Source organism: Faecalibacterium taiwanense, assembly GCF_036632915.2.
GTDB classification, from domain to species: Bacteria; Bacillota; Clostridia; order Oscillospirales; family Ruminococcaceae; genus Faecalibacterium; species Faecalibacterium taiwanense.
The window spans coordinates 460,295-517,844 of sequence record NZ_CP155552.1; the positions used below are offsets into that span (position 1 = coordinate 460,295).

Annotated in this window: 50 protein-coding genes, 2 tRNA genes, 3 rRNA genes and 3 pseudogenes (2 of these 58 cut by a window edge); 45 read left to right on the forward strand and 13 right to left on the reverse strand. The window is 57.6% G+C overall.

Annotation, left to right across the window (positions count from 1 at the left end):
- From PXT33_RS02155 to PXT33_RS02165, 3 genes and pseudogenes are all read left to right on the forward strand, one after another.
- A protein-coding gene (locus PXT33_RS02155) for a TIGR01440 family protein (protein ID WP_405002396.1) crosses the window boundary here: on the forward strand, positions 1–347 show its 3' portion. The gene continues 166 nt to the left of window position 1, outside the view; the window shows 347 of its 513 coding nt (coding positions 167–513); the start codon falls outside the window, past its left edge; it ends in the stop codon at positions 345–347.
- A 5-nt stretch (positions 348–352) separates the two neighbouring features.
- Positions 353–1,071: pseudogene (locus PXT33_RS02160) on the forward strand (YggS family pyridoxal phosphate-dependent enzyme).
- Positions 1,072–1,221: 150 nt separating this feature from the next.
- Entirely contained in the window at positions 1,222–3,012 is a 1,791-nt protein-coding gene (locus PXT33_RS02165; protein ID WP_207698835.1) for an ABC transporter ATP-binding protein, read from the forward strand.
- 80 nt (positions 3,013–3,092) lie between these two features.
- Here PXT33_RS02165 and PXT33_RS02170 read toward each other — a convergent pair whose 3' ends face one another.
- From PXT33_RS02170 to PXT33_RS02195, 6 genes and pseudogenes are all read right to left on the reverse strand, one after another.
- Entirely contained in the window at positions 3,093–4,043 is a 951-nt protein-coding gene (locus PXT33_RS02170) for an ROK family glucokinase (protein ID WP_332375864.1), read from the reverse strand.
- A 148-nt stretch (positions 4,044–4,191) separates the two neighbouring features.
- On the reverse strand, positions 4,192–5,076 hold the full coding sequence (locus tag PXT33_RS02175; RefSeq protein ID WP_097774273.1) for a fumarylacetoacetate hydrolase family protein: 885 nt from the start codon (positions 5,074–5,076) through the stop codon (positions 4,192–4,194).
- Positions 5,077–5,090: 14 nt separating this feature from the next.
- Positions 5,091–5,642, reverse strand: a complete 552-nt coding sequence (locus PXT33_RS02180) for a DJ-1 family glyoxalase III (RefSeq protein ID WP_097774274.1) — start codon at positions 5,640–5,642, stop codon at positions 5,091–5,093.
- 161 nt (positions 5,643–5,803) lie between these two features.
- Positions 5,804–6,103 (reverse strand): YerC/YecD family TrpR-related protein, encoded by a 300-nt coding sequence (locus PXT33_RS02185; protein WP_005937644.1) that lies wholly within the window; start codon positions 6,101–6,103, stop codon positions 5,804–5,806.
- A gap of 102 nt (positions 6,104–6,205) precedes the next feature.
- Positions 6,206–6,700 (reverse strand): GNAT family N-acetyltransferase, encoded by a 495-nt coding sequence (locus PXT33_RS02190; RefSeq protein WP_097776984.1) that lies wholly within the window; start codon positions 6,698–6,700, stop codon positions 6,206–6,208.
- 8 nt (positions 6,701–6,708) lie between these two features.
- Positions 6,709–7,229: pseudogene (locus PXT33_RS02195) on the reverse strand (nitroreductase family protein).
- 224 nt (positions 7,230–7,453) lie between these two features.
- Between PXT33_RS02195 and PXT33_RS02200 the strand changes: the two are divergent.
- The gene (locus PXT33_RS02200; RefSeq protein WP_097774277.1) at positions 7,454–8,047 is read left to right on the forward strand and encodes an RICIN domain-containing protein; all 594 of its coding nucleotides are present in this window, start codon (positions 7,454–7,456) and stop codon (positions 8,045–8,047) included.
- Between the two features lie 164 nt (positions 8,048–8,211).
- Positions 8,212–8,721, forward strand: coding sequence for an 8-oxo-dGTP diphosphatase (locus tag PXT33_RS02205; RefSeq protein ID WP_044953245.1), 510 nt, complete (start codon positions 8,212–8,214; stop codon positions 8,719–8,721).
- Between the two features lie 444 nt (positions 8,722–9,165).
- Here PXT33_RS02205 and PXT33_RS02210 read toward each other — a convergent pair whose 3' ends face one another.
- Positions 9,166–10,224, reverse strand: coding sequence for a PTS transporter subunit IIC (locus PXT33_RS02210; RefSeq protein ID WP_005937634.1), 1,059 nt, complete (start codon positions 10,222–10,224; stop codon positions 9,166–9,168).
- 342 nt (positions 10,225–10,566) lie between these two features.
- On the opposite strand from PXT33_RS02210, the gene PXT33_RS02215 reads away from it, so the two are divergent.
- The 8 genes from PXT33_RS02215 to PXT33_RS02250 all read left to right on the forward strand — a co-directional run bounded on the left by PXT33_RS02215 (position 10,567) and on the right by PXT33_RS02250 (position 20,071).
- The gene (locus PXT33_RS02215) at positions 10,567–11,763 is read left to right on the forward strand and encodes a GH25 family lysozyme (protein ID WP_242702932.1); all 1,197 of its coding nucleotides are present in this window, start codon (positions 10,567–10,569) and stop codon (positions 11,761–11,763) included.
- A 14-nt stretch (positions 11,764–11,777) separates the two neighbouring features.
- Positions 11,778–12,620 carry a Cof-type HAD-IIB family hydrolase gene (locus PXT33_RS02220; RefSeq protein ID WP_332375867.1) on the forward strand — a complete coding sequence of 281 codons (843 nt, stop codon included), beginning with the start codon at positions 11,778–11,780 and terminating at the stop codon, positions 12,618–12,620.
- Positions 12,621–13,176: 556 nt separating this feature from the next.
- On the forward strand, positions 13,177–13,899 hold the full coding sequence (locus PXT33_RS02225) for a DUF4830 domain-containing protein (protein ID WP_332375868.1): 723 nt from the start codon (positions 13,177–13,179) through the stop codon (positions 13,897–13,899).
- A gap of 293 nt (positions 13,900–14,192) precedes the next feature.
- Positions 14,193–14,456: an HPr family phosphocarrier protein gene (locus PXT33_RS02230; RefSeq protein WP_005937619.1), complete on the forward strand. Its 264-nt coding sequence runs from the start codon at positions 14,193–14,195 to the stop codon at positions 14,454–14,456.
- Positions 14,457–14,562: 106 nt separating this feature from the next.
- Positions 14,563–16,203: a phosphoenolpyruvate--protein phosphotransferase gene (gene ptsP, locus PXT33_RS02235; protein WP_332375869.1), complete on the forward strand. Its 1,641-nt coding sequence runs from the start codon at positions 14,563–14,565 to the stop codon at positions 16,201–16,203.
- A gap of 183 nt (positions 16,204–16,386) precedes the next feature.
- Positions 16,387–17,568 (forward strand): cation diffusion facilitator family transporter, encoded by a 1,182-nt coding sequence (locus PXT33_RS02240; RefSeq protein WP_332375870.1) that lies wholly within the window; start codon positions 16,387–16,389, stop codon positions 17,566–17,568.
- Between the two features lie 19 nt (positions 17,569–17,587).
- Complete coding sequence (locus PXT33_RS02245; RefSeq protein WP_332375871.1) at positions 17,588–18,775, forward strand: pyridoxal phosphate-dependent aminotransferase; 1,188 nt, start codon at positions 17,588–17,590, stop codon at positions 18,773–18,775.
- Between the two features lie 84 nt (positions 18,776–18,859).
- On the forward strand, positions 18,860–20,071 hold the full coding sequence (locus PXT33_RS02250; RefSeq protein WP_097776995.1) for an NADP-dependent isocitrate dehydrogenase: 1,212 nt from the start codon (positions 18,860–18,862) through the stop codon (positions 20,069–20,071).
- A gap of 68 nt (positions 20,072–20,139) precedes the next feature.
- Here PXT33_RS02250 and PXT33_RS02255 read toward each other — a convergent pair whose 3' ends face one another.
- Both PXT33_RS02255 and aroD read right to left on the reverse strand, forming a co-directional pair.
- A complete protein-coding gene (locus tag PXT33_RS02255) occupies positions 20,140–20,424 on the reverse strand; it encodes a hypothetical protein (protein ID WP_294648534.1) in 285 nt (94 codons plus the stop codon).
- 18 nt (positions 20,425–20,442) lie between these two features.
- Positions 20,443–21,198 carry a type I 3-dehydroquinate dehydratase gene (aroD, locus tag PXT33_RS02260; RefSeq protein ID WP_332375872.1) on the reverse strand — a complete coding sequence of 252 codons (756 nt, stop codon included), beginning with the start codon at positions 21,196–21,198 and terminating at the stop codon, positions 20,443–20,445.
- Positions 21,199–21,774: 576 nt separating this feature from the next.
- Here aroD and PXT33_RS02265 point away from each other — a divergent pair.
- The 9 genes from PXT33_RS02265 to PXT33_RS02305 all read left to right on the forward strand — a co-directional run bounded on the left by PXT33_RS02265 (position 21,775) and on the right by PXT33_RS02305 (position 30,109).
- A 16S ribosomal RNA gene (locus PXT33_RS02265) occupies positions 21,775–23,285 on the forward strand.
- A 121-nt stretch (positions 23,286–23,406) separates the two neighbouring features.
- Positions 23,407–23,482: transfer RNA gene (locus tag PXT33_RS02270), tRNA-Ala, on the forward strand.
- Positions 23,483–23,485: 3 nt separating this feature from the next.
- Positions 23,486–23,562, forward strand: a tRNA-Ile gene (locus PXT33_RS02275).
- Positions 23,563–23,767: 205 nt separating this feature from the next.
- Positions 23,768–26,602, forward strand: a 23S ribosomal RNA gene (locus PXT33_RS02280).
- Positions 26,603–26,729: 127 nt separating this feature from the next.
- Positions 26,730–26,846 (forward strand): 5S ribosomal RNA (rrf, locus tag PXT33_RS02285).
- Together the 16S, 23S and 5S rRNA genes with 2 tRNA genes alongside form the textbook arrangement of a ribosomal RNA operon.
- A gap of 140 nt (positions 26,847–26,986) precedes the next feature.
- Complete coding sequence (locus PXT33_RS02290) at positions 26,987–27,850, forward strand: TraX family protein (protein WP_154260788.1); 864 nt, start codon at positions 26,987–26,989, stop codon at positions 27,848–27,850.
- Between the two features lie 4 nt (positions 27,851–27,854).
- Positions 27,855–28,535, forward strand: coding sequence for a response regulator transcription factor (locus tag PXT33_RS02295; RefSeq protein ID WP_298637844.1), 681 nt, complete (start codon positions 27,855–27,857; stop codon positions 28,533–28,535).
- On the forward strand, positions 28,517–29,488 hold the full coding sequence (locus tag PXT33_RS02300) for a histidine kinase dimerization/phospho-acceptor domain-containing protein (protein ID WP_298637843.1): 972 nt from the start codon (positions 28,517–28,519) through the stop codon (positions 29,486–29,488). Before PXT33_RS02295 ends, PXT33_RS02300 begins: the two co-directional genes overlap by 19 nt.
- Before the next feature lie 147 nt (positions 29,489–29,635).
- Positions 29,636–30,109: an LURP-one-related/scramblase family protein gene (locus PXT33_RS02305; protein WP_005943839.1), complete on the forward strand. Its 474-nt coding sequence runs from the start codon at positions 29,636–29,638 to the stop codon at positions 30,107–30,109.
- Positions 30,110–30,171: 62 nt separating this feature from the next.
- On the opposite strand, the gene murC is transcribed toward PXT33_RS02305, so the two are convergent.
- Positions 30,172–31,554 carry a UDP-N-acetylmuramate--L-alanine ligase gene (gene murC, locus PXT33_RS02310; protein ID WP_332375873.1) on the reverse strand — a complete coding sequence of 461 codons (1,383 nt, stop codon included), beginning with the start codon at positions 31,552–31,554 and terminating at the stop codon, positions 30,172–30,174.
- Positions 31,555–31,883: 329 nt separating this feature from the next.
- Between murC and PXT33_RS02315 the strand changes: the two genes are divergently transcribed.
- Positions 31,884–32,732: a DegV family protein gene (locus PXT33_RS02315; RefSeq protein WP_120080509.1), complete on the forward strand. Its 849-nt coding sequence runs from the start codon at positions 31,884–31,886 to the stop codon at positions 32,730–32,732.
- Positions 32,733–32,768: 36 nt separating this feature from the next.
- On the opposite strand, the gene coaBC is transcribed toward PXT33_RS02315, so the two are convergent.
- Positions 32,769–33,965, reverse strand: coding sequence for a bifunctional phosphopantothenoylcysteine decarboxylase/phosphopantothenate--cysteine ligase CoaBC (gene coaBC / locus PXT33_RS02320; RefSeq protein ID WP_097774290.1), 1,197 nt, complete (start codon positions 33,963–33,965; stop codon positions 32,769–32,771).
- A gap of 228 nt (positions 33,966–34,193) precedes the next feature.
- Between coaBC and PXT33_RS02325 the strand changes: the two genes are divergently transcribed.
- From PXT33_RS02325 to PXT33_RS02375, 11 genes and pseudogenes are all read left to right on the forward strand, one after another.
- The gene (locus PXT33_RS02325; RefSeq protein ID WP_347070442.1) at positions 34,194–35,084 is read left to right on the forward strand and encodes a type III pantothenate kinase; all 891 of its coding nucleotides are present in this window, start codon (positions 34,194–34,196) and stop codon (positions 35,082–35,084) included.
- Positions 35,085–35,117: 33 nt separating this feature from the next.
- On the forward strand, positions 35,118–36,098 hold the full coding sequence (locus tag PXT33_RS02330; protein ID WP_332375874.1) for a Gfo/Idh/MocA family oxidoreductase: 981 nt from the start codon (positions 35,118–35,120) through the stop codon (positions 36,096–36,098).
- Positions 36,099–36,240: 142 nt separating this feature from the next.
- Positions 36,241–36,834, forward strand: coding sequence for an ECF transporter S component (locus PXT33_RS02335; RefSeq protein WP_242959221.1), 594 nt, complete (start codon positions 36,241–36,243; stop codon positions 36,832–36,834).
- Between the two features lie 137 nt (positions 36,835–36,971).
- Entirely contained in the window at positions 36,972–37,766 is a 795-nt protein-coding gene (locus tag PXT33_RS02340) for an NAD(P)-dependent oxidoreductase (protein ID WP_005943859.1), read from the forward strand.
- Positions 37,763–38,352 (forward strand): annotated as a pseudogene (locus PXT33_RS02345) (dipicolinate synthase subunit B). The gene PXT33_RS02340 and the pseudogene PXT33_RS02345 overlap by 4 nt, the downstream one beginning before the upstream one ends.
- 97 nt (positions 38,353–38,449) lie before the next feature.
- Positions 38,450–39,790: a D-alanyl-D-alanine carboxypeptidase family protein gene (locus PXT33_RS02350; RefSeq protein WP_044953989.1), complete on the forward strand. Its 1,341-nt coding sequence runs from the start codon at positions 38,450–38,452 to the stop codon at positions 39,788–39,790.
- 71 nt (positions 39,791–39,861) lie between these two features.
- A complete protein-coding gene (rfbC, locus tag PXT33_RS02355) occupies positions 39,862–40,428 on the forward strand; it encodes a dTDP-4-dehydrorhamnose 3,5-epimerase (RefSeq protein WP_044953950.1) in 567 nt (188 codons plus the stop codon).
- A 6-nt stretch (positions 40,429–40,434) separates the two neighbouring features.
- Complete coding sequence (locus tag PXT33_RS02360; protein WP_223388262.1) at positions 40,435–41,244, forward strand: ABC transporter permease; 810 nt, start codon at positions 40,435–40,437, stop codon at positions 41,242–41,244.
- 12 nt (positions 41,245–41,256) lie between these two features.
- Positions 41,257–42,000 (forward strand): ABC transporter ATP-binding protein, encoded by a 744-nt coding sequence (locus tag PXT33_RS02365; RefSeq protein ID WP_005943870.1) that lies wholly within the window; start codon positions 41,257–41,259, stop codon positions 41,998–42,000.
- Between the two features lies 1 nt (position 42,001).
- Positions 42,002–43,879 (forward strand): glycosyltransferase family 2 protein, encoded by a 1,878-nt coding sequence (locus PXT33_RS02370; protein ID WP_347070443.1) that lies wholly within the window; start codon positions 42,002–42,004, stop codon positions 43,877–43,879.
- A 4-nt stretch (positions 43,880–43,883) separates the two neighbouring features.
- Complete coding sequence (locus PXT33_RS02375) at positions 43,884–44,420, forward strand: DUF5662 family protein (protein ID WP_332375876.1); 537 nt, start codon at positions 43,884–43,886, stop codon at positions 44,418–44,420.
- Positions 44,421–44,553: 133 nt separating this feature from the next.
- Here PXT33_RS02375 and PXT33_RS02380 read toward each other — a convergent pair whose 3' ends face one another.
- Positions 44,554–44,679, reverse strand: coding sequence for a hypothetical protein (locus PXT33_RS02380; RefSeq protein WP_256466439.1), 126 nt, complete (start codon positions 44,677–44,679; stop codon positions 44,554–44,556).
- A gap of 313 nt (positions 44,680–44,992) precedes the next feature.
- Between PXT33_RS02380 and rsxC the strand changes: the two genes are divergently transcribed.
- From rsxC to PXT33_RS02415, 7 genes are all read left to right on the forward strand, one after another.
- A complete protein-coding gene (gene rsxC / locus PXT33_RS02385; protein WP_242959231.1) occupies positions 44,993–46,309 on the forward strand; it encodes an electron transport complex subunit RsxC in 1,317 nt (438 codons plus the stop codon).
- The gene (locus tag PXT33_RS02390) at positions 46,309–47,268 is read left to right on the forward strand and encodes an RnfABCDGE type electron transport complex subunit D (RefSeq protein ID WP_097774296.1); all 960 of its coding nucleotides are present in this window, start codon (positions 46,309–46,311) and stop codon (positions 47,266–47,268) included. The genes rsxC and PXT33_RS02390 overlap by 1 nt, the downstream gene beginning before the upstream one ends.
- Entirely contained in the window at positions 47,265–47,813 is a 549-nt protein-coding gene (locus PXT33_RS02395) for an FMN-binding protein (RefSeq protein WP_005943884.1), read from the forward strand. Before PXT33_RS02390 ends, PXT33_RS02395 begins: the two co-directional genes overlap by 4 nt.
- 16 nt (positions 47,814–47,829) lie before the next feature.
- Entirely contained in the window at positions 47,830–48,495 is a 666-nt protein-coding gene (gene rsxE / locus PXT33_RS02400) for an electron transport complex subunit RsxE (RefSeq protein WP_005943886.1), read from the forward strand.
- A gap of 1 nt (position 48,496) precedes the next feature.
- Entirely contained in the window at positions 48,497–49,129 is a 633-nt protein-coding gene (locus PXT33_RS02405; RefSeq protein ID WP_005943888.1) for an electron transport complex protein RnfA, read from the forward strand.
- A gap of 15 nt (positions 49,130–49,144) precedes the next feature.
- On the forward strand, positions 49,145–50,044 hold the full coding sequence (locus PXT33_RS02410; protein WP_005943891.1) for an RnfABCDGE type electron transport complex subunit B: 900 nt from the start codon (positions 49,145–49,147) through the stop codon (positions 50,042–50,044).
- 512 nt (positions 50,045–50,556) lie between these two features.
- Complete coding sequence (locus tag PXT33_RS02415; RefSeq protein WP_097781320.1) at positions 50,557–51,696, forward strand: sugar MFS transporter; 1,140 nt, start codon at positions 50,557–50,559, stop codon at positions 51,694–51,696.
- A gap of 44 nt (positions 51,697–51,740) precedes the next feature.
- Here PXT33_RS02415 and PXT33_RS02420 read toward each other — a convergent pair whose 3' ends face one another.
- Positions 51,741–52,370 carry an epoxyqueuosine reductase QueH gene (locus PXT33_RS02420; RefSeq protein ID WP_097781321.1) on the reverse strand — a complete coding sequence of 210 codons (630 nt, stop codon included), beginning with the start codon at positions 52,368–52,370 and terminating at the stop codon, positions 51,741–51,743.
- Positions 52,371–52,501: 131 nt separating this feature from the next.
- On the opposite strand from PXT33_RS02420, the gene PXT33_RS02425 reads away from it, so the two are divergent.
- From PXT33_RS02425 to clpB, 4 genes are all read left to right on the forward strand, one after another.
- Positions 52,502–52,726 (forward strand): DUF896 domain-containing protein, encoded by a 225-nt coding sequence (locus PXT33_RS02425; RefSeq protein ID WP_005943900.1) that lies wholly within the window; start codon positions 52,502–52,504, stop codon positions 52,724–52,726.
- Positions 52,727–52,936: 210 nt separating this feature from the next.
- Entirely contained in the window at positions 52,937–54,229 is a 1,293-nt protein-coding gene (locus PXT33_RS02430) for an adenylosuccinate synthase (protein WP_097781322.1), read from the forward strand.
- Positions 54,230–54,274: 45 nt separating this feature from the next.
- Positions 54,275–55,177: a DegV family protein gene (locus PXT33_RS02435; protein ID WP_005943906.1), complete on the forward strand. Its 903-nt coding sequence runs from the start codon at positions 54,275–54,277 to the stop codon at positions 55,175–55,177.
- Positions 55,178–55,992: 815 nt separating this feature from the next.
- Positions 55,993–57,550, forward strand: the 5' portion of a protein-coding gene (gene clpB, locus PXT33_RS02440; protein WP_332375877.1) for an ATP-dependent chaperone ClpB. It continues 1,055 nt past the right edge of the window; 1,558 of the gene's 2,613 nt are visible here — the first part of the coding sequence; the start codon lies at positions 55,993–55,995; its stop codon lies off the right edge, out of view.

Sequence of the window (57,550 nt, forward strand, 5' to 3'; positions counted from 1 at the left end):
GGCTGGCCGCGCAGTGCTGTGAGCATCTGAACCGCGCTATTATCATCGAGCGGGAAGCCGCCGAAAAATACGGCTGGGAAGAGGTGTGCGTGGTGCCGCGCCCCCACGCAGGCGGCAGCTGGGCCACTACCTGCTGGAAGAAGTTCCGGGAGCCGGTGGCCGTGGAAGAGATCCGTGCCCATGCAGGCATTGATATCGGCGGCACCCTGATCGGGATGCACCTGAAGCGGGTGGCTGTGCCGGTGCGGCTGAGCCTTTCCAAAATTGGTGAAGCGAACATCCTGTGCGCCCGCACCCGCCCGAAACTCATCGGCGGCGAACGCGCCAAGTATACCGAGGAGGACTGAGCATCATGGCAGAAAAGAATCTGGAACAGATGCAGGAGGCCGTGGCAGAGATCCGGGAAAAGATGGCAGCCGCGGCCCGTGAAGCAGGCCGCGACCCGGCAGCGGTGCAGCTGTGCGCCGCCTGCAAGACCCGCACGGCACAGACCGTGGCTGCAAGCGCAGCCCTGCCCATCGATGTGTTCGGTGAGAACCATGTGCAGGAGCTGTGCGCAAACTTTGACGCAGGTGCTTACTGCGGCAAGCCCAGCCACTTTATCGGCCATCTGCAGACGAACAAAATTAAAAAGTGCTGGGCCGTGCCAGCCTCATCCAAAGCGTGGACAGCGAGCATCTGCTGAACGCCATCGAGAAGGAAGCAGCCAAGGCCGGCATCGTGCAGAACGTGCTGCTGGAGGTGAACATCGGCGGCGAGGAGAGCAAGACCGGCGTGGCACCGGAAGCGCTCTGGCCGCTGCTGGATGCTGCTGCCGCACAGGAGCACATCCGGGTCAAGGGGCTGATGGCCATTCCGCCCGTGAACGACGATGATGCCCGCAACCGCCGCTATCTGGCCGAGGTGTACAAGCTGTTTGTGCAGGCCGGAGAGCGCGGCTATTCCAACGTGTCCATGGAGACCCTCTCCATGGGCATGAGCGGCGACTTTGAAAACGCCATCCGGGAGGGCGCCACCCTCGTGCGCATCGGCACCGCCATCTACGGCGAGCGGGATTACAGTAAAAAGTAAGAGAACGAACCCTCTCCGTCATTGCTGCGCAATGCCACCTCCCCGAAAGGGGGAGGTTTTGTACAGCTTCCCGAAAGATGCAAAGGCTCCCCCTCTCGGGGGAGCTGGCGAACGAAGTGAGCCTGAGAGGGTTTTACAACAGGAGGAACCATGTCAAAAACCAAAATCAACGACCCCGGGGCGCACCACGCAGGCAGCGGTGCGCTGATCCGGCGTTTTCTGCCCTATCTGGCAAAGTACAAAATGACCCTGTTTCTGGACCTGTTCTGTGCGGCGCTGACCACCCTGTGTGACATCGTGCTGCCCAAGATCATGAGCACCATCACCAACGCCGCCATGGGCGTGGGCATCACTCTGACGGCGGGCATCGTGCTGCGGCTGGCAGCACTCTATTTTGTGCTGCGCATCATCGACGGTGCAGCCAGCTATTACATGTCCAGCATCGGTCATATCATGGGCGTGCACATCGAGACGGATATGCGCCGCGATGCCTTTGACCACCTGCTCAAGCTGGACCACACCTACTACAACAACACCAAGGTAGGCACCATCATGGGCCGCATCACCAACGACCTGTTCGATGTGACCGAGTTTGCCCACCACTGCCCGGAGGAATTTTTCATTGCGGCCATCAAGATCGTGGTGTCCTTTATTATCCTGTGCCGGGCCAGTGTGCCGCTGACGCTGGCGGTGTTCGCCTGCGTGCCGCTGATGGGCGTGGTGTCCGTTTACCTGAACGGACGGCTGCGGGCGCGGTTCCGCCAGCAGCGCGTGCAGATCGGCGAGCTGAACTCCACCATCGAGGACAGCCTGCTGGGGCAGGGTGTCGTGAAGGCCTTTGCCGCCGAGGATGAGGAACGCGAGAAGTTTGCAAAGGGCAACAGGGATTTTGAGCAGATCAAGACCCTCGGCTACTACGCCATGGGTGCCTTCAACACCTCCACCCGCCTGTTCGACGGCCTGATGTATCTGGTGGTCATTCTGGCAGGCGGCCTCTCGCTGGTGTACGGCAGGATCACCGCCGGTGACATGGTGGCCTATATGCTGTACGTCACCACCCTTATTGCCACCATCCGCCGCATCGTGGAGTTTGCCGAGCAGTTCCAGCGCGGCATGACCGGCATCGAGCGCTTTGCCGAGATCATGGACACCCCTGTGACCATCGGCGACGCCCCGGATGCGGTACCGCTGCAGCCCGGCCCCGGTGACATCCGGTTTGAAAACGTCAGCTTTGAGTACCCGGATGACCACAACAAGGTGCTGCACAACGTCAGTCTGGATATCCGGCCGGGCGAACGGCTGGCGTTGGTCGGCCCTTCGGGCGGCGGCAAGACCACCCTGTGCAACCTCATCCCCCGCTTCTACGAGGTGACCAGTGGCCGCATCCTGATCGATGGGCAGGACATCCGCCATGTCACCCTGAAAAGCCTGCGGCAGGATATCGGCATCGTGCAGCAGGACGTGTATCTGTTCAGCGGCACGGTGGCCCAAAACATCGCCTACGGCAAGCCCGGCGCCACCCGCGAAGAGATCATGGAAGCGGCGCGTCTGGCCGGAGCGGAAAAGTTCATTCTGGCCCTGAAGGATGGCTTTGATACCTATGTGGGTGAGCGCGGTGTCAAGCTCTCCGGCGGACAGAAGCAGCGCATCGCCATTGCGCGGGTGTTCCTGAAGAACCCGCCCATCCTCATTCTGGACGAGGCCACCAGCGCACTGGACAACGAAAGCGAGATCCTGGTGGGCCAGAGCCTTGAAAAGCTGGCCCATGGCCGCACCACCCTGACCATCGCCCACCGCCTGACCACCATCAAGGACTACGACCGCATCCTTGTGCTGGGCGAAGAGGGCATCGTAGAATCCGGCACCCACGACCAGCTGCTGGCAAAGCAGGGCGTCTACTACCGCCTGTGGAATCAGCTGCCGGGGGAAGATACGCTGTAAATTTTATTGAACGTACAAAGAAAAACCCGGAAACGACCGTCGTTTCCGGGTTCTTAAGTTTCTGAAAAAATACCGCTGAATTATTCGCCCACGATCAGGCGCACAGAACCATAGATACCGGCATCGTTGCCGAGGATGGCGGGCACGATGGGGGTCTCACGGCAGGACTTGAAGGCATAGACCTTGAAATGCTCCCGCAGCGGGGCAAACAGCACCTCGCCTGCACGGGACACACCGCCGCCGATCATGAACATTTCCGGGTCCACGGTGTTGGCCACATTGGCCAGCGCCATGCCCAGCGTGTCGGTCATCTCGTCCACCTCACGGGCGGCAAGGGCGTCGCCATTGCGGGCGGCATCAAACACGTCCTTGGCGGCAAACTCGGTGCCGCGCAGGGTGCAGGGAGTATCCGGGTTCTCGTCCAGCAGCTTCTTCATGCAGCGCACAACGCCGGTGGCACTGGAATACTGCTCCAGACATCCGTGCTTGCCGCAGCCGCAGGCAGCGGTCTCGTGGCGGTCCACGGTGATGTGGCCGATCTCGCCGCCGGCACCGTGGGTGCCATCAATGACCTTGCCGTTGACGATGACACCACCGCCCACGCCGGTGCCCAGCGTGACCATGACCGCGCTGCGGCAGCCCTTGGCGGCACCCATCCAGATCTCGCCCAGAGCGGCCACGTTGGCATCGTTGCCCACCAGAACCTTGATGCCGCCCAGCATGGTGCTCAGCTCTTCGGCTACGTTGTGCTTGCCCCAGCCGCCGAGGTTTGCACAGATGATGGGCACGATGCGGCTGTCCAACACAGGGCCGGGCACGCCCACGCCCACGCCCTCTACCTGCTCAGCGGCAAGGCCTTTTTCCTGCATCTTGCCCTGCACGGCAGCGGCCAGATTTTTCAGAATGTGCTCACCGGCGTTGGAGGTGTCGGTGGGAACTTCCCACTTTTCCAGCAGTTCGCCGGTGGTCTTGAACAGGCCGATCTTGGCGGTGGTGCCGCCCAGATCGATGCCGAATGCGTATTCTTTCATGTCTCATTTACCTCTTTTTGACGGCCAGCGGCCGCAGTATTTCGCGTGTTCCAGTATACCACACCTACCCGCAAAAGAGCAGTGCCGCTGCGGATTTTCATGCAAACAGACGGAAAACGCAGTGGATATTTGGCACAAATGCCAGTGCTCACCGCACGGTGTTGGTCAGGCTGCCAATGCCGTCGATTTCGCAGCGCACCGTGTCGCCGGGCTTCAGAAACTGCGGCGGGTCCATGCCCATGCCCACGCCTGCCGGGGTGCCGGTGGCAATGATGGTGCCGGCCTTCAGGGTCATGCCCTGAGTCAGCTCGTGGATCACGTGGTCGATATCAAAGATCTGCAGGCCGGTGTTCGAGTCCTGCCGCTTTTCGCCGTTGACGAAGCTTCGGATGCCGAGCTTGGGCGGGTAGGTGTCGAATTCGTCTGCGGTAACGATGCAGGGGCCGATGGGCGTGAAGCCGTCCAGACTTTTGCCGAAATACCACTGCTTGTGGGCGGTCTGCACATCGCGGGCGGAAACATCGTTCAGGATGGTGTAGCCGAACACATAGTCTTTTGTCTGCCCGGCGGGCACATCCCTGGCATCTTTGCCCAGAACCACAGCCAGTTCGCATTCGTAGTCCAGCTTCTGCACAAGGTCAGTGTGAGCTTCAATAAAGCCGCCGTCCGGCACAGCGCGGGAAACGCGCTTGGAAAAATAAATGGCATCCTGATGTTTGGTTGCAAAGGCATCGGCAGAGTATTTCTCCGCTTCGTCCGAGTGGGCCATGTAGTTGATGCCAAGGCACACTACATCCTGCGCCGGGCAGGGAATAGGGCTTTGCAGCTGCACGGCATCCACGGGCAGGGCCGGGATGCCCGCAATGGCAAGCTGCAGGCCTGCCCGCACCTGCGGGGTCAGAAAGGGGATGGCATCGGACAAGGTTTCATAGGAAAGGCCCAGCCAGCTCAGCGGCCAGATCTGTGTGCCGTCCGGCGAAAGAATGGCCGGATCTTCTACGCCGTCCGGCAGGCGGCAGGTGACAAAACGCATTTCAGTTTCCTCCCTCAGTGGCGGTAGGCGATGGCGTTCTGGATGCGGTCGGCCTCAGCCTGCCCGGCCAGCTGGCGCACCAGCTCCAGCGCAAAGGGGATGGCACCGCCCAGACCGTAGCTGGTGGTGATATTGCCGTCCACTACCACTTCGGTATCCAGCACCTCGGCACCGGCCAATTTGTCTTGGAAACCGGCGTGCGCCGTGGCTTTTCTGCCCTCCAGCAGGCCGAGAGATGCCAGCACGCTGGGTGCTGCGCAGATGGCAGCTACCTTTTTGCCGCTCTTTGCAAAGGAAACGCAGGTGTCGGTAACGGTCTTGTTGGCGGCAAGGTTCGGGGTGCCGGGGATGCCGCCGGGCAGCACCACCATGTCCACATCCGAATAATCCACCTCTTCGGCCAGTGCGTCGGCGGTGATATGCACCTTGTGGCTGCTCACGATCTCGCGGCTGCCGGATGCGCTGGCCACGGTCACCTCCACCTTGGCGCGGCGCAGCAGATCGACCACCAGCAGGGCTTCACATTCCTCGGTGCCCTCGGCAAAAAATACAACAGCTTTGCTCATAAAAATCAAACCTCCCTGATTTCTGATGAAGACGGCGCATCTGCGCCGCATGAGGAAAAACGATAGAAGTACCCCGCTGGCGTGGGGACTTCTGCCTTCCCGGTTGAATGATAAAAGCCGCATACCGCACGGGCGGCACGCGGCATGGTTTGTGTGGAAGTTCAGTTTTGATCGTCGGCAGCTTTTTCCGCTTCCAGCAAGGCGCGTAACACGCTGTCGTTGGCACTCAGCACCCGGCTTACCCGGCTGATGATGGCGCTGGATGCACCGGTCTTATCCATGATCTCGGTGTAGATGCGCTTGTCCACCAGCATTTCAGCAATGTTGTAGCGCTGCTCCATTGCGCTCAGCTCGGAATAGCTGCACACATCCTGTAAAAAACGGTAGCACTGTTCCGGGGTCTTGAGCTGCAAAAATGCCTGATACAGACCGGACTGGCCGGTAGGATGATCTTTTGCCATGTTGTTCTCCTTTTTTGCAGATGCCGCCCACAGGCAGACACTTTATTACACTACACCAGTGTAGTACAAACGGGGAGAAATTTCAATAGCATTTGCGGCTTTTTAGCCCAGCGTGTGCTCAAATACCACTTCGTCCCGGGGGACGGTGCCGTTTTCCTGCTCGGCGGGCTTTAAATTGCGGTAGCGCAGGGCCTTGAAGAACTGCTGCACCGGCAGGGCCTTGGCGTGCACGGTACACCACACACGGCCCTTGCCCTCGCCGCGGGCCAGCCGCTCGCAGGAGAGCACGATGTCCCGGCCCAGTGCCTTGCCGCGGTATTCGGGCCTGAGGTACAGGTGCATCAGATGCAGGGCGGTGTTCTCCATCTTCCACGCAAAGTAGCCGATGGTCTTGCCGCCCAGAACCACGAGGAAGTAGTTCACATCGTTGTCGATGTCCTCCTCAATGGCATCGGCGCTCTGCAGCTCTTCCACAAGGGTGTCCAGCTGCTTTGCGGGATAGTAGCGCTTGTACACCTCGTGCCAGAGCTCACTGGCAAGGTCGGCGGTGGCGTGGATGTATTTGGCCTTGGCGACCAGCTTGTAATCAGGCTTCATAGTTCTCCTTATACTTTTACGATATAATCCGGCTTGCGGGGGCGGCGGGCTTGGGGTCTGCAGCAGGATAGCCCAGAATGCAGTGGCCGACGCCGACCCAATCGCCCTCGATGCCCCACTGCCGGAGCAGGGCCTTGCCCTCGTCGGATTCAAACTCTTCCTTTGCGCGGTTGATCCAGCAGCTGCCCAGCCCCAGCGAGGCCGCGGCCAGCATCAGATTGCCCATGACAAGGCTGCCGTCCTGCACGGCATTTTTGGAACCGGCATCGGCCAGCACTACCAGAATGGTAGGAGCGCCGTACATAGGGTCGGTGTCCTTGCCCATGACAGCGGCGTTCATGCGGGTGAGCTGGGCGCGGGTGGCAGCGTCCTGCACCACCACGATCTTTGCGCTCTGGCGGCCCATGGCGCTGGCAGCGTAGGTGCCGGCTTCCAGCACGGCATTCAGCTCTTCGTCGGTGATCTGCTCCGGCTTATAGGCACGGCAGCTGCGGCGGCTTTTAATGGTTTCCAAGGTTTCGTTGGTCATTCCAAATCCCTCCCTAAAAGCGTGTGCCTTTATTGTATCACAAGACAGGCCGGAGTGTAAAGAAATTCCCTGCAGAGACGGTTTTGTTGCGCGTAAACGTTATCGTTGCGGGAATCATGTCAAAATGCACAATAAAACGTAAAAAGATTATGGAAAAGCATTCTTGCTGCCAAAGGACAAATACGCTATAATAGGGCTACCAAACTGGAAAGGAGTCGTGCTCTATGGCAAAGGCATCGCAGGCAGTCATTCTGGAAAATGAATTTTATATCATCAAAGCCCCCAATGGAAAGGTACTGGAAGTAAAGAACTTCAACACCGAGAACGGCGCGGCCATCCAGCTGTGGAGCTATGCAGGCCATCCGTGGCAGCAGTGGCAGTTCGTGGATGCAGGCGAGGGCCGCTGGCGCATCTGCAACCGCTTTACCGGCAAGATGATGGATCTGGCCCTTGGCGGTGTGGTGGAGGGCACATGGCTGCACCAGTGGGACCGTACCAGCGGGCTGAGTCAGTGCTGGGCGCTGGAGCCCACCCGCAGCGGGCGCACCCGCATCCGCAATGTGCTGGCGGATAAATACATTGACCTTGTGGGCATGAACACCGCCAACGGTGCACAGGCCCAGATCTGGAACTTTGTAGCAGGCGGCAATCAGGAGTGGACGCTGGAACGCATCGATCCGGACACCGCCCAGAGCGGCCGCCGCGCCGAGGAGGCCAAAGACCCGCAGCCCACGCCCAGCCAGCGCAAGCATCAGAACGACCTTGTGCGCAAGCTGAACAATGCGGGCAAGGGAAGAGCAAGCCGGAAGGGGCAATGATTTTAAATTGCCGCCGCGTTGCTCTGGCATATTCAGAGGAAAAAGTTATTTTTGGTTTGCACCCCCGGCAAAGCCTGCGGGCTTTGCCGGGGGTGTTTTTTCACGGGAGAGGCCGCAGCGAAAAACGGCATTTTCCACAAAAACAAGATCAAAAGGAGAACTCAATGAATCTAGGAGCCTTCATGAACCCGGAATTTCCCATTTTCAGCACCACGCTGTGCTATCTGGAACGGGACGATGCCTACCTGATGCTGCACCGCATCAAAAAGCAGGACGACTACAACCACGACAAATGGATCGGCGTGGGCGGAAAGTTTGAGCGGTTTGAAAGCCCGGAGGACTGTCTGCTGCGGGAAGTGAAGGAGGAGACCGGCCTGACGCTGAAGCGCTTCCGCGCCCGGGGTCTGCTGACCTTTATTTGGGGCAACATGACCGAGTTCATCCACCTGTACACCGCTGATGAATGGACGGGCGAGATGGTGCAGGGCGATGCCTGCAGGGAAGGCGTGCTGGAATGGGTGCCGAAGGATAAGGCGGCTGAACTGCCCATCTGGGAGGGCGACAAAATCTTCTTCCGGCTGCTGAATGAGGAACGGCCTTATTTCTCCCTCAAGCTGGTGTATGAAGGCGACACCCTCACGCAGGCAGTGCTGGACGGGAAACGAATCGTTTGAGCGCTTCCTGTGCAGAGCGTAGGCGTGTGGGTTGGGTTTAATGGCTTTTGAAAAATGTATCGCCGCTGGGTACGTTCTCTTTTGCGTGCCAAAAGAGAACCAGAAACCGCTACTTTCGAGGCGCGGGAGGCACGAACTAGGGGCTGCTCGCCCCTAGTAACCCCAAAGCAGTTGGACTCCATACAAAAAATCCAAGTCGCTGCGCTAGAGGATTTTTTGTGTTGCGCCGATTTTGAGTCGCTTACGCGACGAACCGTGCGGGCAAGCTTGTGCTCCATCTGCTGCGCGACAGCTGCAGGCTGACGGTAGCAAAAGGCTGTTCACCGCCCGGCCCCTTATCGTGAAAAGGCAACGCCGGAATGACCGCAGTCATTCCGGCGTTGCTATATATAAAAATATTTTTCCGCTGATATTGTCAGAGCGAAGCGGAGACAATTCTAAAAATCAGTTCAGCTTCAGATCGCCCTCTTTGATCCAGCCCAGCTTGCGCTCGATCTCGCAGAAGATCACGCTCAGCACGGCGGGCAGAACAAAGCACAGCAGCACCATGGCAGCCCAGTCCATCGGGGTGATGGCGGCTTTGGTACCGGCGGCAATGTCGCTGACCCAGCCGGTGTACACGCCGATCTGGCCCACCAGACCGCAGGTGCCCATGCCGGAAGAGACAGCGGCACCGTTCATCTCAAAGTGGAACACACAGGTGGCCAGCGGGCCGGTGATGGCACTGGCCAGTGTGGGCGCGATCCAGATACGGGGGTTCTTGACGATGTTGCCCATCTGCAGCATGCTGGTGCCAAGGCCCTGACTGACCAGACCGCCCACACCGTTCTCCTTGTAGCTCATCACGGCAAAGCCGATCATCTGGGCGCAGCAGCCTGCTACGGCGGCACCGCCGGCAAGGCCGGTCAGACCCAGCGCGGCGCAGATGGCGGCAGAGGAAATGGGCAGGGTCAGCGCCACGCCCACAATGACGGATACCAGAATGCCCATGACCAGCGGAGCCTGTTCGGTGGCCCACATGATCAGGGTGCCCACCTGACTTGCGGCAGCGCCAATGGGTGCGGCGATCAGCATGGAAAGGCCCACGCCGGAAAAAATGGTCACCAGCGGGGTCACGAGGATGTCCACGCGGGTCTCCTTGCTCACGGCCTTGCCCAGCTCGGAAGCTACGATGGCAATGATGAGCACGGCCAGCGGGCCGCCTGCGCCGCCCAGAGCATTGGCCGAGTAGCCTACGGTGATCAGGCTGAACAGCACCAGCGGCGGGCAGTGCAGCGCCCAGCCAATGGCGCAGGCCATGGCCGGGCCGCTCATGGCCGTGGCGTAACCGCCAAGGTCTACCAGCACGTCAAGGCCGGTCTGCTGGCCCAGCGTCTTGATGATGGTGCCGATCAGCAGGCTGGCAAACAGGCCCTGCGCCATGGCACCCAGCGCTTCAATGAGATAGCGCTGCGGGGTGATGACGATATCCTTGCGTTTTAAGAAATCTTTCACATTTGACATGAGAAACTGCCTTTCTGTTTCAAGATGGTGGATTCAATGCAAAAACTGCATGTCAAGTATAATACCATACACATGTCAAGACAACAAGACAAAATGCTGTTTTTGCTGGAAATATCTGCAATTTTTGGCTTTGTGCAATGTTTTTGCGGGCTGAGACGTATCTATTTTGGAGCATTTTCTGATACCGGGGCGGCAGCTTTTCGGAGCTGCGCTTTGCAGTGTGCGGCAATTGACGGGGGCTTGCCCGCGGGTGTATACTGAAAGAGTATTGAGAAGATGAAACGCTGCCCTTTTTGTGAAGGGCGGCATCCCGATAAAAATGCATGAGGTTTGGAGCACAGCATGAAAAAAACGTTCTGGAATAAACTGACTGCCCGCGGCACCCGCGGCAAAACGCGGTGCGCAGCGGCAGTTCTGGCATTGGCAATGACCTTTTCAATGGGCGCACCGCTGGCACTGGCTGCACAGCCGGAAGAAAGTACCGCGGCAGTGACCGAGACTATTTCTGCACAGCAGGAAACGGCAATGCCCACCCTGCAGACGGAGACCCCGGAGCTTGCTGCACAGGACCCGGAAGCGCCGCCTGTACAGGCCACTGAAGCGGAGGAGAACAGCACGAACCAGCACACGCCGGAAAACAGCGTGGTGCTGACACCGGAAGAGATCCGTGCCGCGCTGGATGCCGGTGCCATGGATGCCGCCGAGGCCCAGTGCATCGACCTGAGCGATGAGAACGGATTTTTCAGCTGGCTGCTCAATTTCCTGTTCGGCTGGCTGGGCAAGAGCGATACGGAGCCGGTCTATTCCGGCTGGCGCACCTCCGGCGGCAAGACCTACTACTACAGCCAGACCACCAACAAGCCGGTGACCGGCATCCAGTGCATCGACAATAAACTCTATTACTTCAATGCGGACGGTGTGCTGGAAAATGGCAAGACCTTTGGTGTGGATGTTTCCAAGTATCAGAAGAACATCGACTGGAACCAGATCAAAAAGGCAGGCGTGAGCTTTGTGATCGTCCGCATCGGCTACCGCGGCTATGGTGCTTCCGGCACGCTGGTGCTGGACCCCATGTTCGAGGAGCATTTCACCAATGTGAAGAATGCGGGCCTGAAGGTGGGTGTGTATTTCTTCAGTCAGGCCACCACCGAGGAGGAAGCCAAGGAGGAAGCCTTTGCCTGCGCCTATGTACTGAACGGACGCAAGCTGGATTACCCCATCTTCTTTGACACCGAAGCATCCGGCGCTTCCAATGGTTCCGGCCGCGCCGACGGTCTGGGTATGGAGGACCGCACCAAGTGCGCCATCGCCTTCTGTGAGGAGGTCAAGGCACAGGGCTACAAACCCGGTGTGTATGCTTCTACCCTGTGGTACCGCAAGCGTGTCAATCTGAACAGCCTGAAAAAATATACCATCTGGAACGCGCATTATGGTGTTGCCAGCAGCCCCATCGACTGCGCCCTGTGGCAGGGCACCTGCACGGCACGCCTGCCCGGCTATAAGGGCGATATGGACGTGAACATCAGCTACATCGGATAAGTGAGGAAACTGCAATGGACCGCATTCGCCTGATCGCATCGGACATGGACGCGACCCTTCTGGACGAGTACAGCCAGCTGCCGCCAAAGTTTACCGAGACCATCCGTGCACTGGCCGGGCAGGGCATCTTGTTTGCCGCCGCCAGCGGGCGGCCTCTGTACACACTGGAAACGATGTTCCCGGATCTGCTGGAGGAGATCATTCTCATTGGCGACAACGGCGGCGCTGCCCGCTGGAAGGGGAAAGAACTGTTTGTGTCCGAAATGCCTGCCGAGGGCTGGCGGCAGCTGGCCCGCAGCACAAAGCAGGCCGGAGATGTGGGCCTTTTGTGCGGACTGCAGGCAGCCTACGCGGAAAAGCAGGACGAGAAATACGATAAAGTTTTTAAGAATTTTTATACCCGGGTGGAATACGTGGATGATCTGACTGCGGTGGAAGCAGCGGCGGATAAGTTTACCGTCTATCTGCCCAACGACGACTCGCAGAAAGCCTTCGACCGGATCTACGGCGCATTCCACACCGGAAATGGCGGTGCATTCTCGGTGGCAGTGGCAGGCAGAAACTGGGTGGACGTGATGAACCCAGGTGTGCACAAGGGTGCAGCACTGGCAAAGGTGGGTGCACTGCTGAGCATTCCGGCCGACAGCATGATGGCCTTTGGTGACACCTACAACGATGCCGAGATGCTCACCACCGCGAAGTACGGCTTTTTGATGGAGAACGGCAGCGGACCGCTGCGGGCGCAGGTGCCGTTTCTGGCACCGTCCCACCGGGAATACGGCGTGATGCAGGTGCTGAAACAGGTGCTCCGCCAGAACGGCGAAGTCTCGCCGGAGGATTTTGTGAAGGCGCATTAAAGCGGGAGAGACGATTTGGAATGCTCTCCGCTTCGCTCTGAGCATAAATAGCGGAAATAGTATTTTTATTTGCAACTCCGAAACGGCTGCGGCCGTTTCGGAGTTGCTTTTTCACAGGGAGGGTCGTAACGGCAAACGGCATTTGCTGATGCTGGCTCCCTGCGGGAGCATTCACGTCAGCATGAAAACATGCTGTTGCCATTACGTTTCGTCGCGCAAGCGACTTCAAATCGGCGCAACACAAAAAATCCTTTAGCGGAGCGACTTGGATTTTTTGTATGGAGCCCAACTGCTTTGGGATTATTAAGGGCGAGCAGCCCTTAATTCGTGCCTCCCGCGCCTCGAAAGTAGCGGGTGCTTTTCTGGTTCTCTTTTGGCACGCAAAAGAGAACGTACCCGGCGGAGAAGAATTTTGTAAAAGCCATCCGGCCTGCCCCACACGGCCGCGCTCTGCACGGGAAGAATCATACGGCGGGCATTTTAAATCGTCATAACCTGCCCGAACTCTGAATAAATTGTTCTCAGAGCAATAAACAGGCTGGGGAGGCATGGGGATATGTTTGTAGTCACGTTGAGCAAAACGAGCCTGAAAAAACTGGGTCTGGGTGCCATGTGCTGCGCACTGGTGGTGGGCAGTGCTCTGCTGGGCCGGTTCATCAGCAACCGCACCGTTGCGGTCTCGGCGGCGGTGAACAAAATTGAGAGTGCACAGGACATCCAGACATGGTTCACCGGCTACGGTCTGGATGTGGACGGCGCATCCATCACGGCAGACAAGGTCAAGATCCCCCGCAAGTGGGATGACAGCTTTTCGGCCTTCAACGGGGTGGTGCAGCAGAGCGGCATGGACCTTGCACGCTACAAGGGCAAGACCGTGGAAAAATGGACGGCGCTGATCCCGGCGGCAAGCAGCGGCGAGACCAGCCGCTACGGCGTGCTGTTGGTGTACCGCAAAAAGGCCGTGGGAGCTTACCTGCTGGAACGGCCCTCCGGCGTTGTGGTGGGCCTGAAAGACATGCAGGCCGCCATGGCGGAAGCTGAGGCAAAGCAGACTTCCGGCGAGGACTACGAGGGCGACTGGGGTGAGCGCCACGACGAAGAGCTGACCGGCAGCGAACCGGCACAGCAGACCTCCGGCGAGGACTACAGCGGCGATTGGGGCGAACGCCATGACGAGGAATTGACCGTCCAGCAGACCTCCGGTGAGCCGGATGCCGTGCCGCAGGCTGTGCCTTATACGGAACTGCCGCTGGATGCCGAGGGATATCCGGTGGAATAAGCACCGGAACGACCTGCCAAAGCCGGAAACGACCGGGAACAGCTTCGGGTTTTGATGCAAAACCAGGTCGCAATTTGCCTAAAATTTGCGCACAAGCAGAAGAAAAAGTGAAATGCGTGCATTTTTGTCACATTTGTATGTTCAATTGTACCAAAATATTGCATAAAAAATTAGCAATATGAAATGGTGAAAAATTACCGGCAAGGGTTTATAATAGATGTATCAACCGTGCCGCGGCTCGGCCGCGTCTGGTGCAAGTGCAGAAGCGCCGCACGGGATCAAGTAAGGAGAAAATGATTATGAAGGAATTCCAGTATACCGTTAAGGATGCATGCGGCATCCACGCTCGTCCCGCCGGCCTGCTCGTCAAGACCGTCAAGGGCTTTGCCAGCAGCGCTACCCTGGAAAAGGACGGCAAGAGCTGCGATATGCGCAAGCTGATGGCTCTGATGGGCATGGGCGTCAAGCAGGGTGAGACCGTTACCGTCAAGGTCGAGGGCGACGACGAGGAAGCTGCAGCAGCAGCCATCCAGAAGTTCCTGACCGAGAACGTCTGATTCCGCAGTTAAGATGAGGAAGGCCCTCGCGGGTGAGCTGCGGGGGCTTTTTTTGGACTGTCGGAGCAGTGCGGCCCCGGCACAGATGAAGAAGGAGTAGTGTGCAATGCAGGTAGGCACCGGTAAGAGCGTCCTGAATGGCATCGCCATCGGCAAGCTCAAGATCTACAAGAAAAAGGATACTGCTATTTCCACCGCCCCTGTGGCAGATACTGCCGCAGAACTGGAGTGTTTTGAAGCTGCCCGCCAGAAGGCCATTGAGCAGCAGACCGCCCTGTACGAAAAGGCACTGGCAGAAGCCGGCGAGGACATCGCCGAGGTGTTCAACATCCACGCCATGATGCTGGATGACGACGACTTTGTGGACGCCATCAAGGAGATCATCAACAGCCAGAAAAAGTGTGCCGAGTACGCCGTCAAGACGGCAGGCAACAATCAGGCTGCGGTGTTCGCCGCCATGGACGACCCGTATCTGCAGGCCCGCAGCGCCGATGTGCTGGACATTGCGCAGGCCATGCTGGACATTCTGCAGGGGGTGGACAACGCCAGCCTGCAGGGCACCGAGCCCAGCATTCTGGTCGCGGAGGATCTGGCCCCGTCTGAGACCGTCCGCATGGATAAGAGCCTGCTGCTGGGCTTTATCACCCGTGAGGGCAGCTCCAACAGCCACACCGCCATTCTGGCCCGCAGCATGAACATCCCTGCCCTGATCCAGTGCAAGGATATTCAGGACGACTGGGACGGCAAGATGGCGGTCATCGATGGCTACAACGCCTGCGTTTACGTTGAACCCACCCCCGACCTGCTCAAGAGCCTGAAGAAGCGCCAGCAGGAAGATCAGAAGAAGCAGGCCCTGCTGCAGGAGCTGAAGGGCAAGCCCAACACCACGCTGGACGGCAAGACCATCAATGTCTTTGCCAACATCGGCGGCATGAGCGATGTGGGTGCTGTGCAGCAGAACGATGCCGGCGGCGTAGGCCTGTTCCGCACTGAGTTCGTCTACCTGAACTGCAAGGACTTCCCCACCGAGGACTACCAGTTCGAGGCCTACAAGCAGGTGGTGGAGAGTCTGGCTCCCCGCAAGGTGGTCGTCCGCACCTGTGACATCGGTGCCGATAAGACCGTCGATTACATGAAGCTGGATCACGAGGAGAACCCCGCTCTGGGCTACCGCGCCATCCGCATCTGCCTGACCCGCAGGGACTTCTTCAAGACTCAGCTGCGCGCTCTGCTGCGTGCTTCTGCCTACGGCAACATGAGCATCATGTTCCCCATGATCACCAGCCTGCGGGAGCTGCAGGATGCCAAGGCTGTTCTGGAAGAGTGCCGCGCAGAACTGACCGCCGAGGGCGTGAAGATGGGCCAGAACATCGAGGTAGGCACCATGATCGAGACCCCCGCCGCTGTGCTGATCGCGGACGAGCTGGCTGCCGAGTGCGACTTCTTCTCCATCGGCACCAACGACCTGACCCAGTACACCTGTGCGCTGGACCGCCAGAATGCAAAGCTGGAGCCGTTCTTCAACCCGCACCATCCCGCTGTGCTGCGCGCCATCAAGATGACCATTGAGGCGGGCCACCGCCACGGCATCTGGGTGGGCATCTGCGGTGAGCTGGGCGCTGACACCGCCCTCACCGAGACCTTCCTGCGCATGGGCGTGGACGAGCTGTCCATGAATGCCAAGAGCATCCTGCCGGTGCGCAAGATCATCCGCAGCGTGGACCTGAGCAAGCCTTCTGAAAAGTAATTCATCCGAGAATCCCGGTTTACCGTTCCCATAAAGCTCCCCGGCAGGGCACCCCGCTCTGCCGGGGTCTTTCTATACCGGGCAAAAGTTTTCGGAAAATACTTTAAAACGATAAAGCGAAATGCTATACTATAAGCGATGACAGGGTATGCAGGTGTCCAGCGCTGCCCATGGAGGACCGTTATGACTCAGTTTTTGATTCGTCTTTTCATCCGCCAGCCCGACCGTGCGCAGGACCCTAAGGTGCGCGCCGCCTACGGCAACCTTGCCTGCTGGGTGGGCGTGGCATGCAACCTGCTGCTGTGTCTGGGCAAGCTGACCGTAGGCACTCTGTTCGGCTCCATTGCCATCATGGCAGATGCCCTGAACAACCTGTCGGATGCCTCGTCCAACGTGGTCAGTCTGGTGGGCTTCAAGCTGGCCGGCAAGGCCCCGGACGCAGAGCATCCCTTCGGCCATGCCCGGTATGAATATCTGGCGGGGCTGGTAGTCAGCGTGACCATTCTCGGCATCGGCTTTTCGCTGCTGAAGGAATCTGTGGTCAAGGTGCTGCACCCCACCCCGGTGATGTTCAGCTGGCTGACGGTGGCCGTGCTGATCGCATCCATCCTCGTCAAGCTGTGGATGAGCGGCTTCAACCGCACCATCGGGCGCATCATCGGCTCCGAAACCCTCATTGCCACTGCTGCGGACAGCCGCAACGATGTGCTGAGCACCAGCGCGGTGCTCATTGCAGCGGTGCTGTGCCGCGTGACCGGCTGGGATGTGCTGGATGGCCTGATGGGTGTAGGCGTGGCGGCGTTCATCCTGATCTCCGGCTGGGGCCTTGTGATGGATACGCTCAGCCCGCTGCTGGGCGAAAGCCCCAGCGAGGATCTGGTGGACCACATCGAGCAGAAGGTGCTCTCCTATCCCGGTGTGCTGGGAATGCACGATCTGATGGTGCACGACTACGGCCCGGGACACCAGTTCGCCTCCCTGCATGTGGAACTACCTGCCGAGCAGGACCCGCTGGAGGCACACGACCTGATCGACAACATTGAACGGGATTTTCTAAAGAATGACCGGCTTTTGGTTACCATCCACTACGACCCCATCGTTACCTCGGATGCTGCCGTGGGCGTGCTGCGCGCCCGCCTGACCGAAAAGCTGCGCCAGCTCGACCCGGCCCTTTCGCTGCACGATCTGCGCATCGTGCCGGGCAGGACCCACACCAACGTGCTGTTCGATCTGGTGCTGCCGGCAGGCTATGCAGGGGATAAGGTAGAGCTGCTGGAACAGCTGGAACAGTTCATCAAGGAACAGGATACAGCCTACAGCTGCATCATCAAGGTGGAGCAGAGCTATACGGCTGCCCACAAATAAACTCTCGGGGGAAAGTATTATGCTGAACGAGACTTATCGCGCGATGCTCGGCAATAAGAGCGTCATCCGCGAGACCTTTATGTACGGCAAGCAGCGTGCTGCCGAGATCGGATATGAGAACGTGTTCGATTACTCGCTGGGCAACCCCAGCGTGCCCTGCCCGCAGGAGTTCACTGCCGCTATGCAGGATCTGCTGACCAACGAAGAACCGGTAAACCTGCACGGCTACTGCCCCAGTCAGGGCGACCCGGGCTTCCGCACCGATGTGGCAGCGCACCTGACAAAGACCTTTGGCCTGCCCTATGAGCAGAAGCACATCTTCCCCACCACCGGTGCGGCGGGTGCCATTGCCCATGCCATCCGTGCGGTCACGCAGCCCGGCGACGAGGTGCTCACCTTTGCGCCCTACTTCCCGGAGTACGGCCCTTATGTGGCGGGCACCGGGGCAGTCCTCAAGGTGGTGCCGCCGCAGGCACCGACCTTCCAGCCCAATCTGGACGCATTCGAGCAGATGATCGGCGAAAAGACCACCTGTGTGCTCATCAATACCCCCAACAACCCTACCGGTGTGGCCTATTCTGCCGGGACGCTCACCCGCATGGCAGAGATCCTGACCGAGAAGAGCAAGGCGTTCGGCCACAATATCTTCCTCGTCAGCGATGAGCCCTACCGGGATATCGCATTCGACGGCAAAAAGGTGCCCTACCCGGCGGCGTTCTACCCCCACACCCTCACCTGCTTCTCCTACTCCAAGAGCCTGAGTCTGCCCGGCGAGCGCCTTGGCTATGTGGCGGTGCGTCCGGGCTGTGAAGGCGAGGATGTGCTGGTGGACATGATGGCCCAGATCTCCCGCTTCACCGGCCACAACTGCCCGCCCAGCATCATCCAGCGGGCCGTAAGCCGCTGTCAGGATGTGACCAGTGATCTGAGTGTGTATGAGACCAACATGAACCTGCTGTACGATAAGCTCACCGCGCTGGGCTTTGAGGTGGAGCGCCCCGGCGGTACCTTCTACATCTTCCCCAAGGCTCTGGAAGAGGATGCCAACGCTTTCTGCATGAAGGCCCGGGAGTTTGACCTGCTGCTGGTGCCCAGCGACAGCTTCGGTGTCAAGGGCTATGTGCGCCTTGCCTACTGCATCGATACCGAAAAGGTCAAGCGCAGCCTGCCGGCCCTTGAAAAGCTGGCAGCCGCTTACCGCAAATAAACATTCTGCCGAACTGCCCGCGCGGCATCTGGCAGTGCAGCGCGGCTGGAGAAACGACCCAAAGAGAGGAAAGGGAACCCTGCTATGGAAAAGATCAAAATGACCACGCCCCTCGTCGAGATGGACGGCGACGAAATGACCCGCATTCTGTGGAAGATGATCAAGGACGAACTGATCCTTCCGTTTGTGGACCTCAAGACCGAATATTACGATCTGGGCCTGCCCAACCGCGACGCTACCGCCGACAAGGTGACCATGGATGCCGCCCTTGCCAACAAGAAGTACGGCGTTTCGGTCAAGTGCGCCACCATCACTCCCAATGCCCAGCGCATGGACGAGTATAAGCTGCATGAAATGTGGAAAAGTCCCAACGGCACCATCCGCGCGGTGCTGGACGGCACCGTGTTCCGCGCACCCATCATGATCGACAGCATCAAGCCGGTGGTCAAAAACTGGAAAAAGCCCATCACCATTGCCCGCCACGCCTACGGCGATGTGTACAAGTGCACCGAGTTCCGCATCCCGGGTGCCGGCAAGGCTGAACTGGTGTTCACCGGTGCCGATGGCTCTGAGCAGCGCGCCACCGTGTTTGACTTTGAGGGCGCTGGCGTTCTGCAGGGCCAGTACAACAAGGATGATTCCATCCGCAGCTTTGCCCGCAGCTGCTTCAACTACGCACTGGATGTGAAGCAGGATCTGTGGTTCGGCGCAAAGGATACCATCTCCAAGAAGTACGACCACACCTTCAAGGATATCTTCCAGGAGGTGTATGACACCGAGTATAAGGCAAAGTTCGAGGCCGCAGGCATCACCTACTTCTACAGCCTCATTGACGATATCGTTGCCCGCGTCATTCGCAGCGAGGGCGGCTTTGTCTGGGCCTGCAAGAACTACGACGGTGACGTGATGAGCGATATGGTCTCCACCGCCTTTGGCTCTCTGGCAATGATGACCAGCGTGCTGGTCAGCCCGGACGGCAAATACGAGTTCGAGGCCGCCCACGGCACCGTCACCCGCCATTACTACAAGTACCTGAAGGGCGAAAAGACCTCCACTAACCCCATGGCTACCATCTTTGCGTGGTCTGGCGCGTTCAAGAAGCGCGGTGAACTGGATGGCCTGCCGGAGCTGGTGAAGTTTGGCGAGGCACTGGAAGCCGCCAGCCTGCAGACCCTGAACGACGGCATCATGACGAAAGACCTGTGCGGTCTGGCTGAGGGCATCACCCCCACCGCTGTGGACAGCGAGGGCTTTATCAAGGCCATCCGCACCCGTCTGGAAGCCAAGCTGGCATAATCATCTCTTTGTGACATAAAAAGAAAGACCGGAACTGTAAGTGCGACCTACAGCTCCGGTCTTTTTCGTTAAAATGATGCGAACGAGCCTTGAATGTACCCGACAAAGAATGCAATAAATGTGCTGATGAGAATGCAGCCAAGCCACAAAAGGTCTGCGAGAAGCCGTTTGCCGGTCAACTGCTGGATGGTCTTTGAATAATCCAAAGCAAACCACAGCATGGCAGCAGAAAACAGAATGGAGCTCCAATGAAGCCGAAAAGACAGCACCATGCTGAGAAGCACATAATTGATAAGCGTGTAAAAAATACTTCGCAAAAGAAGTTCCGGGAGAGCAGAATACTGCTTTTTCATAAAAGCTCCTTTCTGGATTTATAAATGCAGTGCATCCAATACTTCGTTTACGACCTCCAGTGAAACCTGCCCCGGTGCACTGGCCTGCCCGGGGTTGGCAAAGGTCATGGCAGAGCCAAAGGCTTCGCCGGAAAGGCGGCTCACCGCGCCCAAAGCTCCCATGCTCATGGTGATGATGGGAGTCTCCGGATGCCGGTCGGCCATTTCAGCGGTGGCAGCCAGAAGCTCCAGCACATCGGCACGGCTCTGGGGCATCACAGCCAGTTTGGGCAGATCAGCCCCGGCCTGCTGCATGGCAACCATGCGGCTCACCAGTTCGGCGCGCGGCGGCGTTTTATGGAAGTCGTGGCTGGAACACACCACTGCAGCCCCGGCGGTGTGGGCTTCTTCGATCAGCGCGGGAAGTTCTGCGCCCGCAGTGTAAAATTCAATGTCGATCAGATCGGCGCAGTCGGTGGCAAGAACGGTGCGGATAAAATGAAGATACTCTTCGTGGGCCAGAGCGACTTTGCCGCCCTCGGCCTTTGTGCGGAAGGTGAAAAGAAGCAGCTGATCCTTTAAGGCAACACGGAGCTTCGCAGCGCAGTGCACGATAGCCGGAAGGTCTTTTGCACCTTCAAAGCAATCGATACGCCATTCCACACAATCGGCGCGCAATGTGGAAAACGCGGCAGCCTTTTCCAGAACGGCGGTTTCTGTGGGCTCTACAATAGGAATAATAACTTTAGGGCGGCCCTCACCGATGCAGCAGCCGCGGATGTTGACACAGGACATGGCGCTTCTCCTTTATGTAATAAGTATAGCTACCTTATACAGGATGCTGGGGGATGACTCCATAATACGTTCTGCCCGCCGCCTTGTCAAGAAAAAGGCGCGCCCTGTAACGGGTGAAAAACAGAGGAATTCTTTATTCTGCAAAGAAATTGGAAAAAATCTGTCAAAAAGTGTTGACAAGGAGGCGGGGGTGTGGTATTATACTTGAGCGCCAAGCGCTGAGGCAAAAGAATGACTTCCGAAGTCTCAGCAGGAAGCCCTTGAAAAGAACCAATAGACGTCAAGAAAGACCGGTTTGTTCCGAGAAACTTCAAGACATCCAAGTTCAGAAAGTTCAAAAGCTTCTAAAAAATAAGGCTTGACAAAAAGCCACTTCGGTGGTAAAATAAACAGGTCGTCAGCCGCAAGGCTGAGGCGCTACAGGACCTTGAAAATTGAACAATATCGAAAAACTTGTAAGGAACCTTTTAAGTGTTTGGAAAAACACTAAAAACAATTCCAAAAGTAATTCACACAGGACGCAAGCGATTGCGTGCTGAGCGAACAAGATTTAACACTTTTAAGTGATAAATATCATTTATAAAGAGTTTGATCCTGGCTCAGGACGAACGCTGGCGGCGCGCCTAACACATGCAAGTCGAACGAGCGAGAGAGAGCTTGCTTTCTCGAGCGAGTGGCGAACGGGTGAGTAACGCGTGAGGAACCTGCCTCAAAGAGGGGGACAACAGTTGGAAACGACTGCTAATACCGCATAAGCCCACGGGTCGGCATCGACCAGAGGGAAAAGGAGCAATCCGCTTTGAGATGGCCTCGCGTCCGATTAGCTAGTTGGTGAGGTAACGGCCCACCAAGGCGACGATCGGTAGCCGGACTGAGAGGTTGAACGGCCACATTGGGACTGAGACACGGCCCAGACTCCTACGGGAGGCAGCAGTGGGGAATATTGCACAATGGGGGAAACCCTGATGCAGCGACGCCGCGTGGAGGAAGAAGGTCTTCGGATTGTAAACTCCTGTTGTTGGGGAAGATAATGACGGTACCCAACAAGGAAGTGACGGCTAACTACGTGCCAGCAGCCGCGGTAAAACGTAGGTCACAAGCGTTGTCCGGAATTACTGGGTGTAAAGGGAGCGCAGGCGGGAAGACAAGTTGGAAGTGAAATCTATGGGCTCAACCCATAAACTGCTTTCAAAACTGTTTTTCTTGAGTAGTGCAGAGGTAGGCGGAATTCCCGGTGTAGCGGTGGAATGCGTAGATATCGGGAGGAACACCAGTGGCGAAGGCGGCCTACTGGGCACCAACTGACGCTGAGGCTCGAAAGTGTGGGTAGCAAACAGGATTAGATACCCTGGTAGTCCACACCGTAAACGATGATTACTAGGTGTTGGAGGATTGACCCCTTCAGTGCCGCAGTTAACACAATAAGTAATCCACCTGGGGAGTACGACCGCAAGGTTGAAACTCAAAGGAATTGACGGGGGCCCGCACAAGCAGTGGAGTATGTGGTTTAATTCGACGCAACGCGAAGAACCTTACCAAGTCTTGACATCCCTTGACAGGCATAGAAATATGTTTTCTCTTCGGAGCAAGGAGACAGGTGGTGCATGGTTGTCGTCAGCTCGTGTCGTGAGATGTTGGGTTAAGTCCCGCAACGAGCGCAACCCTTATGGTCAGTTACTACGCAAGAGGACTCTGGCCAGACTGCCGTTGACAAAACGGAGGAAGGTGGGGATGACGTCAAATCATCATGCCCTTTATGACTTGGGCTACACACGTACTACAATGGCGTTAAACAAAGAGAAGCAAGACCGCGAGGTGGAGCAAAACTCAGAAACAACGTCCCAGTTCGGACTGCAGGCTGCAACTCGCCTGCACGAAGTCGGAATTGCTAGTAATCGTGGATCAGCATGCCACGGTGAATACGTTCCCGGGCCTTGTACACACCGCCCGTCACACCATGAGAGCCGGGGGGACCCGAAGTCGGTAGTCTAACCGCAAGGAGGACGCCGCCGAAGGTAAAACTGGTGATTGGGGTGAAGTCGTAACAAGGTAGCCGTAGGAGAACCTGCGGCTGGATCACCTCCTTTCTAAGGAGTCAGGCAAGGACAGGACATCAAAAGATGGACAGTCCTTGGACAGGTAACAAACAAGCAGAGTAGATATTGTTCGATTTTGAGGGCCCTGAAAAGGGAACTCAATTCCTAATGTGGGGGTTTAGCTCAGCTGGGAGAGCACCTGCTTTGCAAGCAGGGGGTCAAGGGTTCGATTCCCTTAATCTCCACCACATGGGCCAATAGCTCAGCTGGCTAGAGCACACGACTGATAATCGTGAGGTCGATGGTTCGAGTCCATTTTGGCCCACCATGTGATGTTTCTCAAAGTTCTGGGAGACCGGGCTTTGAAGAACATCACCAAGACGTACCTTGAAAACTGAATAATAACTGCGAAACAAAGATTATAGTAAGTTCTTTTTAAGAAATATTACAATTTCAAAAGGAAGGGTAACAATAATCTTCGTTGGCAAGAGAGAATCAAGAGGATACCAAATGTTCCAAGAGAACGTTTGAAAGGTCAAGCGAACAAGGGCGCAGGGCGAATGCCTTGGCACTGGGAGCCGATGAAAGACGTGATAAGCTGCGATAAGCTTCGGGGAGCTGCAAATAAGCATTGATCCGGAGATTTCTGAATGAGGAAACTCACCTGGGTTCATACTCAGGTACGTTATACTGAACTTCAAAATAGGTATATCGAGGGAACCGCCTGAACTGAAACATCTAAGTAGGGCGAGGAAGAGACATCAAACGAGATTCCGTAAGTAGTGGCGAGCGAACGCGGAAGAGGGCAAACCGAGAGTAGAAATACTTTCGGGGTACGGACTGCTTTTAGGACTTAATCTGTTAACCGAACGGCATGGGAAGGCCGGTCAGAGAGTGTGAGAACCACGTAGGTGAAAACGGAGAGAGCTGCGCAGGATCCAGAGTACGGCCAGACACGTGAAACCTGGTCGGAATATGGGGGGACCACCCTCCAACCCTAAATACTACCCAGTGACCGATAGCGTATAGTACTGTGAAGGAAAGGTGAAAAGCACCCCGGGAGGGGAGTGAAAAAGAACCTGAAACCCTGTGCCTACAAGCACCTAGAGCGCGTCAATGCGTGATAGGGTACTTTTTGTAGAACGGTCCGGCGAGCGATTGTATGCAGCAAGGTTAAGGACTTAAGGTCTGGAGCCGAAGCGAAAGCGAGTTTGAAAAGGGCGTTAAGTTGCATATAATGGGCCCGAAACCGGGTGACCTACCCATGGTCAGGTTGAAGTGGAAGTAAAATTCCATGGAGGACCGAACCGACCTCCGTTGAAAAGGCGGCGGATGAACTGTGGGTAGCGGAGAAATTCCAATCGAACCCGGAGATAGCTGGTTCTCCCCGAAATAGTTTTAGGACTAGCCTCAAGTTAGATACCTGGAGGTAAAGCACTGAATAGCCTAGCGGCCGAGAGGTTAGCGAAGCTTATCAAACTCAGAATGCCAGAGTATTGATGCTTGGGAGTCAGACAGTGTCAGATAAATGTCATTGTCAAAAGGGAAACAGCCCAGATCTACAGCTAAGGTCCCAAAGTCAGGTTAAGTGGAAAACGATGTGAAGATACGTAGACAACCAGGATGTTGGCTCAGAAGCAGCCACTCATTCAAAGAGTGCGTAATAGCTCACTGGTCGAGCGTCTTTGCGCGGAGAATTTAACGGGGCTAAACCTGACACCGAAGCTTAGGCAGCATGTTTACATGCTGGGTAGGGGAGCGTTGTATACGCGGTGAAACAGTAGCGCAAGCGGCTGTGGAGTGTATAGAAGTGAGAATGCCGGAATGAGTAGCGCGAATGCAGTGAGAATCTGCATGGCCGAAAGCCTCAGGTTTCTGGAGGAAGGTTCGTCCGCTCCAGGTTAGTCGGGAGCTAAGGTGAGGCCTAACGGCGTAGCCGATGCACAGACGGTAGAGATTCCGTCACCACCAAAAGAGTTAAACACAGGGACACATATGAAGTCTCGGAGCCGGGTGTTGGTTCCGGTAGCGATCGAGGGAAGTTAGTACCGAAGTCTGAGATGGAAGATGGCGAGAAAAGCTGTGTGAATTTCTGCGGTGCCCGTACCGCAAACCGACACAGGTAGGTAGGAAGAAGATTCTAAGGCCAACGGGAGAAGGGTTGTTAAGGAACTCGGCAAATTGACCCCGTAACTTCGGGAGAAGGGGTGCTGCAGCAATGCAGCCGCAGAGAATCGGCCCAAGCAACTGTTTACCAAAAACACAGGTTTGTGCTAAATCGAAAGATGACGTATACGAGCTGACGCCTGCCCGGTGCTGGAAGGTTAAGAGGAGATGTGCAAGCATTGAATCGAAGCCCCAGTGAACGGCGGCCGTAACTATAACGGTCCTAAGGTAGCGAAATTCCTTGTCAGGTAAGTTCTGACCCGCATGAAAGGCGTAATGATTTGGGCACTGTCTCAACAGCCCGCCCGGCGAAATTGTAGTACCGGTGAAGATGCCGGTTACCCGCGACAAGACGGAAAGACCCCATGGAGCTTTACTGTAGCCTAATATTGGGTTTCGATGTTGCATGCACAGGATAGATGGGACACTGGGAAGCAGGTGCTTTGGCGCTTGTGGAGTGGCCGTTGGGATACCATCCTTGCGATATTGGAATTCTAACCTGCGCCTTTGAATCAAGGCGGGGGACATTGTTAGGTGGGCAGTTTGACTGGGGCGGTCGCCTCCTAAAGAGTAACGGAGGCGTTCAAAGGTTCGCTCAGCTTGAACGGAAATCAAGCAAAAGAGTGCAAACGCAGAAGCGAGCCTAACTGCGAGACTGACGGGTCGAGCAGTAACGAAAGTTGGAGTTAGTGATCCGGTGGTATGTGAGTGGAAATGCCATCGCTCAACGGATAAAAGTTACCCTGGGGATAACAGGCTGATCTCCCCCAAGAGTCCACATCGACGGGGAGGTTTGGCACCTCGATGTCGGCTCATCGCATCCTGGGGCTGTATTCGGTCCCAAGGGTTTGGCTGTTCGCCAATTAAAGCGGTACGCGAGCTGGGTTCAGAACGTCGTGAGACAGTTCGGTCCCTATCTGTCGTGGGCGCAGGATATTTGATGGGAGCTGTTCCTAGTACGAGAGGACCGGAGCGGACGTACCTCTGGCGCACCAGTTGTTCTGCCAAGAGCATAGCTGGGCAACTATGTACGGATCGGATAAACGCTGAAAGCATCTAAGCGTGAAGCCGACCCAAAGATAAGATATCCCATTGTTTCAAACAAGTAAGACCCCTTGAAGACTACAAGGTTGATAGGCACGATGTGTAAGTGGAGCGATCCATTCAGCAAGCGTGTACTAATAGGTCGAGGGCTTGACCACAATTCGCTTGAGACTCTAAGAGTCAACGAAAAAATGTAAGCAGTGATTATTCAGTTTTGAAGGCACGTCCTTCTAAGAAACACTGGACAAAGTACAACAAACATGTTATACTGGTTCAGTCAAATCGGTCGGTGTCGATGACGGTGAGGTTCCACCTGTTCCCATTCCGAACACAGAAGTTAAGCTCACTTGTGCCGAAGATAGTTCGCTGGAAACGGCGCGTGAAAATAGGTAGTCGCCGACTTGAACAGAAAGCTCTGAGATGAAAGTCTTAGGGCTTTTTTGTTTGCGTTTTGGGGCAAAAAATAGTATCATAAAGGCAGAAACTTATACTTTCTACAGATTTTCCTGTTACACTGAATGCACAAGGAAAGGAGAGCCTGTATGGAAAAATTGACGAAAAAAGGGCTGGACGGTACCCAGCTCAAGACCATTGCACTGGTGCTGATGGTACTGGATCACATTCATTATTTCTTCGAGTTCACCGGCTGCATCCCGACGGTGTTCAGTATGCTGGGGCGGCTCAGTGCGCCGCTGTTTCTGTTCTGCACGGTAGAGGGCTTTGCCCATACCCATGACCGCAGGCGGTATTTTATCCGCATCTGGGCTATCGGCGCAGCCATGGCGGCGCTGGAATTTTTTATGATTTACGCCAAGGCCTTCCGGCGCGGGGATGGCTTCTACCCGCAGAATGCTATTTTTCAGGATCTTGTGCTGCTGTGCATCGTCTGGCAGGGCATTGACTGGCTGCGGGAGAAAAAATTCGCAAAGGGCATTGGCGCCATTGCCGCCGTTTTGTGCTGGCCGTATGTGGTGGTAGTATTTCTGCTGCTCTTCCCCGGGGTACAGGAGATGCCCATTGCTTCAACGATCGTGGCCTTTGTCATTACAAGCCCGCTGCCCATGTGGACAACCATCACGGACGGCGGCTGGAGCTTTTTGCTGGGCGGTGTGCTGCTGTATGCCCTGCGGGGGCATCGCCGCGTACAGCTGACGGCATGGGCCGTGCTCATTTTCCTATGTGATTTTGTGCCGACCTTTGGGATGCTTTGCAGACAGGCGGATTTTGTGTGGACGCAGATGTTCACCGACTACTACGAGTGGTTCGGCGTAGCGGCGGTGCTGCTGATGCTGCTGTACAATGGGCAGCGTGGCAGCGGACATAAGCGGCTGTTTTACTGGTTCTACCCCGCCCATGTGTACCTGCTGTATGGAGCATCCTGCCTTGTTTATAACGTGTTGAGGTGATCTTGTGGCAAACATTCTGGCAGTGGATGACAATCTGGAGGTCTGCAAGCTGATCTGCACCGCTCTGGAGCGGGACGGTCACCGGGTAGAAACGCGGCAGGCGGGCGGGGCGTTGACCGAACCGCTATGCCGCTGGGCAGACTGCATCCTGCTGGACGTGATGATGCCCAGAGAGGACGGCTTTGCGGTCTGTCGGCGCATCCGCAGCCTGACCGAAGCACCCATTCTGTTTCTGAGCGCCCGCACCGACGAGGCTGCTGTGCTGGAGGGGCTGGGTATCGGGGCAGATGACTTTTTATTGAAGCCCTTCCGGGTGGCAGAGCTGCGGGCGCGGGTGGCGGCACATCTGCGGCGGCAGAGCCGCACCCCGGCGCACCGGATGGTGCGCAGCGGCGTAGCCTTTGACCTGACCGCCCGGAGCGCGGCGGTGGAGGGGAAGGCGCTGCCCTTGACCCGCTCGGAGTATGCCATCTGCGAGTATCTGGCGCTGCACGCCGGGCAGACCTTTACCAAGGAACAAATTTACGAAGCAGTTTTTGGCATTGACGGCACTGCGAACGACACCGCCGTGACCCAGCACATCAAGAATATCCGGGCAAAGCTGCGGGCGGCGGGCGTGCCGGAGCCGGAAAAGCTGCTTAATACCGTATGGGGCGTGGGGTACCGATGGAAAAGCGAAGACTGATTTCTCTGCGCAGCGTGCTGCTGCAATATCTGGTGCGCACGGCGCTGGCCTGCCTGCTGGTCGCGGTGGGGTGGCTGCTGGTGCTGCTGTTGTGGATCCAGAACAGCGGGCTGTTCCTGCCCGCGAATCAGGCCGCGCAGGCCTGCCAGAAGGCCGCACAGGACGTTTTGCCAGGCATGACCGCCGAAACCTTTGACGAAACGCAGCTGGACTCCTTGTGCCGGTACGCCCTGTTTGCCGCGCCGGACAGCAGCGAGGTGCTGGCCACCAACATGGATGCCGGGCACTTGCAGCGGGCAATGGAGAACCAGCAGGGGAAAACCCGCTGGCATTTTGGCTACACACAGTATTATATGACGTCGAAATTGCAGGACGGAACGGTTTGCCTGCTGCAATTTGACTATGCCGTGCCCTACGCCGACCCTGCGCTGCGGGGCGTGCTGCCGGATATGCAGACCGTGCACTGCATTCTGGGCATTCTGCTGCTGATAGGGGCAGTGGTGTGGAGCACCCACAGGACAGGGCGCTTCCTGACCCGGGAGACCGAAAAGCTGACCGCCGCCGCGCAGGCGGTGGCGCGGAAGGATCTGGACAGCGCCGTGTTTTCCGGTGCGAAGGTGCGGGAGTACGAGAGCGCTTTGCAGGCATTGCAGACCATGGGCGATGAATTGACCGGCAGCCTGCAGAAGCAGTGGGACATGGAGCAGCGGCAGCGGGAGCAGATCATTCAGCTGTCCCACAAGCTGAAAACGCCGCTGACCATCATCGAGGGCAACGCGGAGCTGCTGGCGGAGGATGACCTGACTGAGGAACAGCGGGCGCAGGTGGAAGCGATTCTGCAGGGTGCAGAGCAGACCCGCACCTATCTGGGAAAGATCCGTGCCGAGGTGCAGACACCACTGAAATACAAAACGAAAAAGAATGACAAAACATGCCGAATCGTAGAAAACTGAACGGCAAACGGCAGCCCCGCCCGGAGAATGTTCCGGGCGGGGCTGCTTCGGGATTGCACGATGAGGCAGAATCTGGTATGATGGAAAAAAGCGGAAGAACCGCACGAAAAGGACGTCCCAAATCGTATTCCGAGTGAGGTGAGGAAGATGAAACTGCTTTTTAGACAGCGTGCATTCAGCTGGTTTGACAGCTACGACATCTACGACGAAAACGAAAACACCGTGTATGTGGTCAAGGGGCAGCTGTCCTGGGGGCACTGCCTGAAGATCTACGACCCGGAAGAACAGCAGGAGCTGGGCACCGTCAAGGAAGAGATCCTGACCTGGCTGCCCAAGTTTGAGCTGTACGAGGGCGAGACCTGCATCGGTACCCTGAAAAAGGAGCTGACCTTCTTCAAGCCGAAGTACAACATCGACTTCAACGGCTGGCATGTGGAGGGCGATGTATTCGAGTGGGACTATACCATCACCGGCCCGGACGGCGGCACGGTGGCTGCCGTGTCCAAGGAACCGTTCCACTGGACGGACACCTACGTTCTGGACATCACCGACCCGAAGGATGCGCTTTATGTGCTGATGTTCGTGTTGGCCATCGACGCGGAAAAGTGCTCGCGGAACTGACCCGGATCAACGAAAAAAAGAGGAACGACAGCTGTCGTTCCTCTTTTTGTATAGCAGATTCTTTACTGGTTGTCGGCCACCATCATCTTGCTGGCCTTGTAGATGTCGCCGCAGCCGAGGGTGATGACCAGATCGCCCTCCCGGGCGTTCTGCTTGACCCAATCGGCGGCCTCCTCCAGACTGTTCACCAGAACAGAGCCGGGAATCTGAGCGGCCAGTTTTGCACTGGTAATGGTGGGATCGTTGGGCTCACGGCTGCCCATGATCGGGGTCAGAACGGTGATATCGGGGATCTTGAGCACATCCACAAAGTCGTTGAACAGCATCTTGGTGCGGCTGTATGTAAACGGCTGGTGGACGGCGATCAGACGCTTGTAGCCCATCTCCTTGGCAGTGTTCAGGGTAGCGCGCAGCTCGGTGGGATGATGTGCATAATCGTCCACGACCAAAGCGCCGTTACACTCGCCGTAAACCTCAAAGCGGCGGCCAGCGCCCTTGAAATTCAGGGCTGCATCGGCGCACTGCTCCACGGTCAGACCGACGAAGCGGCAGACGGCACACATGGCAAGCGCATTGTAAATGTTGTGGTAGCCGGGCACGGCCAGCCGGATATGGCCGGTGACCTTGTTCCACTCCTTCAGGTCGAACTCAAAGAAGCCGGGCTTGTATTCATTCACGTTCAATGCCTGATAATCGCCGTCGTTCTGGATGCCAAAGGTGCGCACGCGGCGGTCCAGCGTGTACATGACATCCATGGTGTTCTTGTCGTCGGCGTTGGCAAAGATCATGAACTTGGTCATCAGGGCAAAGCGCTTGAAGGCGAACTTCAGCTCGCCCATGCTGCCGTAGTAATCCAGATGGTCATTGTCGATGTTCAGCACAACGGACAGGTACGGGGTCAGTTTCAGGAAGGTCTCGGCAAATTCACAGGACTCAATTACGATATCGTCGCCCTTGCCGGCCTTGCCGTAGCCATTGATCAGCGGAAGCTTGCCGCCGATGACGGCAGACGGGTCGCGGCCTGCCAACTCCAGCGCAGTGGTAATCATGGAAGTGGTGGTGGTTTTGCCATGGGTGCCGGAGACGCAGATGCTCTGCTTGTACAGGCGGCTCACATAACCCAGCAGAACGCTGCGCTCGATGGTGGGGATGCCGTAGGAGGCAGCGGCATTCAGTTCCACGTTATCTTTGGAAATGGCGGCAGAGTAGACCACCATGTCGGTGCCGATCACATTATCGGCGCTGTGACCCAGGCTGACCTTGACACCCATCTCACGCTCGTAGCGGATGATGCTGCCATCCAGCACATCGCTGCCGGAGATCTCGTAGCCTTTTGCGGCAAGGATCTGGATGAGCGGATACATGCCGCTGCCGCCGCAGCCGATGAAGTGGATCTTTTTTACATTGTCCAGCAGGTGCTGGTTGTAATCGGTGTACATGAACATATAAGGCAACCTCCAAATAAATAACGGCCGCAGAGCAGACCGATTCAATCCATTCTATTAGGATACATCTTATTATATAATTTTTGGCGGACAAAATAAACAGGTAAACCCGAATTTTCGGAAAGAACCATAAATCCAATTCGGAATTTGTGATAAGTGTACAAGAAAACCGAAACCGGGAACTTCTTCATAAAAGATTTACATTTGCCTTTACAAAATACTTAACAACTTTGAATCATCTGTGGTAAAATAGAAAAGGACAATTTTTTAAGGGATCGTCGGTGCGACCGACAGAGGATGCAGAACGGTTTTATAAAAGGAGAAATAATGTGAGAATCAAGATCACAGCGGACAGCACCTGCGACCTGTCCGAAGAGCTTTTGGCACAGTGGGACATTGCCCTGATGCCCATGCACATTCTGATGGGTGAGGATAGCTATCTGGACGGCGTAACGATCCACCCGGCAGATGTGTTTGCCTATGTGAATGCGGGCGGCAAAATGCCCAAATCCGCCGCCGCAAATCTGGTGGAATATACCGAATTTTTTGAGCCGTTTGCCAAAGAGTGCGATGCGGTGATCCATATTTCGGTCAGCAGCAAGCTTTCGTCCTGCTTCCAGAATGCGAAGCTGGCGGCAGGCGAATTCGAGAATGTCTATGTGGTGGACAGCCAGAATATCTGTACCGGGCAGGGCTATCTGGTGCTGAAAGCGGCCAAGTGGGCTGCAGATGGCCTGCCTCCCCGCAACATTACGATGCGGCTGCAGAGCCTTGCCAAACGGGTAGAGCTGAGCTTTGTACTGGACAGGCTGGACTTTATGGCCAAGAGCGGCCGCTGCTCCGGTGTGCTGGCCTTCGGGGCAAACTTGCTGGGCATCAAGCCCGCACTGGAAGTGATCGACGGCGAGCTGAAGGTAGTCAAAAAATACCGCGGCAGCCTGCCCATCTGCGTGGGCAAGTACATCACCGACCGTCTGGTGGAACGCGACGACATCGAGGATAGCCTTGTGTTCATCTCCTCCTGCCAGCCGAAGCCCGGCTGCATGGATGCAGTGAAGGCGGGGCTGAAGAAATACGGCAGTTTCAAGGAATGCCACGAGACAGACATCGGCACCACCATCGGCGGCTATTCCGGCCCGGGTACCATTGGCATCGTGTTTGCACGGAAGGAAAAATAAAAAAGTGGCTGTTGCACATGCGACAGCCACTTTTTCTCACTGGGAGCGGCGTTTTAAAATTTCATCCAGAATGGCATCGGCCACATCGGCCTTGCTCATCAGCGGCAGCTCACGGGTGCCGTCCGGGGTAATGAGGGTGACTACATTGGTGTCCACACCAAAACCGGCACCGGCCACTTTCAGGTTGTTGGCAACCACCATGTCCAGATTCTTTTTGGTCAGCTTTGCGGAGGAGTTTTCCACAAGATCGCGGGTCTCCATGGAAAAACCGCACAGGAACTGGTGGGTCTTTTTGGGGCCGATGGTGCCCAGAATATCCGGCGTGCGTTCCAGAGGGATGGACATGTCGCCGTCCTTTTTTTTGATCTTGTCGTTTGCCACGGCAGCGGGGCGGTAGTCAGCCACGGCAGCGGCCATAATGAGCACATCCGTAGCATCAAAGCGGCTGGTGACGGCTTCGTACATCTGCTGAGCAGTGGTCACGGGCACATCGGTGGTAAACTTGACCGGCTGCAGGGCGGTCTCGCCGTGGATAAGGGTGACATCCGCGCCGCGCATGGCGGCGGCACGGGCAAGGGCATAGCCCATCTTGCCGGTGGAATGGTTGGTGAGGTAGCGCACCGGGTCCAGCGGCTCCTGTGTGGGGCCGGCGGTGACGGCAATGCGCAGACCGGCAAGATCTTTGGGCCGGGCAATGGCATGCAGGATATACTCGATCAGTACATCTTCCTTAGGCAGACGGCCGCTGCCAACATCCTTGCAGGCCAGCACGCCGCTCTCGGAGGGGATCACCGTGAAGCCGTAGCGTTCCAGCGTGGCGATATTATCCTGCGTGATGGGGTTTTCCAGCATTCCGGTATTCATGGCCGGAGAAACGAGCTTGGGACACTTTGCAGCCAGCACTGTGGTGGTGAGCATATCATCGGCGATGCCGTGGGCCATCTTGGCGATGACGTTGGCAGTGGCCGGGGCGACAAGGATCACATCGGCTTTTTTTGCCAGCGAGATGTGGGTGACTTCAAACTTGAAATCCCGGTCAAAGGTATCCACCATGCACTTGTGGCCGGTAAGCGTTTCAAATGTAACAGGGGTGATGAACTGGGTCGCATTTTTGGTCATGATGACCTCCACATCGGCTCCCAGCTTGCGCAGTGCGCTGGCCACGTTGGCCATTTTATAGGCGGCAATGCCGCCGCTTACGCCCAGAAGGACGCATTTTCCGTTCAGATCCATTGGTAAAACCTCCTGCAAAAACGTACTGTTTCCACATTTCTTACCTTAGTATAATGCAAAAGTTCCGCCAGCACAACAAAATCTTTGTACAGGCTTGCAACTGGGGACAAAATGCGGTAAAATACAGCTTGACAAAGAATAGACAGACTGCGGTGATGGGCAGGCCATCGGGGAGTTTTCTCCGCCGTCCTGCCGGATACTGCCGCGTTATAAAGGGAAAACAGAATTATGATCTTAGCCATTGATATAGGCAACACCACCGTCGCCCTTGGGGGCATTCGGGACGGACGTGTATGCTTTGTGGCGCGCATGGACACGGTGCGCACCCGCACGGCTGCAGAATATCGTGTCGAAATGGATAAAATTTTTGCGCACCGCCGCCATCCTGAGCGCCCCATGCGCTTTGAGGGCGCTGTGCTCACCAGCGTGGTGCCCCAGATCACCGGGGCACTGGCTGAGTGCGCCCGCCATTATACGGGCAGGAAGCCGGTCATCGTTTCGCCGGAGATCCGAACCGGACTGACCATGGGCGTGGATGAACCCCACGCCGTGGGCAAGGATCGCCTTGTGGATGCGGCTTATGCGGCGGCAAATTTTCCGCTGCCGGTGGTCACGGTGGATCTTGGCACTGCCACGACCTTTAATGTGGTGGACGAGAACCGCGTGTTCCGGGGCGGTGTCATCTGCCCGGGGCTTTCCACCGGGCTGCGGGCACTGGGTGACCGCTGTGCCCAGCTGCCGCAGGTGCATCTTGGCTCGCCCAAAAGCGCCATTGGCACCAACACCGAAAAATGCATGCTGTCCGGCTCCGTGATGGGCACGGCTGTGCTCATTGACGGCATGGTGCAGCGCATTGAGGAAGAGCTTGGCCGTCCGGTCACTCTGGTGGTAACAGGAGGGCTGGCAAAGTATGTGACACCGCTGTGCCGCCACCCGCTGACCTACGACCCGGAGCTGCTGATGAAGGGACTTGCCCTTTTGTACCAGCTCAATGCGTCCCAGCCGCAGCACCACAGTGCGGGCGGCGGCAGGCACTATGGCCGGCAGAACCAGCACGGCCATGCAAAACAGCGCACCTACCCCAAAAGCGCACCCGCCGCGAGCCGGAAGCGCTGGTAGGCTGACCAACGACAGGATGGGGAGAAAAATCAGATGAAATTAGGCATTCTTGGCACGGGCAAGATCGTGCGGGAATTTTTGCCATGGCTTGCAGAGCACACGCCTTTTACGGTGCAGGCCATCTGCAGCACCGAGCGCAGCGCCGAGCTGGCTCAGAGCCTTTGCGGCCAGTACGGCGTGCCGCAGCACACCACCAATTTTCTGGAACTGCTGCAGTGGGTGGATGTGGTGTACATTGCAGTGCCGAACCTGCAGCATGTGCGCTACGCCCGCGTGGCGCTGGAAGCAGGCAAACATGTTATTGTGGAAAAGCCGCTGGCACCCACGGCGGCCCAGACTGAAGAACTGGTAAATCTGGCACGGCACAAAAAGGTGTTCCTGTTTGAAGCCATCACCACCCAGTACCTTGAAAACTACGCAAAGATCCGGGAGCTGCTGCCCCGCATTGGCACCGTGAAGCTGGTACAGTGCAATTTCAGCCAGTATTCCAGCCGGTACGATGCCTTCTGTGCAGGCGATGTACAGCCTGCCTTTGACCCGGCCTGTGCCGGCGGTGCCCTGATGGATCTTGGCGTATATAATGTAAGCTACATCGTGGGCCTGTTCGGGGAGCCGAATCAGGCCAAATATACCGCCAACATGGAGCGCGGCATCGACACCAGCGGCATCCTGACCATGGATTACAGCGGCTTCAAGGCCGTGAGCATCGCCGCCAAGGACTGCGCGGCCCCGGCCCGGTACATCATTCAGGGCACGAAGGGCTATATCATGCAGAAGTCCACCGCCAACTGCTGCGGCGGCATCACCTTCCACCCTAACGAGGGCAAGGAAGAGCACTATAACCTGAATGGCGGCAGGCCCCGGCAGGCGGCAGAGTTTGAAGCCTTTGCCCGTGCGCTGGAGAGCGGAGATCAGGAGCTGTGCGGCCGGATGCAGGATACCACCATCGCGGTGAGCCGTGTGCTCACGGTGGCCCGCCGCAATGCGGGCATCCGCTTCCCGTGCGACCGCTGAAAAAGCCTTTCCCATTGGAACACGCCCTGACAAAAACGCGCTCCAAATTGTTTGAATATTTACTTTAAAACCCGCATAGAGCGGGCAGGTTTGCGCCGTATCCGACGTATAGGGCGGAACGGCAGCAGGAGGAAAACTGAATATGAAAAATACGAAAACTCTTACCCGTGTGGCGCTGCTGGTTGCCATTGAGCTGGTCATGAAAATGGTGGGTCTGGGCAGTGTGCCTGTGGGCCCGCTGTACATGAGCTTCCTGACCCTTCCCATTGCAGTGGGTGCCATCACCATGGGCCCCGCTGTGGGCGCACTGCTGGGCGGTGTGTTCGGCGCAGTGAGCTTCTACGATGCCATCACCGGTGCTTCCGCTATGACGGGTGCGCTGTTTCAGGTAAGCCCTGTGAACACCTTTATCCTGTGCGTGGGTATGCGCGTGCTGATGGGCCTGTGCTGCGGCCTGATCTTCAGCGGCCTGAAGCGCTTTGATAAGCCCGGCACTTGGAGCTACATCGTCAGCGCCATGAGCGCCCCGTTCCTGAACACGGTGTTCTTCATGGGCTGGATCGTGCTGGCCTTCTACGGCTGTGACTACGTGCAGAACCTGGTGTCCGTCAAGGGTGCTGCGAACCCCTTCATGTTCGTGGTGCTGCTGGTCGGCGTGCAGGGCGTGGCCGAGTTCCTTGTCTCCGGCATTCTGGGCGGCATCGTAGCCCGTGCCGTGGCAAAGTTCGTAAAATAAAAGATGTGCCGGATGTCAGGGCGGCGCATTCTATAATCGTGATAAAAAACTCCTCCGGCGAAAGCTGGAGGAGTTTTTTCACAACAAATATTTCTCCTGCATAGGATGGCCCACGAGCAGGCAAAGGGGGATGCGGCATGGAAGCGAAAAAGCTGTTTGCGGTGGTGGGCACCGATGCCCGGCAGGCGGCGGCAGGCCGGGTGCTGGAACGGGCAGGTTATGCGGTGGGCGGAGCCGAGCAGGTTGCACTGGCAGATTATATCCTGCTGCCTCTGCCGCTGGATGCGGCCCGCACCCCGCTGGCAGAGCTGCTGCGGGCCGCAAAGCCCGGTGCGGTGGCACTGGGCGGCAGGCTCTCAGTTCAGGCAAAGACCATCGCACAGAAAGCTGGCGTGGAGCTGGTGGATTACTTTGCCCGACCGGAGCTGACGGTGTACAATGCCATCCCTACGGCGGAGGGCTGCATTGGCATCCTGCTGGCCGAGCGCACCCGTACCCTGTGGGGCACAAACCTTTTGCTGCTGGGCTTTGGCCCGGTGGGGCAGGCGCTGGGGGCGCGGCTGGCGGCACTGGGGGCAAATGTGACTGTCTGTGCCCGGCGCGCCGAACAGCGTGCGCTGGCCGAGAGCCTTGGTCTGCGGGGTGCAGAGCTTGCCCGGCTGGCCGCGCTGGCTCCGGCCTTTGATACGGTGGTGAACACCATCCCGGCCCCGGTGCTGACCGAGCCGGTGCTGGCGGCTCTGCGGCCCGGCAGCCTGATCGTAGATCTGGCATCAAAGCCCGGCGGCACCGACTTCGCTGCGGCGCAGCGGCTGGGCTGCAAGGCCATCCATGCGCTCAGCCTGCCCGCCGCCTGTGCGCCGGACACGGCCGGGGAAGCGGTGGCGCGCACCGTGCTGACCATTTTGCGGGAGCGGGAGGAACACACATGAGAACGCAGAAAAAAGGACGCATTGCATTTGCGGTGTGCGGCAGCTTCTGCACACTGGAAGCGGCGCTTGCGGCAGCGCAGCAGCTGACAGAACAGGGCTGGGAGCTGCTGCCCATCATGAGCTTTGCCGCAAAGCAGGATACCCGCTTTGGCACCGGGCAGTTCTGGCAGGAACGGCTGGAAGCCCTTACCGGCCATGCAGTGTTGGACACGTTGCAGGCCGTGGAGCCGCTTGGCCCTAAAAAGCTGGCCAGTGCACTGGTGATCGCGCCCTGCACCGGGGCCACGCTGGCAAGGCTGGCGGCGGGGCTTTCCGATACGCCGGTAACGCTGGCGGCAAAAAGCCTTTGCGGGTGGGATGCCCGGTGGTGGTGGGCGTTTCCACAAACGACGGGCTGGGAGCGTCGGGGGAGAACATCGCTCGACTTTTCCAACGCAAGCATTACTATTTTGTGCCCTACGGGCAGGATGACCCCACCCACAAGCCCAACAGCCTGAAGGCGGACTTTGCCCGTCTGCCCGCTGCACTGGACGCTGCGCTGGCCGGGCGGCAGCTGCAGCCCGTTCTGCTGCAAAACAACGTCTGAATGGCTTTTCAGCCGGGGTAAAGTGTGGTATACTATTATCTGATGCTTTGCCGGTGCAGTACGACGGGCAGAAAAACGCTCAATGGAGAAAAACCAGATGAAAAAACTGACAGCGGCGCTGTGCGTTGTGCTGCTTATGATCTGCGTGTTCGTGCCGGGGGCAGCGGCGGCTGGCCCTGCCCTTGGTGCCACCCGCGCTTACTGCATCATCGATGCAGACACCGGCCTTGTGCTGGCACAGCAGAATATGAACGAAGAGCTGCACCCGGCATCCATCACCAAGGTGATGACGCTGGGCCTTGCCTGCGAAAAGGCGCAGGGAAACTGGGATGATATAAAGCTCACCGTGACCCACGAGGATGTTTACTCGCTGGCGGGCACCGATTCCAGTCACATTGCCCTGCGCGAGGGCGAAGAAGTGCCCCTGACGGATGCACTGTATGCCACCATGATGGCCAGTGCCAACGACGGCGCGAACCTGCTGGCCGAATATGTGGGAGAGGGCACCATCGCGGACGGCGTGGCAAAGATGAATGCACGGGTAGAAGAGCTGGGCCTTGCGCACACCCACTTTGCAAACCCCCACGGCATCAGCGACGAGGACCACTACACCAGCTGCTACGATATGGCGCAGATCCTGCGCTGGGCACTGGAGCAGCCGGGCTTTGAGCAGGTGTTCACCCGCAATGAGATGTACACCATGCAGCCCACCAATATCCAGCCCGTGACCCGCTATTTTTCCCAGCAGGACAAGATGCGCATTGGCTCCAGCCGGTACTACATCTCGTCCATTCTGGGTTCCAAGCTCGGTTATACCAACACGGCCCGCTACAGCTACGCCTGTCTGGCGGAGCAGAACGGCGTGCGGCTCATCTGCGTGACCATGCAGAGCGAGCTGAGCACTGATAAATACAACGATATGCGCACCCTGCTGGATTATGCGTTCAGCACCTTTACCGGCTACACCGACCTGCCCGCGCAGGGCATCACAGCACCGCTGAGCGTGGTGGGCGGCGGCGGGAGCCTTGGCACCGTGACCGTCTCCGACCCCGGCGTGCGGCTGCTGCTGGCCAACGGCCTGACTGCCGACGATGTGGAGGTGACGCTGGAACTGCCGGAAAGCTATGTCCTTGGCTCCGACCCGGAGGTGTACGCTGTGTACACCGTCCACGGCGGCGAAAAGCAGGAGAGCACCAGCGTGCGTGTGGATGCGGAAATTTCCGGCCTGCCTGAACTGCTGGAGAACAGCACCGGTCAGGAGCTGGAAGCGGCCAAGGCGGTAAAGCCCCAAAGCCATGCATTCTGGCTGCTGGGCATCTCGCTGGGGTCCACCGCAGCGGCAGCGCTGGTGACTTTTCTGGTGGTGCGGTTCATCACTTGGCGGAAGAAACGCCGCAGAACGCGCACGGAACAGGGACAGACCCGCCGCAGCAAATAAGCGCAAAAGCCTGTGTCGAACAGACTTTTCCAGATAAAACAAACATGCTTCACAAAAGAGAGGTACAAAATATGGGCAAGTTTACGTTTACTCAGACCGAGATCCCCGGTGTTGTGGTCATTGAGCCGCAGGTGTTCGGCGACGACCGCGGCTATTTTATGGAGACCTATCAGAAGGATCAGTTTGCCGAAGCCGGCATCGATAAGGAATTCGTGCAGGACAACCAGAGCCGCTCCACCCGCGGCGTGCTGCGCGGCCTGCACTTCCAGAAGAACCACACGCAGGGCAAGCTGGTGCGCGTGACCAAGGGCGAGGTGTTTGACGTGGCCGTGGACTGCCGCCCCCACAGCGCCACCTTCGGCAAGTGGGTGGGCGTGACCCTTTCCGAGGAAAACAAGAAGATGTTCTACATCCCGGAGGGCTTTGCACACGGTTTTCTGGTGCTGAGCGATGTGGCAGAGTTCTGCTACAAGTGCACCGATGTGTATGACCCCACCAGCGAGGGCGGCATCCCCTACGATGACCCCACCGTGAACGTGCAGTGGCCGGACTGCGGCTGCGAGCACAAGACCAGCGCAAAGGACAAGCTGCACGAGCCCTTTGCTGCACAGAAGTTTGAATATTTTGAAAAGTGGTGATCGCCTGTGGCAAAATTCAAAGCAATGTGGAACGGCTTCTGGTGCTACCGCTATCTGCTGTGGAACCTCGTCAGCCGTGACTTCAAGCTCAAATACCGCCGCAGCGTGCTGGGCGTGGTGTGGAGCGTTCTGAACCCGCTGCTCATGTGCCTTGTGTACTGGGCCGTGTTCAGCAGTCTGATGGACATGCGCGGCAGCGGCATCGACAACTTTGCCGTGTTCCTGATGTGCGGCCAGCTGCTGTTCAACTTCTTCAACGAGGCCACCTCCACCGGCATGAGCAGTGTGCTGGGCGCTGCGCCCCTGCTCAAAAAGGTGTATATCCCCAAGTATATCTTCCCGCTGGAAAAGTGCTGCTTTGCCATGGTGAACTGCGTGTTCAGCTTTGTGGCGCTGCTGCTGGTCATGATCTTTACCGGTGCACCCTTCCACCTGACCCTCATCGAGGCGGTCTACCCGCTGGTGACGCTGTTCTTCTTCAGTCTGGGCGTGGGCCTGCTTCTGGCAGCGGCTACCGTGTTCTTCCGGGATATCATGCACATCTGGAGCGTGTTCATCACCGCATTGCTGTATTTTTCCGCCATCTTCTACGATCCCACCCAGATGACCTTTTCCATCGGCGGGTTCAACATGCAGCAGATCATCAAGCTGAATCCCATGTACTGGTACATCACAGGCTTCCGCCGTACCGTGATGTGGGGCATCCCGCTGGATTTCAACATGTTCGCGGTGTGCGGCTGCTGCGCCGTGCTCTCCATGCTGGTGGGCGTGTGGGTGTTCCGCAAAACGCAGGACCGCTTTGTGCTGCATATTTAAGGAGGAAGAACAATGGAACCGATCATCAAAGTGGACAATGTTTCCATGTGCTTCAACCTCTCCAAGGAAAAGCATGAGAGCCTGAAGGAATACTTCCTTGCCATGGTGCAGGGCCGCCTGCAGTACGATGAATTTTACGCCCTCAAGGACGTGAGTCTGGACATCATGCCCGGCGATTTCTATGGCCTTGTGGGCCTGAACGGCTCGGGCAAGTCCACCCTGCTCAAGACCATTGCGGGCGTGTACAAGCCCAGCAAGGGCAAGGTGACGGTCCGCGGCTCCATCGCCCCGCTCATCGAGCTGGGCGCGGGCTTTGATATGGACCTGACTGCCCGCGAGAACATCTATCTGAACGGCACGGTGCTGGGCTTCTCGCCCAAGTATCTGGACGAAAAGTTTGATGAGATCGTGGAGTTCAGCGAGCTGCAGAACTTTCTGGATGTGCCGCTCAAGAACTACTCCTCCGGCATGGTGGCCCGCATCGGCTTTGCCATTGCCACCATCACCAAGCCCGATATCCTCATTGCGGACGAGGTGCTTTCGGTGGGCGATTTCCTGTTCCAGCAGAAGTGCGAAAAGCGGATGCAGGAGCTGATGGCGGGCGGCACCACGGTCATTCTGGTGTCTCACTCCATTGAGCAGATCGAGCGCATGTGCAGCAAGGTGGCATGGCTGAGCCACGGCCACCTGAAAATGAACGGCGATACGGCAACGGTCTGCGCGGCCTACAAGGCAACGCAGCGCGGCGAGGCCTGATATGAATGTACGACTGAAACGTGCCAGAGAACTGGCAGGCTATGCGGTGCAGCTGACGAGGGACGAGGGCCTGCCCACCATGCTCAAACAGGGCGCGGGCTTTGTCAAGCGCCGCTGCTTTGGCAAGCGTGCCCGCTATCTGCCCGCCAAAAAGGTGCTGGAAGCCCAGCGGGCCGAAATGGCCGGCAAAACGGCGGCAGACTGCGGCCTGCCCACCATCAGCATCCTGACTCCGCTGTATAATACACCGGAAAAATACCTGCGGGAATTTCTGGATTCCTTTGTGAACCAGACGGCCCCCAACGGTCAGCTCTGCCTTGCGGATGCTTCCGATGCAGAACATGCCGATGTGAAGCGCATCGTGGAGGAATATCAGACAAAGAATCAACGCATCGTATACCAAAAGATCGAAAACAAAGGCATTGCGGCCAACACCAATGCTGCGGCAGAGCTTGCCACAGGGGAATATCTGGCCCTTGCCGACCACGATGATATCCTTGCGCCCCACGCCATGTACACCATGGGCAAAGCCATTCTGCAGCTGCGGGCGCAGGGCGAGCCGGACGGCTTCCTCTACAGCGATGAAGCACTCTTTTCCAAGAGCATCCGGCGGCCCATGGTGGCCCACTTCAAGCCGGATTACGCCCCGGACTACCTGCTGTGCTGCAACTACATCTGCCACTTGGCGGTGTTCCAAAAGGCGCTGTGGGATGAGATCGGCGGGGAGCGGCCGGAGTGCGACGGCAGTCAGGACCACGACCTGTTCCTGCGCCTTGTGGAAAAGACCGGCGGCGCGGCCCATGTGCCGCAGGTGCTGTACTACTGGCGGGTGCACGCAGGCTCCACCTCCGGCGGCACCGATGCCAAGCCCTATGTGGCGGCAGCAGCCAAAAAGGCGCTGGCCGACCATCTGGCCCGCACCGGACGCACCGGCACCGTAGAGGATGGCCTGTTCCCCAGTACCTACCGGGTGAAGTGGGACATTGTGGGCGACCCGAAGGTAAGCATCCTCATCCCGAACAAGGACCACACCGACGATCTGGAAAAGTGCCTGCACAGCATCTGGACCAAAACCAGCTGGGAGAACTTTGAGGTTATCGTCATCGAGAACAACTCCACCGACCCGGCCACCTTTACCTATTATAAGGAAGCCCGGCAGCGCTACGACGGCCTGCAGGTGGTCAGCTACCCGCAGAAGGGCTTCAACTTTTCCGGCATCAACAACTTTGGCCGGCAGTACGCCAGCGGGGATTACCTGCTGCTGCTGAACAACGACGTGGAGGTGCGCAATGCGGATTGGCTCACGGAGCTTTTGCGGCAGTGTGCTCACCCCGGCGGCGCGGCCATCTGCGGCGCAGAGCTGTTTTACCCGGACGAGACGTTGCAGCATGCAGGCGTTGTGACCGGCCTTGGCGGCTACGCGGGCCACAGCCACAAATACCGCAAGGCGGGCGGCAGCGGCTACATGTTCCGCGCTGCAACGGTGCAGGACTTTTCCGCCGTCACCGGTGCCTGCCTGCTGGTAAAGACCAGCGTGTGGGACGAAGTGGGCGGTCTGGACGAGGCCTTTGCGGTGGCCTTCAACGATGTGGATTTCTGCCTGCGGGTGCGGGATGCAGGCTGCCGCATTGCGTGGACACCCTATGCTCAGCTGACCCATTACGAGAGCAAGAGCCGCGGCGGCGACGAAAAAGACCCAGTGAAGGCCCGGCGCTTTGCCGCCGAGCAGCAGCGGCTGTATGCCGTGCACGGCAAGGCGAACATCCTGCACGACCCCTACTACAACCCCAACCTGACCATGGACCGGGAGGATTTTTCCGAAAGCAATGATCTGCGCGGGCTGAAAGAGGGACGTATCACGGTGCAGTGGAGGAAATAACAGCATGAACATCAAGGGCCATTTTGAGACCATCACCCGGCACAAGCTGCTGGTGATGAAATACTGCTTTGCCTGCGGGCTCTATAAGCAGGGCCTTGCCCACGACCTGAGCAAGTACAGCCCTACCGAGTTCATTCCGGGCTGCATCTATTATCAGGGTGACCACAGCCCCAACGAAGCGGAGCGCGCGGCGCGGGGCTATTCCTCCGCGTGGCTGCACCACAAGGGCCGCAACAAGCACCATCTGGAATACTGGATCGACTACAGCACCCGGAAGGTGGGCCTTGCCGGCATGAAGATGCCACTGCGCTATGTGTGCGAAATGGTGTGCGACCGCGTGGCCGCCAGCCAGATCTATCTGGGCGACAAGTACACCGATGCTTCCCCGTGGGAATACTACGAGCGCAGCAAGACCCACTACCTGCTCCACCCGGAGACCCGTGCCCTGCTGGAAGAGCTGCTGAAAATGGTGCGCGACCTCGGGCATGACCGCACCTTTGAGCACATGAAATACCTGCTGGGCTGCGAAAAAGATTACTAAAAGGAATATTTTGCTTAAAAACACCGCTGAGGGAGACACGGCGGTGTTTTTTGTATGCCATAAAACAACACATCCCCCAGCCCGTGCGGCGCTGCCGTTCAGGCTGGGGGATGCTTTTTGTGCAAGACGGGTGTTACTGCTCGTTTTCGTAGATCTGGATATAGCGGGGCGCGTTTTTATCCTGAACAAGCAGCAGGGCGGCGGTCAGGGCGACGGCCAGCGTGGTGAGCAATGCGAGCAGCACTTTGAGAACTTTCATGGTTTGAAGCCTCCTTGGAAAAGTCTTGCGCGGAGCGGGGGACGTTCCGCAAGTGAATGTTAATAATAGTATACCATATTTCGTCTGCAAAGGCAAACACCGGATACAGGAAGAAAAATACGGTGGTTAGTTGTATATAACCACGAAAAAATGAAAAGAAAGTTCAGGAAAACACATCATTTTTGTGCCATTGTCGTTGACTTCCCACGCCAAAATGATACAATAAACATGTTAAGCAGCTGCTGTCCCTGTACCAGTGCGCCTGCATGGGCGTGGGGGCGGCAATTCAAGCAGAATGGGGGATTTGAATTCCATGTTGAACAAGCTGAAACGTGCGGCGCTTGGCGCGCATACGCCGCATGACAAGGCAACTGCTGCAAGCAAACCGATCCCGATGCCTCTGCCCGCGCAGGTACGCATCCTCATGAGCCAGCATATCGGCGCTCCCGCCAAAGCTCTGGTCAAAAAGGGCGACGAGGTGTTCGTTGGCACAAAGATCGGCGAGGCTGGCGGCTTCGTCTCTGCAAACATCCACTCCAGTGTCTCCGGCACGGTTGCCGCAGTGGAGCCCTTCCGTCTGTCCAATGGCCGCATGTGCGACTCTGTCGTCATCAAGACCGATGGCAAACAGACCGTGGACCCGGCTGTCAAGGCACCGGAAGTGACCGATAAGGCCAGCTTCCTCAAGGCTGTGCGTGAGTGCGGCCTGGTCGGTCTGGGCGGCGCAGGCTTCCCGACCGACGTAAAGCTGCAGCCCAAGCAGCAGGTGGATACCCTGCTGATCAACGCTTCCGAGTGTGAAGTGTGGCTGACCAGCGATACGCAGGAGATGCTGAACTGCAGCGATGATATCATCCGCGGCATCAAGGCCGTGCTGCAGTACACCGGCATCCCGAAGTGCGTCATCGGCATTGAGAACAACAAGCCCGAGTGCATCGACCTGCTGTGCAAAAAGACCAATGGCGACAGCACCATCGAGGTCAAGCCCCTGCCCAGTGTCTACGGCACCGGCGCAGAGCTGATCCTCATTGAAAAGTGTCTGGGCCGCGAAGTGCCCCACGGCGGTCTGCCCGCAGATGCCGGCGCGATCGTCATGAACGTGACCAGCGTTTCCACCCTTGGCAAGTATCTGGCTACCGGTATGCCGGTGGTCGAGCGCACCATCACCGTGGACGGCGACGCCTGCGCAAAGCCCCAGAACATCGTTGTCCCCGTGGGCACTGCCTATCAGGACATCATTGATTTTGCGGGCGTCAAGGGCGAGCTGGGCAAAGTGGTTGCCGGCGGTGCCATGATGGGCCCCGCTGTGGAGAACCTGAGCTACCCCACCACCAAGACCACCTCCGGCCTGATCTTCCTGAGCAAGGCCGCTGCAGAGCCTGCACCGGTGAATCCCTGCATCCGCTGCGGCCGCTGCGTGGAGTACTGCCCCATGGGTCTGGAGCCTGTGGAGGTCAATCAGGCATACGCTGCACGCGATGTGCAGGAGCTGGGCAAGCTGCATGCAGACTACTGCTTCAACTGCGGCAGCTGCTCGTTCGTCTGCCCGGCAAAGCGCCCTGTTACCCAGATGATGAGTCTGGCAAAGGCGTTCTACCTTGGTGAAATCAAAAAAGGAGGCAATAAGTAATGGATACGAAGCTTATTGTTTCGGCTTCCCCGCATGTGCGCAGCGAAGAGACCACCCAGAGCCTGATGGCCAACGTGATCGTCGCCCTGTGCCCCTGCGTGGTGGCCTCTGCCATCATTTTTGGTATGCGTGCACTGCTGGTAACAGCCGTGTCCGTGGTGGCCTGTGTGGCTTTTGAGTGGCTGTACTGCAAGCTGCTCAAGAAGCCCAACCCCATCAGCGACCTGTCCGCCGTCGTCACCGGCATCATTCTGGCCATGAACGTGCCCGTGGGCATGCCCATCGGCCAGCTCATCATCGGTGATCTGGTGGCCATCGTCATCGTCAAGCAGCTGTTCGGCGGCATCGGCATGAACTTTGCCAACCCCGCTCTGGTGGGCCGTATCGTGCTGTTCATCAGCTTTGCCGGTTCCATGAACAAGTGGGTGTTCCCGGATGCAGCGGTGGACCAGCTGTCCAGCGCTACCCCGCTGGCTGTGGCCGATAAGTCCAAGCTGAGCCTGCTGGATCTGTTCATGGGCATCCATGGCGGTGTGCTGGGCGAGACCTGCGCACTGGCCATCGTGCTGGGCCTGATTTATCTGGTGGCCACCAAGACCATCAGCATCGCCATCCCGGCTTCTTATGTCGGCAGCATGTTCGTGTTCTACCTCATTGCTACCCACAGTGTGCACGAGGCTCTGGTTGCCGTGCTGAGCGGCGGCCTGCTGTTCGGTGCCGTGTTCATGGCTACCGACTACGTTACCAGCCCCTTCACCCTGAAGGGCAAGCTGGTGTACGGCGTGGCACTGGGTATCGTCACCTTTGCCATCCGTTATTGGGGCAGCTACACCGAGGGCGTGTCCTTCGCACTGCTGTTCATGAACCTGTGGGTTCCCTACATCAACGATCTGACCCGTCAGACCCCGTATGGCTACATCAAGCCTGCAAAGAAAGCAAAGGAGGGTGCTGGCAAATGAGTAAGTCTTCCAACTGGGAGAGCACCATCAAGCCCATCGTTGTGCTGAGCGTTATCTCCCTGATCGCCAGCCTGCTGCTGGCACTGGTGAACGGCATGACCGCCCCGGTCATTGCCGAGAACACCAAGCGCACCACTCTGGCCGCTTATGTCGGCGTGCTGCCCTCCGTTTCGGATGCCAGCGAGCTGGAAGAAGTGACCGATTACACCACCGCCGGCATCACCGGCGTGGTCAAGGCTCCGGACGGCAGCACTGCCATCAAGGCCGAGGAAAAGGGCTTTGACGGCGGCATCCTGACCGTCATCATGGGCTTTGATGCCAATGGCGCCGAGACCGGCATGTGGGTAGACGCTTCCACCCAGACCAAGGGCATCGGCTCCAACGTGAGCAGTGACGACTTCCTGGCGCAGTTCGACGGCATGGATGGCACCCAGAACATTGTGATGAATCAGGATTACGATGCCTACAGCGGCGCAACCATTTCGTCCACCGCTCTGTTTGCTGCCATCAATGACTGTGTCAACTGCTACAACGAGCTGGCGTAAAGGAGGTTGGTAAGAAATGGCACAAGAAAATAAGTCCAAGGTAAGCATCCTTACCAACGGCATTATCAAAGAAAACCCCGTTCTGCGTCTGGTTCTGGGTACCTGCTCCATTCTGGCAGTTACCACTGCAGTTTCCAGCGCTCTGGGCATGGGTGCCGCCTTCACCTTCGTGCTGGTGTGCTCCAATATCATGATCTCCCTGCTGCGCAAGGTGATCCCCGGCAAGGTGCATCTGCCCTGCTACATCGTCATTATCGCAAGCTTCGTGACCATCGTTCAGATGTTCATGCAGGCTTACATGGAAAGCCTGTACAACGCTCTGGGTGTGTTCCTGCCCCTGATCGTTGTCAACTGTATCATTCTGGGCCGTGCCGAGATGTTCGCCTGCAAGAACAGCATCGTGGACTCCGCACTGGACGGCGTGGGCATGGGCGTTGGCTACACCCTCACCGCTACCCTGATGGCATCCATCCGTGAGATCCTGGGCAGCGGCACATGGCTGGGCTTCCAGGTGATCCCGGAAAGCGTTGCCAAGGTCTCCATCATGACGCAGGCTCCCGGCGCATTCTTCTGCTTTGGCCTGTTGATGGCCGGCTGTGTGTGGCTGGAAGGCAAGCTGGATGCCCGCATCGAGCGCAAGAGCTGCTGCGACCTTGATAACCTGAAGAAGGAGGCAGAATAAGATGTTAGTAAAACTCGCTGCGATCTTCTTCAGCATGATCCTGGTCAACAACTACGTGCTGGTGAAGTTCTACGGTATCTGCCCGTTCCTGGGCGTTTCCAAAAAGCTGGATTCTGCGGTTGGTATGTCCGGCGCCGTCATCTTCGTCATGTTCATGGCAACGGCCGTTACCTTCCCCATCCAGATCTTCATTCTGGACCCGGCTGGTCTGAGCTACCTGCAGACCATCGTGTTCATTCTGGTCATTGCTGTTCTGGTGCAGTTCATCGAGATCTTCCTCAAGAAGTACGTGGTTGCACTGTATAACTCTCTGGGCGTTTATCTGCCCCTGATCACCACCAACTGCTGTGTTCTGGCTGTCACCATTCTGGTCGTGGGCGACTACGGCGCAGATGTGGCTGCTATGGGCTTCGGCGTTGCTTACATTGAGGCTCTGGTGTGTGCCATCGGCGCAGGCTGCGGCTTCATGCTGGCCATGGTCATGTTCAGCGGCGTGCGCAAGCGCGTGGAAGCCTGCGATCCCCCGGCACCCTTCAAGGGCCTGCCCATCACCCTGATCGCAGCAGCAATCACCAGCCTGTCCTTCATGGGCTTCGGCGGCATCGTCGAAAACCTGTTCAATGTCACGCTGTAAGGGAGGAACAGGATTATGAATATTGTATCTGCTGTTATCCTGTGTACCATCGTGGGCGCAGTCGGCGCGATCGTTCTGGTCGCAGCGTCCAAGTTCATGGCGGTGGAGGAAGACCCCCGCATTGAAGAAGTTACCAACTGCCTTGCCGGTGCAAACTGCGGCGGCTGCGGCTACGCAGGCTGTGCGGACTACGCAAAGGCTGTGGTCATGGACGGCGTGCCCTGCGACAAGTGCGCACCCGGCGGCCCCAAGGCTGCCGCTGCCATTGCCAAGATCATGGGCGGCACGGCCAGCGCTGTGGAAAAGAAGGCGGTTGTCCAGTGCCAGGGCAATTCCGAGCACTGCAAGCCTGCTTATGATTACAAGGGCATCCAGACCTGTGCAGCCGCTGCTGCACTGTACGGCGGCCCCAAGACCTGCTCCTTTGCCTGCGTTGGTCTGGGCGACTGCACCAAGGTGTGTAAGTTCGATGCCATCCACATTGTGGACGGTGTTGCCAAGGTGGACAAGGACAAGTGCACCGGCTGCGGTGCCTGCGCAAACATCTGCCCCAAGCAGGTCATTATGATCGACGTGGGCGGCCCGCGCAAGCCGGTGGTCATGTGCTCCAACAAGGACAAGGGTCCTGTGGCCATGAAGGCCTGCACCACCTCCTGCATTGCCTGCGGTATGTGCGAGCGCACCTGTAAGTTCGACGCTATCCACGTGGTGGACGGCGTGGCCCGCATCGACTATGACAAGTGCAAGGGCTGCGGCATGTGTGCCCAGAAGTGCCCCAAGCACATCATCCTCTTCCCGCTGAAGGATGACCCCAATCCCCCGAAGCCCGTGGTGAAGCCCGCCGCTCCCGCTGCTGCCCCCGCAGCAAAGCCGGAAGCCAAGGCTGAGGCAAAGCCCGAGACCAAGGCAGAGTAAACTGTAAACCAAAGCCCGCCGTGCAGCGATGCCCGGCGGGCTTTTTGCATAGAAAATGATTGGGAATGCCCTCCGCGTTGCTCTGGGCATAATTCAAGGAAATATTCTTCTGATTTCGGTAGAACGGAACGCCTGCGGGCGTTCCGTTCTACCATTTTCACAAGAAAGGTCGCAGAGATGAGATGCATTTTCCCGTCACAGCTCCTCTCGTGAAAAAGCGTTTGGATCGCTCCGCAGAGCTTGTCGGGGCAACGCCCCTCCATCTGCTTACGCAGACCGCTCTGCCGCTTAAAAGCCCCACTGGGGCTTTCATTGCTGCGCAAATGCGGTCGCTCCAAACGCGAAATTAAAAATGAATTTTCCGCTGAAGATGCCCAGAGCGCAAGCGGAGGGCATTTTAAATCGTCCGAATCCGGCGGGCTTTTTGCAACTTTTTGTAAGAAAATCCGGTTGCAATGATGCGGAATTATGGTTAAATAGAAGGAGGATATTTTCACAGAAAGAGGACGATTATGGAACAACAGTCTGCACGCCTGCGGAATACAGGCTTTCTTACCTTCTTCTTCAGTGGCATCTGTGCCATCAGTGCGGGCGTGGTGGTCAGCCTGTTGCAGGAGCGCTACGGCTTTGCCTACGGCATGACCGGCACTCTGCTCTCACTTATGAGTGTGGGTAATCTGCTGGCAGGCCTGCTCATTGGTATGCTGCCCAGTGTACTGGGCATGAAGCCCAGTGTGCTGCTGCTCACCATCGGCTATGCGGTGGGCTACGGCATCATGGGCCTGACGGGTGCCGTGGCGGTGCTGGCGCTGGCGTTTTTTCTGGTGGGCATTGCCAAGGGCAGCGTCATGAACACCTGCACCATTCTGGTCAGCGATCACTCTGCCGACCGCACCCGGGGTATGAACCTGATGCACAGCTGCTACGCCTGCGGTGCGCTGCTGTGCCCCTTCCTCATTGCGGCGGCGGCAAGGGTGAGTACCGCACTGGCAGTATTCCTGCTGGCAGTGCTGGGCCTGATGCTCTGGCTGGTGTATGGATTTACTCCGCTGGGCGGCGGCAAGGCCAAGAATGCCAAGGGAAAGCAGGCCATTGACTGGAGCTTTCTGCGTTCGGCACGGTTCTGGATGCTGACCGGCCTTTTGTTCTTCCAGAACGCTGCAGAGCAGAGCGTCAACGGCTGGATGGTCACTTACTTCAAGGGCAGCGGCATCATTGCGGGTACACTGGCGGCTTACACCGTCACGGTCATGTGGGGTGCCACATTGGTGGCACGCCTGCTCATTGCGTTCGTGTTCCCGTTCAAGAGCCCGCGCAAGGCCATGGTGGGCATGAGCGTGCTGTGTACGATCTTTTATGTGCTGCTGGTCATGGCCCACACGCAGGTCATGGCTATCGTGCTGCTGTTTGCGTTTGCGTTCTCCATGGCGGGCCTGAACCCCACCGCTGTGGCCAGCGCGGGCCGCATGACCAGCGTGACCAGCATGGGCATCATGCTGCCGGTGGCATCCAGCGGTGCCATCCTCATGCCGTGGATCATTGGCATCGTAGCCGAAAAGGCTGGCCTTGCCGCTGGTATGGCTTCCAACATCGTGCCCTGCGTGGGGCTGATTATTTTCACCCTGCTGGTAGCTAGATTGCCGGAGGAATAAACCCTCTCAGGGGAGCTGGCATTGCACAGCAATGACTGAGAGGGTTATTTCTCAATGCCTCTTGCCTTCGCGCTGAACTCGCACCCGCAGTAATCCTGCCGGTACAGGCCGTATTCCTCCGAAAGCTGCAGGCTGCGCAGATAGCCGTTGTGCTTTTTGAAGTCCGAAGGCAGATGCTTTACGCCGAACTCGGCTTCCAGCTCCTGCCCGATGGCATTGATGCGCTTGGCATCTTTATGCGGGCTGATGGACAGTGTGGTGGTGAACCAGTCGAAGCCGTTCTCACTGGCGTATTGCGCCGCCCGGCGCATCCGCAGCCGGTAGCAGACCGTGCACCGACTGCCCCGCTCCGGCTCGTTTTCAAGGCCGGTGACAGCAGAGTAGAACTCCTGCGGGTCGTAGTGGTCCTCCACCACGGTCACGCCCAGAGGATGGGCTGCTGCCACGAACTTCTTCAGTTCCTCGCCGCGGCGGTAGTATTCCTCTGCAGGCCATGTGTTGGGGTTATAGTAAAGCACTGTGATCTCAAAATACTGGCACAGCTGTTCCAGCACTGCGCTGGAGCAGGGGCCGCAGCAGGCGTGGAGCAAAAGGCGCGGCCGGGTGCCGTCCAGCGTTTTGAGCACGGCATCCATCTGCTGTGCAAAATTCAATTGAGTTGCCATTTTTATCATCCTTTGCTATACTGATTGAGAAAATTCCTTAAAAAGCTCGCCCTTTCGGGGGAGCTGGCATTGCACAGCAATGACTGAGAGGGTTTGCTTTCTTATTATAACATATTCCGCTTGAAAATACAGGAGGCACCATGACACAGGAAAAGATCGCCCGCATCAACGAGCTGGCAAAAAAGAGCAAGACCACCGGCTTGACCGAGGCCGAAAAGGCAGAGCAGCAGGCCCTGCGCCGCGAATACATCGACGACATGAAGGCCAGCCTGCGCGCGCAGCTGGCCAACACCTCCATTCAGGAGCCGGACGGCACCATCCACAAGGTGACCCGCCGTGCCGACCTTGAGAACCCCCGCAGCTGAACGCACAATTTTGCGCACACTTTTTTGGAGGAAAACGCAGCCAAAAGCTGTGTTTTCCTCTTTTTTTGCACGGCGATCTGTGCTATACTATACTTGCATTGGTATGTGTTTTGTGTATGCCTGCTGATGTGTTTTCCCAAGGTGGCGTATCCCGGGCAAGGTGCACGGAAAAGGCTGTCTTTTGAAAAAATGATAAAGAGGTCATTTATTATGCTTACTGCAATTACGGGTATCAACTGGGGCGATGAAGGCAAGGGCCGCATGGTCGACCTCATCAGCCAGGAGTATGACATCGTTGCACGTTATCAGGGCGGCAACAACGCCGGTCACACGGTCAAGAACGAGCGCGGCAAGTTCGTGCTGAATCTGCTGCCCTCCGGCATCCTGCGTCCGAACGTGGTCTGCGTTATGGGCAACGGCATGGTCATCGACCCGCATCATCTGGACGGCGAGATCAACAAGCTGCGGGAGCAGGGCGTTGAGATCAGCCCGGCAAACCTGAAGATCTCCGACCGTGCAACCATCACCATGCCCTACCATGTGGAGCAGGACGGTCTGGAAGAAGCACGTCTGTCCAAGACCGGCGCACAGTTCGGCTCCACCAAGCGCGGCATTGCCTACGCTTACGGCGACAAGTACATGAAGAAGACCCTGCGCATGGGCGACCTGCTGCATCTGGACGACGCTGTGAAGAAGCGCCTGGTCACCATGGTGGATTCCAAGAATCTGGTCATGGAGGGCAGCTACAACGCAGCTCCCATCAGCGTGGATGAGATGTGGGCATGGCTCGAAAAGTATGCCGCCATCTTCAAGGATTACATCTGCGATGTGGGCCAGTATCTGGCCGATGCAGACGCTGCAGGCAAGAAGGTCCTGTTCGAGGCTCAGCTGGGCGCTCTGCGCGACATCGATTTCGGCATTTACCCCTATACCACCTCTTCCAACGTCATCGGTGCTTACGCTCCCATCGGCGCAGGTATCCCGGGCCACAAGCTGCACAACTCCATCGGCGTGATGAAGGCTTACTCCTCCTGCGTGGGTGACGGCCCCTTCGCTGCCGAGCTGGCTATGACCGAAGAGGAAAAGCACGACCTGCGTGAGGCTGGCCACGAGTACGGTGCAGCCACCGGCCGTCCCCGCCGCGTTGGCCCCATCGATCTGGTGGCAAGCCGCTACGGCGTGTTCTGCCAGGGCTGCGATGAAGTTGCTCTGACCCTGCTGGACGTGCTGGACTACATGGAAAAGATCCCCATGGTCACTGCCTACAAGCTGACCGATGGCAGCACCACCACCCGCTTCCCCATGGGCGAAGCTCTGGACACCGCACAGCCCGTGGTGGAGTACCTGCCCGGCTGGCACTGTGATATCACCGCAGCCCGCAAGTGGGAAGACCTGCCCAAGGAAGCACGCGATTACGTGGAATATCTGGAAAAGGCTGTCGGCTGCAAGATCACCTACATCTCTGTGGGTGCCGAGCGTGAGGCTTATATCCACCACGTATGATCCCCTGCAAAGCTCCTGAATGATTCAGAAAAGGAAGCGTCACAGATGTTTGATATCATTACCGACAGCGCATGCGACCTGACGCTGGACACTGCCAAACAGCTCCAAATCGAGGTCGTGCCCTTCTATGTCTCGCTGGACGGCGAGCACTACCGCAAAGAAGGCAAGGAGATCGCCGTGCGGGACTTCTACCAGTTCATGGTGGACAACCCTTCGGCCTACCCCAAAACCAGCCTTGCTTCCATTGAGGACTTTGAGCAGGCATTCCGTGCCCATGCTGCTGCTGGCCGGGATGTGCTGTGTCTGGTGTTCACCAGCAAGATGAGCGGCTGTGTGGGCAGCGCCCGCAATGCCCGGGATCTGGTGCTGGAAGATTTCCCCGATGCACGCATTGAGGTCATTGACAGCGCGGCGGCTACCGTTACCGAGTCCACCATGGTGGAAAACGCCGTGGCCATGCGGGACGCAGGCTGCACGCTGGACGAGACCGTGACATGGCTGGAAGCAGAGAAAGCTACCAACCAGATCTTCTTCACGGTAGGCAATCTGGACTATCTCATTAAGGGCGGCCGCATTGGCAAGGTGACGGGCCGTGCAGCCAACATGCTGGGCATCAAGCCGATGATCCTGTTCAAGGATGGCGAGATCTTCTCCGGCGGCGTGGCACGCGGCCGACAGAAGAGCTTTGAAAAAGCGCTGGAACAGCTGATGAACTATCTGGATGCCCACGGCGGCACCCCGGACGACTACCGCATCACCGTAGGCTACGGCTACGACGAAGAGGAAGGCAAGCGCCTGTGGATGCAGACCCGCGCGGCCCTGCGTGCAAAGTACCCCGGCGCACAGTGCGAAGTGGGCCTGTTGCAGATCGGCTGCACCATTGCCGTGCACACCGGCCCCTATGCGCTGGGCATGGGCGTGATGCGCCGCTGGAAAAAGCAGGGCTGAGATCACATTATATGAATTTTTGAACTCCAGAAAATCTATGGATTTTTTGGGGTTCTTTTTTTAGAGCAATGCTTCCCATACAGAGCGTATTCGAGTGGAACAGATTTCTTGACTTTTATGCAATTCTTCTCCACCGGATAAGTTCTCTTTTGCGTGCCAAAAGAGAACCAGAAAGGACGGCGGTGCCCGCAGGGCATGAAAGCCCCAGTGGGGCTTTTAAGCCGCAGACCGGTTTGCGCAGCAAATGCCGCGTGTTCAGCGCGGCAAGGTCTCCGCTACTTTCGAGGCGCGGGAGGCGGCGGGTTGCGGCTCCCTGCGTCTGCTTCGTGCCTTGCGTGGCACTCGCATCCTGCAGGCCGCTGCCCCAACAGCTCCTCCCTGTTTCGGCCGCTGGCCGCGGTCGTCGCCGTTGCAAACTAAGGGCTGCTCGCCCTTAATAATCCCAAAGCGGATGGGCTCCATACAAAAAATCCAAGTCGCTGCGCTAGAGGATTTTTTGTGTTGCGCCGATTTTAAGTCGCTTACGCGACGAACGGTATGGCAAGGCTGCGTGTTTTTTCTAGCAAAAATTATGATTTGCAAACTTTTTATGAACCCTATTGACAAAGTGGGAAAACAGGAGTATAGTTTTAGCAGTCGAACAGATAGAGTGCTAAAACGAGTAAAACCAGTTCGGCAGGAGGTGCTTGAAACCGTGAAACAACTGAAGAATAGCCGCTGCTTCCCGTTCGGCAGCATCTCTGCACCGGGCTTTTAGCAGATGACTATCGTGTCCGCTAAAATAAACCTTCCGGTATGAATGGAGGCTTGACTTTATGAATACCAATCAATATACACAGAAAACGCTGGAGGCTCTGCAGGCTGCGCAACAGCTGGCTGTGGAGTACCAGCACAATCAATTGGAACCTGAACATCTGCTGCACGCCCTCGCTTCGCAGGAGCAGGGCCTGATCCCGCAGCTGCTGCAGAAGCTGAATGTTGATCCCGGCAGCTTTTCTGCCGCCGTGGCTGAAAAGCTTTCGGCTTTGCCCCGGGTCTCCGGCTCCGGCCGTGACCCCGACAAGGTCTATATCTCGCAGGCTGCCGATAAGGTGCTCAGCGCCGCCGCCCGAGAAGCCAAGGCCATGAAGGACGACTATATCAGCGTGGAGCATGTGTTCCTGGGTCTGCTGGACGAGCAGACCCAGAACACCACCGAGTTGTTCCGTGCGTTCAGCATCACGAAAGATAAGTTCCTGCAGCAGCTCACAGCAGTGCGCGGCAACCAGCGCGTCACCAACGACAATCCCGAGGAGACCTACAACGCCCTGCAGAAGTATGGTCAGGATCTGGTAGACCTTGCCCGCAAGCAGAAACTGGACCCCGTCATCGGCCGTGATCAGGAGATCCGCAACGTGATCCGCATCCTGTCCCGTAAGACCAAGAACAACCCCTGCCTGATCGGTGAGCCCGGCGTTGGCAAAACCGCCATTGCAGAGGGCCTTGCACAGCGGATCGTGCGCGGCGATGTGCCCGAAAACCTGAAGGACCGCATCGTGTTCAGTCTGGACATGGGCGCTCTGGTGGCCGGTGCAAAGTACCGCGGCGAGTTCGAGGAGCGCTTGAAGAGCGTGCTGAACGAGGTGAAGAAGAGCGAGGGCAAGATCATCCTCTTCATCGATGAGCTGCACACCATCGTGGGTGCCGGCAAGACCGATGGCGCCATGGACGCAGGCAACCTGCTCAAGCCCATGCTGGCCCGGGGCGAGCTGCACTGCATCGGTGCCACCACGCTGGACGAGTACCGCCAGTATATCGAGAAAGACCCCGCTCTGGAGCGCCGCTTCCAGCCGGTACAGGTGGATGAGCCCACCGTGGAGGACACCATCTCCATCCTGCGCGGCCTGAAGGAACGCTACGAGGTGTTCCACGGCGTGAAGATCAACGACAGCGCCCTGATCGCCGCTGCCACCCTTTCCGACCGCTATATCACGGATCGTTTCCTGCCGGATAAGGCCATCGACCTTGTGGATGAAGCCTGCGCCATGATCAAGACCGAGATGGACAGCATGCCCAGCGAGATGGACGATCTGGCCCACCGCATCACCCAGCTGCAGATCGAGCAGGTGAGCCTGAAAAAGGAGACCGATGCCCTGAGCCAGAGCCGCCTGAAGGATCTGGAAAAGGAGCTGGCCGAGCTGCAGGACAAGTTCCGCAGCATGAAGGCAAAGTGGGAGAACGAGAAGAACGCCATCGGCAAGGTGCAATCCCTGCGTGAGCAGATCGAGCAGACCAATGCCGACATTGAAAAGGCTCAGCGCGAGTACGACCTGAACAAGGCTGCTGAGCTGAAATACGGCAAGCTGCCCCAGCTGCAGAAACAGCTGGAAGAGG

Bases quoted from the DNA above. Each gene is read 5' to 3' on its own strand.
- PXT33_RS02255 (WP_294648534.1), bottom strand. From the start codon at position 20,424: ATGAAAAAGCAGTATTCTGCTCTCCCGGAACTTCTTTTGCGAAGTATT.
- PXT33_RS02210 (WP_005937634.1), bottom strand. From the start codon at position 10,224: ATGTCAAATGTGAAAGATTTCTTAAAACGCAAGGATATCGTCATCACC.
- PXT33_RS02430 (WP_097781322.1), top strand. From the start codon at position 52,937: ATGCTTACTGCAATTACGGGTATCAACTGGGGCGATGAAGGCAAGGGC.
- PXT33_RS02170 (WP_332375864.1), bottom strand. From the start codon at position 4,043: ATGAAAGAATACGCATTCGGCATCGATCTGGGCGGCACCACCGCCAAG.
- PXT33_RS02335 (WP_242959221.1), top strand. From the start codon at position 36,241: ATGAAAAATACGAAAACTCTTACCCGTGTGGCGCTGCTGGTTGCCATT.
- PXT33_RS02330 (WP_332375874.1), top strand. From the start codon at position 35,118: ATGAAATTAGGCATTCTTGGCACGGGCAAGATCGTGCGGGAATTTTTG.
- PXT33_RS02365 (WP_005943870.1), top strand. From the start codon at position 41,257: ATGGAACCGATCATCAAAGTGGACAATGTTTCCATGTGCTTCAACCTC.
- PXT33_RS02185 (WP_005937644.1), bottom strand. From the start codon at position 6,103: ATGGCAAAAGATCATCCTACCGGCCAGTCCGGTCTGTATCAGGCATTT.
- PXT33_RS02380 (WP_256466439.1), bottom strand. From the start codon at position 44,679: ATGAAAGTTCTCAAAGTGCTGCTCGCATTGCTCACCACGCTGGCCGTC.
- PXT33_RS02390 (WP_097774296.1), top strand. From the start codon at position 46,309: ATGGATACGAAGCTTATTGTTTCGGCTTCCCCGCATGTGCGCAGCGAA.
- PXT33_RS02215 (WP_242702932.1), top strand. From the start codon at position 10,567: ATGAAAAAAACGTTCTGGAATAAACTGACTGCCCGCGGCACCCGCGGC.
- PXT33_RS02410 (WP_005943891.1), top strand. From the start codon at position 49,145: ATGAATATTGTATCTGCTGTTATCCTGTGTACCATCGTGGGCGCAGTC.
- PXT33_RS02375 (WP_332375876.1), top strand. From the start codon at position 43,884: ATGAACATCAAGGGCCATTTTGAGACCATCACCCGGCACAAGCTGCTG.
- coaBC (WP_097774290.1), bottom strand. From the start codon at position 33,965: ATGGATCTGAACGGAAAATGCGTCCTTCTGGGCGTAAGCGGCGGCATT.
- ptsP (WP_332375869.1), top strand. From the start codon at position 14,563: ATGCAGGTAGGCACCGGTAAGAGCGTCCTGAATGGCATCGCCATCGGC.
- PXT33_RS02290 (WP_154260788.1), top strand. From the start codon at position 26,987: ATGGAAAAATTGACGAAAAAAGGGCTGGACGGTACCCAGCTCAAGACC.
- rsxE (WP_005943886.1), top strand. From the start codon at position 47,830: ATGGCACAAGAAAATAAGTCCAAGGTAAGCATCCTTACCAACGGCATT.
- PXT33_RS02240 (WP_332375870.1), top strand. From the start codon at position 16,387: ATGACTCAGTTTTTGATTCGTCTTTTCATCCGCCAGCCCGACCGTGCG.
- PXT33_RS02175 (WP_097774273.1), bottom strand. From the start codon at position 5,076: ATGCGTTTTGTCACCTGCCGCCTGCCGGACGGCGTAGAAGATCCGGCC.
- PXT33_RS02190 (WP_097776984.1), bottom strand. From the start codon at position 6,700: ATGAAGCCTGATTACAAGCTGGTCGCCAAGGCCAAATACATCCACGCC.
- PXT33_RS02340 (WP_005943859.1), top strand. From the start codon at position 36,972: ATGGAAGCGAAAAAGCTGTTTGCGGTGGTGGGCACCGATGCCCGGCAG.
- PXT33_RS02420 (WP_097781321.1), bottom strand. From the start codon at position 52,370: ATGATAAAAATGGCAACTCAATTGAATTTTGCACAGCAGATGGATGCC.
- PXT33_RS02180 (WP_097774274.1), bottom strand. From the start codon at position 5,642: ATGAGCAAAGCTGTTGTATTTTTTGCCGAGGGCACCGAGGAATGTGAA.
- PXT33_RS02225 (WP_332375868.1), top strand. From the start codon at position 13,177: ATGTTTGTAGTCACGTTGAGCAAAACGAGCCTGAAAAAACTGGGTCTG.
- PXT33_RS02165 (WP_207698835.1), top strand. From the start codon at position 1,222: ATGTCAAAAACCAAAATCAACGACCCCGGGGCGCACCACGCAGGCAGC.
- PXT33_RS02230 (WP_005937619.1), top strand. From the start codon at position 14,193: ATGATTATGAAGGAATTCCAGTATACCGTTAAGGATGCATGCGGCATC.
- rfbC (WP_044953950.1), top strand. From the start codon at position 39,862: ATGGGCAAGTTTACGTTTACTCAGACCGAGATCCCCGGTGTTGTGGTC.
- PXT33_RS02245 (WP_332375871.1), top strand. From the start codon at position 17,588: ATGCTGAACGAGACTTATCGCGCGATGCTCGGCAATAAGAGCGTCATC.
- PXT33_RS02205 (WP_044953245.1), top strand. From the start codon at position 8,212: ATGAATCTAGGAGCCTTCATGAACCCGGAATTTCCCATTTTCAGCACC.
- PXT33_RS02305 (WP_005943839.1), top strand. From the start codon at position 29,636: ATGAAACTGCTTTTTAGACAGCGTGCATTCAGCTGGTTTGACAGCTAC.
- PXT33_RS02300 (WP_298637843.1), top strand. From the start codon at position 28,517: ATGGAAAAGCGAAGACTGATTTCTCTGCGCAGCGTGCTGCTGCAATAT.
- murC (WP_332375873.1), bottom strand. From the start codon at position 31,554: ATGTTCATGTACACCGATTACAACCAGCACCTGCTGGACAATGTAAAA.
- aroD (WP_332375872.1), bottom strand. From the start codon at position 21,198: ATGTCCTGTGTCAACATCCGCGGCTGCTGCATCGGTGAGGGCCGCCCT.
- PXT33_RS02395 (WP_005943884.1), top strand. From the start codon at position 47,265: ATGAGTAAGTCTTCCAACTGGGAGAGCACCATCAAGCCCATCGTTGTG.
- PXT33_RS02425 (WP_005943900.1), top strand. From the start codon at position 52,502: ATGACACAGGAAAAGATCGCCCGCATCAACGAGCTGGCAAAAAAGAGC.
- PXT33_RS02220 (WP_332375867.1), top strand. From the start codon at position 11,778: ATGGACCGCATTCGCCTGATCGCATCGGACATGGACGCGACCCTTCTG.
- PXT33_RS02250 (WP_097776995.1), top strand. From the start codon at position 18,860: ATGGAAAAGATCAAAATGACCACGCCCCTCGTCGAGATGGACGGCGAC.
- PXT33_RS02415 (WP_097781320.1), top strand. From the start codon at position 50,557: ATGGAACAACAGTCTGCACGCCTGCGGAATACAGGCTTTCTTACCTTC.
- PXT33_RS02370 (WP_347070443.1), top strand. From the start codon at position 42,002: ATGAATGTACGACTGAAACGTGCCAGAGAACTGGCAGGCTATGCGGTG.
- PXT33_RS02200 (WP_097774277.1), top strand. From the start codon at position 7,454: ATGGCAAAGGCATCGCAGGCAGTCATTCTGGAAAATGAATTTTATATC.
- PXT33_RS02405 (WP_005943888.1), top strand. From the start codon at position 48,497: ATGTTAGTAAAACTCGCTGCGATCTTCTTCAGCATGATCCTGGTCAAC.
- rsxC (WP_242959231.1), top strand. From the start codon at position 44,993: ATGTTGAACAAGCTGAAACGTGCGGCGCTTGGCGCGCATACGCCGCAT.
- PXT33_RS02350 (WP_044953989.1), top strand. From the start codon at position 38,450: ATGAAAAAACTGACAGCGGCGCTGTGCGTTGTGCTGCTTATGATCTGC.
- PXT33_RS02325 (WP_347070442.1), top strand. From the start codon at position 34,194: ATGATCTTAGCCATTGATATAGGCAACACCACCGTCGCCCTTGGGGGC.
- PXT33_RS02435 (WP_005943906.1), top strand. From the start codon at position 54,275: ATGTTTGATATCATTACCGACAGCGCATGCGACCTGACGCTGGACACT.